53 protein-coding genes and 1 pseudogene (1 of these 54 cut by a window edge) are annotated in these 56,326 nt (G+C 67.8%); 29 read left to right on the plus strand and 25 right to left on the minus strand.

Translation table 11 applies throughout. The features are described from left to right. Positions 1-284 (plus strand): transposase (locus BMX16_RS07675; protein WP_342707815.1); only part of this gene is annotated, 284 nt, incomplete at its 5' end. An 850-nt stretch (positions 285-1,134) separates the two neighbouring features. Here BMX16_RS07675 and BMX16_RS07680 read toward each other — a convergent pair. Further along, the gene (locus tag BMX16_RS07680) at positions 1,135-3,420 is read right to left on the minus strand and encodes an adenosylcobalamin-dependent ribonucleoside-diphosphate reductase (protein WP_089901248.1); all 2,286 of its coding nucleotides are present in this window, start codon (positions 3,418-3,420) and stop codon (positions 1,135-1,137) included. Between the two features lie 147 nt (positions 3,421-3,567). Here BMX16_RS07680 and BMX16_RS07685 point away from each other — a divergent pair, with 147 nt between their 5' ends. From BMX16_RS07685 to BMX16_RS07700, 4 genes and pseudogenes are all read left to right on the plus strand, one after another. Beyond that, entirely contained in the window at positions 3,568-3,999 is a 432-nt protein-coding gene (locus tag BMX16_RS07685) for a DUF1489 family protein (RefSeq protein WP_089901655.1), read from the plus strand. A gap of 462 nt (positions 4,000-4,461) precedes the next feature. Further along, the gene (locus BMX16_RS07690) at positions 4,462-6,024 is read left to right on the plus strand and encodes an AMP-binding protein (protein ID WP_089901251.1); all 1,563 of its coding nucleotides are present in this window, start codon (positions 4,462-4,464) and stop codon (positions 6,022-6,024) included. Positions 6,025-6,189: 165 nt separating this feature from the next. Then, positions 6,190-6,576 carry a hypothetical protein gene (locus tag BMX16_RS07695; RefSeq protein WP_089901256.1) on the plus strand — a complete coding sequence of 129 codons (387 nt, stop codon included), beginning with the start codon at positions 6,190-6,192 and terminating at the stop codon, positions 6,574-6,576. 69 nt (positions 6,577-6,645) lie between these two features. Further along, positions 6,646-8,051: pseudogene (locus BMX16_RS07700) on the plus strand (PepSY-associated TM helix domain-containing protein). A 149-nt stretch (positions 8,052-8,200) separates the two neighbouring features. Here the strand turns inward: BMX16_RS07700 and BMX16_RS07705 are convergent. The 4 genes from BMX16_RS07705 to hisS all read right to left on the minus strand — a co-directional run bounded on the left by BMX16_RS07705 (position 8,201) and on the right by hisS (position 12,435). After that, positions 8,201-8,974 carry a glycoside hydrolase family 25 protein gene (locus BMX16_RS07705; RefSeq protein ID WP_089901258.1) on the minus strand — a complete coding sequence of 258 codons (774 nt, stop codon included), beginning with the start codon at positions 8,972-8,974 and terminating at the stop codon, positions 8,201-8,203. 76 nt (positions 8,975-9,050) lie between these two features. Beyond that, positions 9,051-9,740, minus strand: coding sequence for an ATP phosphoribosyltransferase (gene hisG, locus BMX16_RS07710; protein ID WP_089901261.1), 690 nt, complete (start codon positions 9,738-9,740; stop codon positions 9,051-9,053). After that, positions 9,740-10,828 carry an ATP phosphoribosyltransferase regulatory subunit gene (locus tag BMX16_RS07715; protein WP_089901264.1) on the minus strand — a complete coding sequence of 363 codons (1,089 nt, stop codon included), beginning with the start codon at positions 10,826-10,828 and terminating at the stop codon, positions 9,740-9,742. The genes hisG and BMX16_RS07715 overlap by 1 nt, the downstream gene beginning before the upstream one ends. After that, on the minus strand, positions 10,825-12,435 hold the full coding sequence (gene hisS / locus BMX16_RS07720; RefSeq protein WP_089901267.1) for a histidine--tRNA ligase: 1,611 nt from the start codon (positions 12,433-12,435) through the stop codon (positions 10,825-10,827). Before hisS ends, BMX16_RS07715 begins: the two co-directional genes overlap by 4 nt. A gap of 119 nt (positions 12,436-12,554) precedes the next feature. Between hisS and BMX16_RS07725 the strand changes: the two genes are divergently transcribed. Then, positions 12,555-12,758: a SlyX family protein gene (locus tag BMX16_RS07725; protein WP_089901271.1), complete on the plus strand. Its 204-nt coding sequence runs from the start codon at positions 12,555-12,557 to the stop codon at positions 12,756-12,758. A 105-nt stretch (positions 12,759-12,863) separates the two neighbouring features. On the opposite strand, the gene BMX16_RS07730 is transcribed toward BMX16_RS07725, so the two are convergent. Both BMX16_RS07730 and dnaE read right to left on the minus strand, forming a co-directional pair. Then, on the minus strand, positions 12,864-13,436 hold the full coding sequence (locus tag BMX16_RS07730) for a hypothetical protein (RefSeq protein ID WP_089901274.1): 573 nt from the start codon (positions 13,434-13,436) through the stop codon (positions 12,864-12,866). Positions 13,437-13,498: 62 nt separating this feature from the next. Then, positions 13,499-17,026 carry a DNA polymerase III subunit alpha gene (dnaE, locus tag BMX16_RS07735; protein ID WP_089901277.1) on the minus strand — a complete coding sequence of 1,176 codons (3,528 nt, stop codon included), beginning with the start codon at positions 17,024-17,026 and terminating at the stop codon, positions 13,499-13,501. A 101-nt stretch (positions 17,027-17,127) separates the two neighbouring features. Between dnaE and BMX16_RS07740 the strand changes: the two genes are divergently transcribed. From BMX16_RS07740 to BMX16_RS07780, 9 genes are all read left to right on the plus strand, one after another. Continuing rightward, the gene (locus tag BMX16_RS07740) at positions 17,128-17,466 is read left to right on the plus strand and encodes an ArsR/SmtB family transcription factor (protein ID WP_089901280.1); all 339 of its coding nucleotides are present in this window, start codon (positions 17,128-17,130) and stop codon (positions 17,464-17,466) included. Continuing rightward, positions 17,456-17,935 carry an SRPBCC domain-containing protein gene (locus tag BMX16_RS07745; protein WP_089901282.1) on the plus strand — a complete coding sequence of 160 codons (480 nt, stop codon included), beginning with the start codon at positions 17,456-17,458 and terminating at the stop codon, positions 17,933-17,935. The genes BMX16_RS07740 and BMX16_RS07745 overlap by 11 nt, the downstream gene beginning before the upstream one ends. Positions 17,936-18,165: 230 nt before the next feature. Further along, entirely contained in the window at positions 18,166-19,518 is a 1,353-nt protein-coding gene (locus tag BMX16_RS07750; protein ID WP_089901285.1) for a xanthine dehydrogenase small subunit, read from the plus strand. Then, entirely contained in the window at positions 19,515-22,016 is a 2,502-nt protein-coding gene (gene xdhB, locus BMX16_RS07755) for a xanthine dehydrogenase molybdopterin binding subunit (protein ID WP_089901289.1), read from the plus strand. The genes BMX16_RS07750 and xdhB overlap by 4 nt, the downstream gene beginning before the upstream one ends. Before the next feature lie 30 nt (positions 22,017-22,046). Beyond that, entirely contained in the window at positions 22,047-22,790 is a 744-nt protein-coding gene (xdhC, locus tag BMX16_RS07760) for a xanthine dehydrogenase accessory protein XdhC (RefSeq protein WP_089901292.1), read from the plus strand. After that, positions 22,783-24,306 carry an ABC transporter ATP-binding protein gene (locus tag BMX16_RS07765; protein WP_089901294.1) on the plus strand — a complete coding sequence of 508 codons (1,524 nt, stop codon included), beginning with the start codon at positions 22,783-22,785 and terminating at the stop codon, positions 24,304-24,306. The genes xdhC and BMX16_RS07765 overlap by 8 nt, the downstream gene beginning before the upstream one ends. A 108-nt stretch (positions 24,307-24,414) precedes the next feature. Continuing rightward, a complete protein-coding gene (locus BMX16_RS07770; protein ID WP_089901297.1) occupies positions 24,415-25,497 on the plus strand; it encodes an ABC transporter permease in 1,083 nt (360 codons plus the stop codon). Then, the gene (locus BMX16_RS07775) at positions 25,497-26,411 is read left to right on the plus strand and encodes an ABC transporter permease (RefSeq protein WP_089901299.1); all 915 of its coding nucleotides are present in this window, start codon (positions 25,497-25,499) and stop codon (positions 26,409-26,411) included. Before BMX16_RS07770 ends, BMX16_RS07775 begins: the two co-directional genes overlap by 1 nt. A 28-nt stretch (positions 26,412-26,439) precedes the next feature. Continuing rightward, positions 26,440-27,525: a BMP family ABC transporter substrate-binding protein gene (locus BMX16_RS07780; protein ID WP_089901304.1), complete on the plus strand. Its 1,086-nt coding sequence runs from the start codon at positions 26,440-26,442 to the stop codon at positions 27,523-27,525. A gap of 81 nt (positions 27,526-27,606) precedes the next feature. On the opposite strand, the gene BMX16_RS07785 is transcribed toward BMX16_RS07780, so the two are convergent. Beyond that, positions 27,607-27,918 carry a hypothetical protein gene (locus BMX16_RS07785; RefSeq protein WP_089901307.1) on the minus strand — a complete coding sequence of 104 codons (312 nt, stop codon included), beginning with the start codon at positions 27,916-27,918 and terminating at the stop codon, positions 27,607-27,609. 231 nt (positions 27,919-28,149) lie between these two features. Beyond that, the gene (locus BMX16_RS07790; protein WP_089901310.1) at positions 28,150-28,470 is read right to left on the minus strand and encodes a hypothetical protein; all 321 of its coding nucleotides are present in this window, start codon (positions 28,468-28,470) and stop codon (positions 28,150-28,152) included. A gap of 223 nt (positions 28,471-28,693) precedes the next feature. Between BMX16_RS07790 and BMX16_RS07795 the strand changes: the two genes are divergently transcribed. From BMX16_RS07795 to BMX16_RS17600, 5 genes are all read left to right on the plus strand, one after another. Further along, the gene (locus BMX16_RS07795) at positions 28,694-29,626 is read left to right on the plus strand and encodes an aldo/keto reductase (protein WP_089901312.1); all 933 of its coding nucleotides are present in this window, start codon (positions 28,694-28,696) and stop codon (positions 29,624-29,626) included. A gap of 205 nt (positions 29,627-29,831) precedes the next feature. Further along, positions 29,832-30,272: a hypothetical protein gene (locus BMX16_RS07800; RefSeq protein ID WP_143058004.1), complete on the plus strand. Its 441-nt coding sequence runs from the start codon at positions 29,832-29,834 to the stop codon at positions 30,270-30,272. A 170-nt stretch (positions 30,273-30,442) separates the two neighbouring features. Continuing rightward, a complete protein-coding gene (gene panC / locus BMX16_RS07805) occupies positions 30,443-31,285 on the plus strand; it encodes a pantoate--beta-alanine ligase (RefSeq protein ID WP_089901318.1) in 843 nt (280 codons plus the stop codon). Then, positions 31,282-32,094, plus strand: coding sequence for a 3-methyl-2-oxobutanoate hydroxymethyltransferase (panB, locus tag BMX16_RS07810; RefSeq protein ID WP_089901321.1), 813 nt, complete (start codon positions 31,282-31,284; stop codon positions 32,092-32,094). Before panC ends, panB begins: the two co-directional genes overlap by 4 nt. A 196-nt stretch (positions 32,095-32,290) precedes the next feature. Beyond that, positions 32,291-32,440 carry a hypothetical protein gene (locus BMX16_RS17600; RefSeq protein WP_177174606.1) on the plus strand — a complete coding sequence of 50 codons (150 nt, stop codon included), beginning with the start codon at positions 32,291-32,293 and terminating at the stop codon, positions 32,438-32,440. Between the two features lie 48 nt (positions 32,441-32,488). On the opposite strand, the gene BMX16_RS07815 is transcribed toward BMX16_RS17600, so the two are convergent. Together BMX16_RS07815 and BMX16_RS07820 are read right to left on the minus strand one after the other, a co-directional pair. Further along, positions 32,489-32,902 carry a hypothetical protein gene (locus BMX16_RS07815; RefSeq protein ID WP_089901324.1) on the minus strand — a complete coding sequence of 138 codons (414 nt, stop codon included), beginning with the start codon at positions 32,900-32,902 and terminating at the stop codon, positions 32,489-32,491. Between the two features lie 114 nt (positions 32,903-33,016). Beyond that, positions 33,017-34,003, minus strand: a complete 987-nt coding sequence (locus BMX16_RS07820) for a 2-hydroxyacid dehydrogenase (protein ID WP_089901327.1) — start codon at positions 34,001-34,003, stop codon at positions 33,017-33,019. A 108-nt stretch (positions 34,004-34,111) separates the two neighbouring features. On the opposite strand from BMX16_RS07820, the gene BMX16_RS07825 reads away from it, so the two are divergent. Then, positions 34,112-34,651, plus strand: coding sequence for an SH3 domain-containing protein (locus BMX16_RS07825; protein ID WP_245731415.1), 540 nt, complete (start codon positions 34,112-34,114; stop codon positions 34,649-34,651). A gap of 39 nt (positions 34,652-34,690) precedes the next feature. Next, positions 34,691-35,602, plus strand: coding sequence for a cation diffusion facilitator family transporter (locus BMX16_RS07830; protein WP_089901334.1), 912 nt, complete (start codon positions 34,691-34,693; stop codon positions 35,600-35,602). On the opposite strand, the gene BMX16_RS07835 is transcribed toward BMX16_RS07830, so the two are convergent. The 8 genes from BMX16_RS07835 to BMX16_RS07870 form a co-directional block, all read right to left on the minus strand. Further along, positions 35,603-37,633 carry a M3 family metallopeptidase gene (locus BMX16_RS07835; RefSeq protein ID WP_089901339.1) on the minus strand — a complete coding sequence of 677 codons (2,031 nt, stop codon included), beginning with the start codon at positions 37,631-37,633 and terminating at the stop codon, positions 35,603-35,605. A 97-nt stretch (positions 37,634-37,730) separates the two neighbouring features. Then, positions 37,731-38,501 carry an amino acid ABC transporter permease gene (locus BMX16_RS07840; RefSeq protein WP_089901658.1) on the minus strand — a complete coding sequence of 257 codons (771 nt, stop codon included), beginning with the start codon at positions 38,499-38,501 and terminating at the stop codon, positions 37,731-37,733. 39 nt (positions 38,502-38,540) lie between these two features. Next, positions 38,541-39,332, minus strand: a complete 792-nt coding sequence (locus BMX16_RS07845; RefSeq protein ID WP_089901343.1) for a transporter substrate-binding domain-containing protein — start codon at positions 39,330-39,332, stop codon at positions 38,541-38,543. Continuing rightward, entirely contained in the window at positions 39,329-40,426 is a 1,098-nt protein-coding gene (locus tag BMX16_RS07850) for a HesA/MoeB/ThiF family protein (RefSeq protein ID WP_089901347.1), read from the minus strand. Before BMX16_RS07850 ends, BMX16_RS07845 begins: the two co-directional genes overlap by 4 nt. Continuing rightward, positions 40,420-40,902 (minus strand): dUTP diphosphatase, encoded by a 483-nt coding sequence (dut, locus tag BMX16_RS07855; RefSeq protein ID WP_089901351.1) that lies wholly within the window; start codon positions 40,900-40,902, stop codon positions 40,420-40,422. Before dut ends, BMX16_RS07850 begins: the two co-directional genes overlap by 7 nt. Positions 40,903-40,937: 35 nt before the next feature. After that, positions 40,938-42,143 (minus strand): bifunctional phosphopantothenoylcysteine decarboxylase/phosphopantothenate--cysteine ligase CoaBC, encoded by a 1,206-nt coding sequence (gene coaBC / locus BMX16_RS07860; protein ID WP_089901354.1) that lies wholly within the window; start codon positions 42,141-42,143, stop codon positions 40,938-40,940. 64 nt (positions 42,144-42,207) lie between these two features. Beyond that, positions 42,208-42,978: a ChaN family lipoprotein gene (locus BMX16_RS07865; RefSeq protein ID WP_245731417.1), complete on the minus strand. Its 771-nt coding sequence runs from the start codon at positions 42,976-42,978 to the stop codon at positions 42,208-42,210. Next, positions 42,975-43,853 (minus strand): RNA polymerase factor sigma-32, encoded by an 879-nt coding sequence (locus BMX16_RS07870; protein ID WP_089901664.1) that lies wholly within the window; start codon positions 43,851-43,853, stop codon positions 42,975-42,977. The genes BMX16_RS07865 and BMX16_RS07870 overlap by 4 nt, the downstream gene beginning before the upstream one ends. Positions 43,854-44,215: 362 nt before the next feature. Between BMX16_RS07870 and BMX16_RS07875 the strand changes: the two genes are divergently transcribed. Together BMX16_RS07875 and BMX16_RS07880 are read left to right on the plus strand one after the other, a co-directional pair. Then, complete coding sequence (locus BMX16_RS07875; RefSeq protein ID WP_089901357.1) at positions 44,216-44,794, plus strand: histidine phosphatase family protein; 579 nt, start codon at positions 44,216-44,218, stop codon at positions 44,792-44,794. Between the two features lie 31 nt (positions 44,795-44,825). Further along, complete coding sequence (locus tag BMX16_RS07880) at positions 44,826-45,692, plus strand: glutathione S-transferase N-terminal domain-containing protein (RefSeq protein WP_089901359.1); 867 nt, start codon at positions 44,826-44,828, stop codon at positions 45,690-45,692. Positions 45,693-45,978: 286 nt separating this feature from the next. Here the strand turns inward: BMX16_RS07880 and BMX16_RS07885 are convergent, their stop codons facing one another. Together BMX16_RS07885 and trxB are read right to left on the minus strand one after the other, a co-directional pair. Further along, a complete protein-coding gene (locus BMX16_RS07885; protein ID WP_089901363.1) occupies positions 45,979-47,493 on the minus strand; it encodes a YifB family Mg chelatase-like AAA ATPase in 1,515 nt (504 codons plus the stop codon). Positions 47,494-47,670: 177 nt separating this feature from the next. Beyond that, entirely contained in the window at positions 47,671-48,675 is a 1,005-nt protein-coding gene (gene trxB / locus BMX16_RS07890; protein ID WP_089901366.1) for a thioredoxin-disulfide reductase, read from the minus strand. Positions 48,676-48,843: 168 nt separating this feature from the next. Here trxB and BMX16_RS07895 point away from each other — a divergent pair, with 168 nt between their 5' ends. The 3 genes from BMX16_RS07895 (at position 48,844) to BMX16_RS07905 (ending at position 51,049) form a co-directional block, all read left to right on the plus strand. Beyond that, positions 48,844-49,344 (plus strand): Lrp/AsnC family transcriptional regulator, encoded by a 501-nt coding sequence (locus BMX16_RS07895; protein WP_089901369.1) that lies wholly within the window; start codon positions 48,844-48,846, stop codon positions 49,342-49,344. Position 49,345: 1 nt separating this feature from the next. After that, positions 49,346-49,570, plus strand: a complete 225-nt coding sequence (locus tag BMX16_RS07900) for a DUF4287 domain-containing protein (protein WP_089901372.1) — start codon at positions 49,346-49,348, stop codon at positions 49,568-49,570. A 360-nt stretch (positions 49,571-49,930) separates the two neighbouring features. Then, positions 49,931-51,049: a carboxylate-amine ligase gene (locus BMX16_RS07905; RefSeq protein WP_089901666.1), complete on the plus strand. Its 1,119-nt coding sequence runs from the start codon at positions 49,931-49,933 to the stop codon at positions 51,047-51,049. A 6-nt stretch (positions 51,050-51,055) separates the two neighbouring features. Here BMX16_RS07905 and BMX16_RS07910 read toward each other — a convergent pair whose 3' ends face one another. From BMX16_RS07910 to lgt, 4 genes are all read right to left on the minus strand, one after another. Further along, complete coding sequence (locus BMX16_RS07910) at positions 51,056-51,244, minus strand: hypothetical protein (RefSeq protein ID WP_089901375.1); 189 nt, start codon at positions 51,242-51,244, stop codon at positions 51,056-51,058. 264 nt (positions 51,245-51,508) lie between these two features. Next, entirely contained in the window at positions 51,509-52,264 is a 756-nt protein-coding gene (gene pgeF / locus BMX16_RS07915) for a peptidoglycan editing factor PgeF (RefSeq protein WP_089901377.1), read from the minus strand. Continuing rightward, positions 52,261-53,316, minus strand: coding sequence for a class I SAM-dependent methyltransferase (locus tag BMX16_RS07920; protein ID WP_245731419.1), 1,056 nt, complete (start codon positions 53,314-53,316; stop codon positions 52,261-52,263). Before BMX16_RS07920 ends, pgeF begins: the two co-directional genes overlap by 4 nt. Next, a complete protein-coding gene (gene lgt, locus BMX16_RS07925; RefSeq protein WP_089901380.1) occupies positions 53,313-54,194 on the minus strand; it encodes a prolipoprotein diacylglyceryl transferase in 882 nt (293 codons plus the stop codon). The genes BMX16_RS07920 and lgt overlap by 4 nt, the downstream gene beginning before the upstream one ends. A 118-nt stretch (positions 54,195-54,312) precedes the next feature. Between lgt and BMX16_RS07930 the strand changes: the two genes are divergently transcribed. Together BMX16_RS07930 and BMX16_RS07935 are read left to right on the plus strand one after the other, a co-directional pair. Continuing rightward, positions 54,313-54,558: an accessory factor UbiK family protein gene (locus BMX16_RS07930; protein ID WP_089901383.1), complete on the plus strand. Its 246-nt coding sequence runs from the start codon at positions 54,313-54,315 to the stop codon at positions 54,556-54,558. A 216-nt stretch (positions 54,559-54,774) separates the two neighbouring features. Beyond that, a protein-coding gene (locus BMX16_RS07935) for a bifunctional sulfate adenylyltransferase/adenylylsulfate kinase (RefSeq protein WP_089901386.1) crosses the window boundary here: on the plus strand, positions 54,775-56,326 show its 5' portion. Its footprint extends 152 nt past the window's final position; 1,552 of the gene's 1,704 nt are visible here — the first part of the coding sequence; the start codon lies at positions 54,775-54,777; the stop codon falls past the right edge of the window.

The raw sequence follows: 56,326 nt of genomic DNA on the forward strand, positions 1-56,326 counted from the left end.
CACCGCGCAAAAATGCCCAACCATGGGAACCAACCACCGCCGGTGCCATAGCCAGGAATGATGCGCTCCGCGCATCGAAGTGTCTGGGTCGGGCGCTCTGGCGGAACTGGAGCGGATACCACCGCCGGAGCCGCGTCGAGACAAAGATGCATTGTGTAAAGCTGCTGGGCCAGCGGCTGATGGCTCGGGACTTCGACCGCCAGGTCGCAGAGGTCCAGGTGCGCATCGCTATCCTGAATGGCTACACCGCCCTTGGCATCCCCGTCACAAAGGCAGTGGCATAAATCCGTCTGGGGTAAGGGGAAAACCGTCCGTCAGCTGATTTGCGCAACAGAGTCAGTTCTTACTTTCCATCTTTCGAGTCCTGTAATTCGCACTCCTACAATAGGAAGATCCACCATGATACCTGTTCACGCTTCCAGCCGCATTTGCGCCTGACCCCTCTTGGAACAGCGGGTGGCTGGCGCCCCCGACATGACCGGAGCCACCCATGTATCATCGACGCCCCTCGCGCCGACATCTGAAGATATCTCAGTCCTGCCTGCTTTGCCGGCGGGACCTGATGTGTCGACCTGTCCTCACCTGAAAGACGTTCACCTTCGGCCCCCCTGACCTTCTCTCGAGATCGGGAAGACCGCCATGTCCAACATCCGTCCCATCATTGACGGGGCTCTGCCTCGACCGAACCGGCGTGCCAAATTCGTCAAGCAGAAGAAGGCGACGGCGGCCTACATTGCGCACCCCATCCGTGCTGCAGACCAACTCGGCCTGACAATCTAAAGCGTGACAGTCGAAAGCGAAAAGGTGTGTCTGCAGCTGGCGTTTTCCAAAGCAAAATCCGCTGTCATAGGTTTGGCTTTGGACGCAGTGCGCCCGGGTATATGTTCGCTGCGACATCACATGGTCGACGGTGGCTGAGACATGACATGTTCGTTACTCATGCGGGTCGCCAGGCGGGGCGTCACGCTGGAAAGCGGGCGTGAGGTTCGTGGTCAGACACCGGTTTTGCTCAAAAAACGTGTCCATCCGCCCCTTTCGGGGCCGATGGACAAACTTTGGCTGCTTCAATGGACAAAAAGTAGGTCATAATGGACAAACTTTGGCGGTCGTTTCAACACTCGCCGACATCGCCCTTTACCCGCATTTGGAAAAGCCGCAGCTGCCGCAGGTCATGCAGCCTTCGACCATGCGCAGGTCGTAACTGCCGCAGGATCCGCAGGCCTTGCCGCGCGGCGCCGCCCCGAGGGACACGACGTCGGCCTGCGGATCGGACTTCAGCCCGGCCCCCTCGCCCGACAGGAACCCCGTCGCTACCATATGCTTCTCGATCACGCCGCCGATCGCGGCCAGGATCGAGGGGACGTACTTCCCCTGCACCCACGCGCCCCCGCGCGGATCGAACACCGCCTTCATCTCCTCCACCACGAAGGTCACGTCGCCGCCGCGCCGGAACACCGCCGAGATCATCCGCGTCAGGGCCACGGTCCAGGCGAAATGCTCCATGTTCTTGGAATTGATGAAGACCTCGAACGGCCGCCGGTGCCCGCCCACGACCAAATCGTTCACCGTGATGTAGATCGCATGTTCACTGTCGTGCCACTTCAGCTTGTAGGTCGCCCCTTCCAGCTCCGTCGGGCGGTCCAGCGGTTCGGTCATGTAGACGACCTCGGCCGTCTCGCCATCGGTGCGCACCTGAACGGGGGCGGCCTTTTCCTTCGGCTTGTCCTCTGACACGCTCAGCACCGATCCGGTCACCGCGTTGGGCCGATAGGTGGTGCAGCCCTTGCAGCCCTGATCCCAGGCGGCCATGTAGACCTCCTTGAAATCGTCGAAGCTGATGTCCTCCGGACAGTTGATCGTCTTCGAGATACTCGAATCCACCCACTTCTGCGCCGCCGCCTGCATGCGCACATGCTCCAGCGGGGCCAGCGTCTGGGCGTTCACGAAATAGTCCGGCAGGGGCGCGTCACCCTTCAGGTCGCGCCACATCTGCACCGCGTAATCCACGACCTCCTCCTCGGTCTTGGTCCCGTCCTTTTGCAGCACCTTGCGCGTATAGGCATAGGCGAACACCGGCTCGATCCCCGACGACACGTTGCCCGCGTAAAGGCTGATCGTCCCCGTCGGCGCGATCGAGGTCAGCAGCGCGTTCCGGATGCCGTGCGTGCGGATCGCATCGCGCACGTCTTCGTCCATCGTCTGCATCGTGCCGGACGCGAGGTAGGCGTCCGTGTCGAACAGCGGGAACGCGCCCTTCTCCTTGGCCAGATCGACGGATGCGAGGTAGGCCGCCCGCGCGATGGCCTTCATCCACGCTTCCGTCTGGGCCGCAGCCTCTTCCGACCCGTACCGCAAGCCGACCATCAGCAGCGCGTCGGCCAGACCGGTGACGCCCAGACCGATGCGGCGCTTGGCCTGCGCCTCGGCGCGCTGCGCGTCCAGCGGGAACTGGCTGGCATCCACCACATTGTCCATCATCCGCACCGCGGTCGCCACCAGCTCGGTCAGTGCTGTGGGGTCCAGCGCGGCGTCCGGCCCGAACGGGTCCGTGACCAGACGCGCCATGTTGATCGACCCCAGCAGGCAGGCGCCATAGGGCGGCAGGGGCTGCTCGCCGCAGGGGTTGGTGGCGGCGATCGTCTCGCAGTAGTTCAGGTTGTTGGCCGCATTGATCCGGTCGATGAAGATCACGCCGGGCTCCGCCACCTCATAGGTCGACTTCATGATCGCGTCCCACAGGTCGCGCGCCTTCAGCGTGCGATAGACGCGGCCCTTGAACACCAGATCCCAGTCGCCCCCGGCCTTCACGGCGGCCATGAACGGGTCCGTGATCAGCACGCTCATGTTGAACATGCGCAGGCGGGCGGCGTCGTGCTTGGCGGTGATGAAATCCTCAACGTCCGGGTGGTCGCAGCGCATGGTGGCCATCATCGCGCCCCGGCGCGATCCTGCGGACATGATCGTGCGGCACATGGCGTCCCACACATCCATGAACGACAGCGGGCCGCTGGCATCCGCCGCGACGCCGTGCACCACCGCGCCCTTGGGCCGGATCGTGCTGAAATCGTATCCGATCCCGCCGCCCTGCTGCATGGTCAGCGCCGCTTCCTTCAGCATGTCAAAGATGCCCGCCATGCTGTCCGGCACGGTGCCCATGACGAAGCAGTTGAACAGCGTCACGCTGCGCGCGGTCCCCGCCCCCGCCGTGATGCGGCCTGCGGGCAGAAAACGAAAATCCGACAGCGCCGCGGCGAACCGCGGCTCCCACGCGGCAGGGTCGGTCTCGACGACCGCAAGCGACTTGGCGATTCGCGCCCAGGTGTCCTGCACGGTCACATCGTGCGGCGTGCCGTCGGCCGCCTTGAAGCGGTATTTCATGTCCCAGATCTGCTCTGCAATGGGGGCGCTGAAAGGGGTCATGGCGGTGTCCTGAGGCTGGGAAGATGCACGTGGCAAAGAAGCCTTCACTATGCCGAAACCGTGCGCGGCGCAATCGTCCCGCAGCCTTCCCTTGCGACGGCAGGCGTGATAAACCGCCGCACATTCCACAACATCTGGACAGGTACCGTGGCGGATCACGTAAATCTGGTAAAACTTTCCGTCGGCACCGAGAGCATCGACGACATGCTGACATGGCAGCGCCACCGGTCGGCCCAGGTCAAGGACGGCCAGTATTACCACGTCACCCGCATGTGGCCCAAGCGCGAGGCAGAGCTTCTGGACGGCGGCAGCATCTACTGGGTCATCAAGGGCGTGATCCAGTGCCGCCAGCGCATCGTCGCCCTGCGCGAGATCATCGGCCAGGACGAGATACGCCGCTGCGGTCTGGTGCTCGCCCCAGAGGTGATCCGCACCGCCTCCACGCCCAAGAAGGCGTTTCAGGGCTGGCGCTACCTCACGCCCGCAGATGTGCCCCCGGACCTCGGCGCACGCCAGCAGACCGAAGACGCCCTGCCCCCCGAACTGCAAAAGGCGCTCGCCGCCATCGGCGTGCGCTGAGCCCCCTCCGCAAGCGCGCCCCACCACCACTTGCCATAGGCCCCCTGCCCGGCCCCGACCACGCTCATCCGCCGCACACGACCCCGCCGCACGGACCTGCGCACACCCGTTCACGCGCCACCCTGCCACCGCACACCAACCCGCCGCCACCGCGCATCCCATCCGGCGCGGCTTTGACAGAACCCCGCATCACGGCCACCGTGTGCGCAACGACCAACCGCTGCCCGCGATCCCTCCGTGCCGCGCCCCCATGCCCGCTACCGATGCCTCATCCTGCCCCAAATATGCCCCACCGGAGGATGGGCGCTCTCCCCGACCACTTGCACCCCTCGCCCCCTCCTCGCTTTTTCCCCAAATACTCCCCCCGGAGGGTCCGACGCCTCGCCAGGCCATGACCTTGCGTGATGCCCGGTGACAGCCCTGCCGCGACGTTGCACACTCCTCCGCAGGAGGAGCCTCAACATGACCATTTTCACCAGTCCATTCCCCGACATCGCCCAGCCCGACATCTCGATCACCGACCGTGTGTTTCAGGGCCTGCGCCCCCGCCCGGACGAGGTCGTGCTGACCGATGGCCCCACCGGGCGGACCCTGACGGCGGCGCAGTTCATGGATCAGGTGGAACGCCTCGCGGGTGGCCTGACCGCCCGTGGTCTGGGGGCCGGTCAGACCATCGCGCTGATGGGGCCCAACTGCCCCGAATACTGCGTCGTCTTCCATGCCGTGGCCTTTGCGGGCGGCACGATCACCACGATCAACCCGACCTACACGGCGGCCGAGGTGCGCCATCAGCTGCAGGACAGCCGGGCGACGTTCCTCGTCACCGTGCCCGCCTGCCTCGAGATTGCCTGCGACGGCATTACCGGCACCGATGTGACCGGCCTCGCGCTGATCGGCGCAGCAGATGGCGACACCCCCGACCTTGCGTCCCTCATGGGCGATCCGCTGACGCGGCAGGTGCCCGTCGATCTGGACGCCCACACGGTCGTGCTGCCCTACTCCTCCGGCACCACCGGCCTGCCCAAGGGCGTCATGCTGTCGCACCGCAACCTCGTGGTGAACGTCGATCAGATCATCACGGGTGCCGGTTTCGCGAAAGGAGAGGTCGCCGCCGCCTTCCTGCCGTTCTTCCACATCTACGGCATGACGGTGCTGATGAATGTCCACCTCGCCGGTGGCGGCGCACTGGTGACCATGCCCCGCTTCGACCTCGAGATGTTCCTGCGGATCAGTCAGGACCACCGGTCGGTGCGCATGTGGATCGTGCCGCCCGTGGCGCTGGCGCTGGCGAAACACCCGCTGGTGGACAATTTCGACCTGTCCGCGCTGCAACAGATCTTCTCGGGCGCAGCCCCCCTCGGGGCAGAGCTGTCGAACGCCGTGGGCCGCCGCCTGAACTGCGTGTCGCTGCAGGGCTACGGCATGACGGAACTGTCCCCAGTCAGCCATCTGTCACCCATCGACAACGCCAAGGCGGGCGCATCGGGCCTCGCCGCCCCCAACGTCCAGTGCCGCATCGTCGACATCGAAACCGGCACGGATCTGGGCGCGGGGGCCGAAGGCGAACTCTGGATCAAGGGGCCCAACGTGATGCAGGGCTACCTCAACAATTCCGCTGCGACGACAGCCACGATCGTGGACGGCGGCTGGCTGCGCACCGGCGACATCGCCCGCATCGACCCGGACGGCCAGATGCATATCGTCGACCGGCTGAAGGAGCTCATCAAATACAAGGGCTTCCAGGTCGCACCGGCAGAGCTGGAGGCGGCCCTGACCGCGATGGACGGCATCACCGACGCCGCCGTGATCGGCCTGCCGGACCCCGAGGCGGGCGAGTTGCCGATGGCCTTCGTGGTCCGCACCGCGGATGGGCCCGACGCCGACGCGATCAAGGCGCATCTGGCCACGACGCTGGCGCACTACAAGCAACTCCACCGGATCGAGGTCGTGGACACGATCCCCAAATCCGCCTCCGGCAAGATCCTGCGCCGCCTGCTGCGCGACCAGCTCAAGGCCGTACGCTAAGCGCAAGCCACCGGGCGAACGACCGCCGCGCACGGCGGTCGCTCGCCCGGTGGTCGCTGGTTTGCCACGACGCATCGCTGCCGGTTTGCAAAGATGCCACATTGGTCGACCGCCGCGACGCGGCACAGGCTTTGCGAGGTCGCAGACATGCGCTAACCGGGCCGCATGGCACGCGCCCCCGCCCTTCCACTGATCCGATTGGCCCTCGTGCTGGTGCTGACCTGCGCGATGGGCCTGTCGGGGCTGGCGCACCGCTTTTCCGCACCCACACCACAGGACCCATCCATCGCCGCCTTTCTGGCGGCGGGCGGCACATTGGCGGACCTGTGCGGCGTACCGTTGGATGCGGATCACCCGGCTGGCACCGGACGGGGCGGCTGCGATGTCTGCCGCCTCGTGGCCGGCATGGCCTTGCCAGTGCCGACACCCGCGGCCACGCGCCTGCCGACCCTGCCGCGCCGCGCGTGGCTGTCGCCCGATGACCGTGCAGCCCCCGGTACGGACCGCCCCAACCTGACCTGTGCGCCACGCGGCCCGCCGACCCTGATCTGATCCGACGCCACCTTTCCGATCAGATCACGGCCCCCGCATGACGGGCGTGCCGCAACACAGGTATCATCCATGGCATTCACCTCTCCCACTGGAGCGCCGCCGGTCGCGCGCGCCGCCGACGGGACCCAGACACTCTATCGCGCCGCATGGCGCTGGCATTTCTACGCAGGGCTCTACGTCATTCCGTTCCTCATCATGCTGGCCGTGACTGGCCTTCTCATGCTGTGGATCAGCGTGCTGGCGGGCCGCGACGGCGAGTGGATCGCCGTCACCCCCGCCGCCACCAGCCTGACGATCTCGGCACAGGCAGAGGCCGCCGTGGCCGCCGTGCCGGACGGCACCCTGATGCAGTACATCGCGCCGCGTGCCCCCGACCTTGCCGCGATCTTTCGCGTCGATGCGGGCGGTGCGGCGCAGATGGTCGCCGTCGATCCTTATACCGGCAGCGTGCTGGCGGTCATGGACCGTCAGGCGGGCTGGTATGATTTCGCCTCCGACATCCACGGCACGCTGCTGCTGGGCGTCACCGGCGACCGCATGATCGAGGTCGCAGCGTCCCTGACCATGGTCCTGCTGGCGACGGGACTTTACATGTGGTGGCCACGCGACGATCAGGGGCTGCGTGTCCTGATCCCGATCCTTGCCGCCCGCGGCCGGTCCCTGTGGAAATCGCTAATGCCACCATCGGCGCGTGGATCGCCGTCGTGCTGGTACTGTTCCTGCTGTCCGGCCTGTCGTGGGCTGGCATCTGGGGCGAGCGTCTGGTGCAGGCGTGGAACACCTTTCCGGCGGAAAAATGGGGCGCGCCGCTGTCCGACGTGACCCACGCCAGCCTGAATACCGGTGCCACCAAGGACGTGCCGTGGGTGCTGGAACAGACGCCGCTGCCCGCCTCCGGGTCCGACAGCGGGGCGACCGGCCTGCCCGCAGGCTTGCCTGTCACACTGGACACGGTCACGGCTTTCGCCACGCAGATCGGTTTCGACGCGCGCTACCAACTGAACCTGCCGCAGGACGAAACCGGCGTCTGGACCATCAGCCGCGATTCGATGAGCAATGACAGCGCCGATCCCACCAGCGACCGCACGGTGCACATCGACCGCTACACCGGCATCCTCGCCGACGTGCGGTTCGCCGACTATTCGGCGGGCGGCAAGGCGATGGCCGTGGGCATCGCCCTGCACGAAGGCGACATGGGCTGGTGGAACGTCGCGCTGAACACGCTGTTCTGCCTGTCGGTGATCTTCGTCAGCATGTCAGGTGCCGTGATGTGGTGGTTGCGCCGCCCGACCGCGACCCGCAGGCTGGCCGCCCCGCCGATGCCGCGCGATATGCCGCTGTGGCAGGGCGCCGTGGTCGTCGGCCTGTTCATCTCGCTGGCCTTTCCGCTGGCCGGCGTTACGCTGCTGGCGGTGCTGGCGGTTGACGTGCTGATCGTGCAGCGGGTGCCCGCGTTGCGCCGTCTGCTGTCCTGACGCACGCAGGGCTCCGCCCCACTCTCACGCCGGGCTACACCTGACCGTGTGGCCCGGTCCCTCGGAAAGATGCCGCCTCCACCCTTCTTCTGGTCGGAAATATCCCGGGGGTCGGGGGGCTGGCCCCCCGGACGTCCCCGGTGACCAACCTACCGGGTCCACTCCGCCCATTGCTGCGGCGTGCCGGCAAAGGCGTTCAGATCGACGGGCCGCGCGATGCCCGGCACGATCCCGGTGCCGGAATACTGCCAGAACGACCACCCCTCGCCCGGATAGCGCACGGACGGATGCGCCGCGACCGACCGCAGCCAGAACTGCGTGCGCGGCAACTGCCCCAGCGCGTTCTGGGCATAGAAATCCGGCGTCGTATAGACCAGCGGCCGCTTGCCATAGTGCCGCTCCACGATATCCAAGAAGGTCAGCATGTCGGCCCGCACCTGTGCGGCAGGCGGCCTGCGGGTGCAGGTCGGCGACAGATGGTTCCATTCCATGTCCAGCACCGGCGGCAGCGCCTGCGGATCGCGCGGCACGTTGCTGATGAACCAGGCCGCCTGATCCTGCGGCGTGCGGCAGAAGTAGTAGAAGTGATACGCCCCCTGCCGCACGCCCGCCGCCTTTGCCCCGTCGCGGTAGGTCCGATACATCGGATCGGCCAGATCGCCGCCCTCGGTCGCCTTGATGAAGGCGAAGGTCACGCCCGCCGCCCGCGCGGTGTTCCAGTCGATCGCGCCCTGATAGCGGGACACGTCGATCCCGTGGATCGCATAGGCCTGCGGCAGGGTGCCGATGTTGGGATGCGGGTCTGCATCGGCAAAGACCGGGAACGTGACGGGTGTCACGTCTCCGCTCACGATACGCGCCTCGCGCTGTCCGCAGGCCGTCAACAGGACCGCCATCATGGCGCCAAGCACGAAGGTACGCATCGGATCTCCTTGGAAATGCGGCGTCAGAGAGGCACGGTCGCGCGACCCGCGTCAACCGACACATCCGTGACCGGCGCTACAATCCCAGTTGACGTTCCAGCGCCTTCCAGATCTGCCGCTGTTCGCCCGTCCATTCGGCACGCGACGTGCGGAACAGCGTCGCCTGACTGGCGTGGATCAGACCGTCGCTCAGCACCTTCAGCCCGTTCGCCCGCAGGGTTTCCCCGGTCGAGGTGATGTCCGCGATGGCTTCCGCCGTCTCGTTCTTCACCGTGCCCTCGGTCGCCCCCTGACTGTCCACAAGCGCATAGTCCGCCACCCCCGCCTGCCGCAGAAAATCCCGCACCAGCCGGTGATATTTCGTGGCGATCCGCAGCCGGTGCCCGTGACGCGCGCGGAACGCCGCCGCCGCCGCGTCCAGATCGTCCAGCGTGTCCACATCGACCCAGGCCTGCGGCACGGCGATGATCAGGTCGGCACCGCCGAACCCCATCGGAGCCATTTCGCGCACCACGTTTTCCCAGTTCACCAGCTTTTCGCGCACCAGATCGGACCCGGTCACGCCCAGCTGGATGCGCCCCGCCGCCAGCTCGCGCGGGATCTCGCCGGCACTCAGCAGCACGAGTTCCACACCGTCGACGCCTTCGACCTCACCCGCGTACTCACGCTCGCTGCCCGACTTGCGTAGGGCGATGCCGCGACTGCCGAACCACTGGAACGTCTTGTCCATCAGCCGCCCCTTGGACGGCACACCTAGTTTCAGCATCAGACCGCCCCCCGCAGCGCCAGCACCAGATCGGGCCGGATCACGCCACCGACCGCGGGCACCGCCGCCCCGTCACCCAGCCGTGCGGTCAGCGCGTCATAGCGCCCGCCCGTCGCCACTGGCGGCATCAGTGGGTCGGCTGCGTAGAAGCCGAACACGAAGCCGTCGTAATACTCCAGCGTCGTGCGGCCATAGCTGCCCTCGAACTCCAGCGCGGACACGTCAACGCCCAGCGCATCCAGCGCATCCAGCCGCGCGCGCAGCCGCGTCACCGCAGGCCCGATGGCCGGCATGTCAACCGCGATGTCGCGCAACCGGCTCAGCACATGGTCGGACGTCTCGCGCAACCCCATCAGCGTATCGAGCAGCGCCAGCTCCTCGCGGCTGATCGGCGGCGTCGCCGCATCCGTGCGCAGCGTGGCGATGCGGGCCTCCACCTCTCGCCTGCTGCGCAGACCGATTTCGGGACCGGCGGCGGCAAAGGGATCGTCCGCCCCCAGCAGTGCGGCGCGGCTCGGCGGCACCGGGCTGCGCCCGCCGAACCGGTCCAGCAGCGTGCGGAACCGCCGGGGCCGCCAGATGTGCCGCGCCAGCGCGTCCTTGCGCGGCTGCGACGTACGCAGGCCCGCCACGGCGGCCATCAGGATGCCGATGTCGCCCGTCGCTGCCCGCAGCGGCAGATCGCCCAACCCATCGCGGATCGCGGCGAACACCTCCGCATCTGCCTTTGCCGGGTTGCTGCCGTCGAACACCTCGAACCCCACCTGCACGAATTCGTTGGCACGGCTGGGGTCCTGATCCTGCTTGCGGAACACCTTGCCCGCATAGGTATAGCGGGCGGGCAGCGCGTGGCTCGCCATGTGCATCTGCACCACGGGCACGGTGAAGTCGGGGCGCAGCACCATCTCGCCCTGAACCGGGTCGCTGGTCAGATAGGATCGGCCGCGAATGTCCTCGCCATACAGATCGAGCAGCGTTCCCGCCGGTTGCAGCACGTCGGTCTGCACCACCAGCGCGCCACGCGCGGCAAAGCCGTCCCGCAGGCGGTCCGCCTCGGCCAGCACGGCAATCAGCGTCTCGGGCGTCATCGCGCCTGATCCGCCAGCATCTGTTGCACCTCGGCCACCAGATCGGACAAGCCGATCTCGCGCTGCTGCGGACGGTCCTTCCATTCCTCTGCGGTGGCGCTCTGCGCGATCTGCGCCCCAAGGATCAGGTCTTTGATCTGCACCACGCCCCGGTCGAACTCGTCGCCCCCCGCGATGATCGCGATGGGACTGTTGCGCTTGTCCGCATACTTCAACTGGTTGCCGAAGTTCTTGGGATTGCCCAGATAGACCTCAGCCCGAATGCCCGCTTTGCGCAGGTCGGCCACCATCGCCTGATACTCCGCCATCCGCGCCCGGTCCATGACGGTCACGACGACCGGCCCCGCCTCGGTCGTATCGAGCCGCCCCGTCGCATGCAGCGCTGCCAGCAGCCGGTCCACCCCGATGGACACCCCCGTCGCCGGCACCGCCTGCCCGGTAAAGCGTTTGACCAGATCGTCGTACCGCCCACCCCCCGCAACCGAGCCGAAGTTACGCACGTTCCTCTTCTCGTCGGTCACGTCGAATGTCAGCTCCGCCTCATACACCGGCCCGGTGTAATAGCCGAGGCCACGCACCACGGAAGGGTCTATGACGATGCGGTCGGGGCCGTAGCCTTGGGCGGCGAGAAGGTCATAGATCAACGCGAGCTCATCTACGCCTTCCGTCCCAACAGGGGACGCCTCAACTAATTGACGAAGATAATTAACCATCATGCCGTTGGCTAAATCACCAACTGACTTTTCACGTTCGACTAGCTTGTTAGGATTTGAACGATAGGACATCTCACGACCGATCATTTCGATCACTGCGTCATCTTGAGCATCCATCGCATCACGAACATCAACTTCATTCATGCGCTTCTCGGCTTCGACAAACCCCATCACAACCTCGGCCTGAGCCTCACTCAGCCCCGCCCCCTTCGTGAAATCCCCGCTCTCGTCCTTCCGCCCTTCGCCCAGCAGCGCCCGCACGCCCTCCACGCCCAGCCGGTCCAGCTTGTCGATGGCGCGCAGCACGATACCGCGCTCGGCCTCTTTGTCGTCGCCCGACAGTCCCGCCACCTCCAGCACGCCGTTCAGCACCTTGCGGTTATTGACGCGGATCACGTACTGCCCGGCCAGCCCCACCGCCTCCAGCGTATCCGCCAGCATCGCGCAGATCTCGGCGTCGGCGGCAACCGACGCCGCCCCCACCGTATCCGCGTCGCACTGATAGAACTGCCGGAACCGCCCCGGACCCGGCTTCTCGTTGCGCCACACCGGCCCCATCGCATAGCGGCGATAGGGCGACGGCAGGTCGTTGCGGTACTGCGCCGCGACCCGCGCCAGCGGCGCCGTCAGGTCATAGCGCAGCGCCAGCCAGTCGCCGTCCTCTTCCCACGCAAAGACGCCCTCGTTCGGGCGGTCCACGTCGGGCAGGAACTTGCCCAGCGCCTCGACCGTCTCGACGCCGGAGGTCTCCAGAGGGTCGAAGCCGTAGCGGTGGTAGACTTCGGCGATCTGCGCCAGCATCCGGGTGCGCTGCGCCACCTCGGCGCCAAAGTAATCGCGGAACCCCTTGGGTGTCACAGCCTTGGGGCGGGGTGCGGGCTTGTCCTTGGCCATGGTCGTCCTCGGGCGCTGGTGTATCTGGCGTGGCACATACCCCGCACCCGGTCGCGGGGCAATGCCTGCGGGCCCCATCCCCGGTGGCGCCCCGCGCCGCAACGCGCTAGAGACGGCCCATGACCGATACCCTGCATCTGGAAGAACGCATCGCCCACCTGACCCGCGTGGTCGAGGATCTGTCCGACGTGATCGCGCGTCAGGACCGGATCATCGACAGCCATGCCCGCCTGTTGGACATGCTGATGGCCCGCGACGCCGCCCGCGACGCCGAGGCCGGTGGCAGCATCCCCCTGGGCGACCAGCGCCCGCCGCACTGGTAAATCCGCCGCCCACCGCCCTGGGTCCGCATTCTTCTGGTCAAAAATATCCCGGGGGAGTCCGCCCTGCGGACGGGGGCAGCGCCCCCGGCACCGTCCGCCACACGCTCACCGCTCTGTGCCGGACCCCGCGACGACACCCGCGTGCAGCAGGTATTCCACCCAGTTGTCGCTGCCGGAAAACGACGGATAGGCCGTCACGAACACCGTCCGCTCGCCCAGCGCATCGATCCGTGCGCCGCAGGGCGCGCCCGATGCGGCACCGCAAAACGCCGCCTTGATTTGCTCATAGGCCGTGTCGGTGGGCGAATAGGGCCGCGTGTTGTCCGTTTGATACCGCACCCCTTCGTGGGTCGTCACGTCGCCCATTAGAACGAGGGCCGCCGTGAACTGACGCAGACAGCCGTCGGTGAACCCGTCCACGTAATGCGCGCGCGGTGCGGTGCTGGTCGGGTCCGTGTCATAGACCGTATAACCAGATGCCGTGACGACGGGCCGCCCCAGACTGCTGGCCGCCACGTCGCAGGTCATCTCGATCTGACCGAACGGCAGGCCTGCGCCCGGTGCCGCCACGGCACTGTCGACGGTGCTGTTGATGACCGGCGTATCGACGCCCAGCCCCCCGGTTCCCGCACACCCGGCCAGAACGACGCACAATCCCGCAGAACCCGCAAACCGCATCGCAACGCCCCCCTTACCCACTTGGCCGCAACCTAGCACCGCTGTCGTCCCCGGCCAGCGCGTCAGGCATCCTCGACCTCGATCACGCCGCCCAGACTGCGCAGCGCCCCCCGGACCTGCGGATTCACAGGGAAATCCTGCCCCAGATCCAGTTCCACCTCGCCCGGCAGGGCGGGGTCCATCAGGCAGAAATAGACCGGCCCCCGCGCGCCCTTCACCTTGTCGCGCACGGCGGCGCTCAGCACGCTTTCGACCGAGGCGATGGCCTCGATCCGGTCGAGGAAGACGCGCAATCCGTTGCTGGTGGCATCCACCACCGCGGTGTCGATCGGTCCGATGGACCGCGCCAGCAGCTTCAGTTGATCACTCTCCATCGTCGCCTCGACCTGCAGGACGACCTGGCTGCCCGTCTCCAGATGGGCGCGCCCCGCCTCCAGCGTGTCCGAGAATATCGTGACTTCGTATTGCCCCGTGGGGTCCGACAGTTGCGCGAAGGCAAAGCGGTTGCCCCGCGCCGACTTGCGTTCCTGCCGCCCCGACACGGTGCCCGCCATCTTGACGATGCAGGCGCCGCGCTCGGCCCGCGCCGTCACCTCGTCCAGCGTCAGCACGCCCTTGCGCTTCAACGCACTCATGTAATCGTCCAGCGGATGCCCCGACAGGTAGAATCCGATGGCCTTGAACTCCTCGGCCAGCCGCTCCGCGGGCAGCCAGTCGTCGCCACCGGCCAGACGTGGCTCGGGCAGATCGTCGCCCGCATCGCCGAACAGGCTGACCTGATTACTGACCTTCTGCTCGTGGATCGCCGCCGAATAGCCGACCAGCGCATCCAGCGACGCCATCACCCGCCGCCGGTTGCCGTCCAGCACGTCGAACGCCCCCGCCCGCGCCAGCATCTCCAGTGGACGCTTGCCCACCCGCTTCAGATCGACCCGCCGCGCCAGATCGAACAGCGTGACGAAGGGCTTTTCGCGTCCCTGACCAGCAGGCCCTTCGGCCTGACGGCCCTCGACGATCAGCTTCATCGCCTCGACGCCCACGTTCTTCAGCGCGCCCAGCGCGTAGATCAGCTTGCCGTCTGCCACGCCGAACGTCGCACCGGAGCGGTTCACGCAGGGCGGCACATAGGCCAACCCCAGCCCTTTCTTCACTTCTTGGAAATACACCGCCAGCTTGTCGGTCAGGTGGATGTCGCAGTTCATCACGCCGGCCATGAACTCGACCGGGTGGTTCGCCTTCAGCCACGCGGTCTGATAGCTGACCACCGCATAGGCCGCCGCGTGGGACTTGTTGAAGCCATAGTTGGCGAACTTCTCCAACAGGTCGAAGACCTCGCTGGCCTTCTTCTTGTCGACGCCGTTGGCCATCGCGCCCTTCTCGAACTTCGGGCGTTCGCGTGCCATCTCCTCGGCGATCTTCTTGCCCATCGCGCGGCGCAGCAGGTCGGCACCGCCAAGGGAATACCCCGCCATGACCTGCGCGATCTCCATCACCTGTTCCTGATAGACGATGATGCCCTGCGTCTCGGCCAGCAGGTGGTCGATCGACGCGTGGACCGACTCGATTTCGCGCAGGCCGTTCTTCACCTCGCAATAGACCGGGATGTTCTCCATCGGGCCGGGACGGTAAAGCGCCACCAGCGCCACGATGTCCTCGATGCAGGTGGGCTTCATGCGCTTGAGCGCATCCATCATGCCGCTCGATTCCACCTGGAAAACCGCGACCGTCTTGGCACTGGCATAGAGCTTGTAGGACGCCGCGTCGTCCAGCGGGATCGCCCCGATGTCGTACTCGAACCCTGCCGGCGGCTCGTACAGGCGCGCCCCGTCGGCGGCCACGTTCAGCGTCCGGCCATTGGCGCGGATCAGCTCCACCGCGTTCTGGATCACCGTCAGCGTCTTGAGGCCGAGGAAGTCGAACTTCACCAGCCCCGCCTGTTCGACCCACTTCATGTTGAACTGGGTCGCAGGCATGTCGGACCGCGGGTCCTGATACAGCGGCACGAGCTCGTCCAATGGCCGGTCGCCGATCACGACGCCGGCGGCGTGGGTCGATGCGTTGCGCAGCAGCCCCTCGACCTGCTGGGCATAGGTCAGCAGGCGGTTCACCACCTCCTCCGCCTTCGCTTCCTCGCGCAGGCGCGGCTCGTCCGCCAGCGCCTTCTCGATGCTGACGGGCTTCACCCCCTCCACAGGGATCATCTTGGAAATACGGTCGACCTGGCCGTATGGCATCTGCAGCACCCGCCCCACGTCGCGCACGGCGGCCTTGGACAAGAGCGCACCAAAGGTGATGATCTGCCCCACCCGGTCGCGGCCATACTTGTCCTGCACATAGCGGATCACCTCCTCGCGGCGGTCCATGCAGAAGTCGATGTCGAAGTCGGGCATGCTGACTCGTTCCGGGTTCAGGAACCGCTCGAACAGCAGGGAATAGCGCAGCGGATCGAGGTCGGTGATCAGCAGCGCATAGGCGACCAGCGACCCGGCACCGGACCCACGGCCCGGCCCCACCGGGATGCCCTTGTCCTTGGCCCACTTGATGAAGTCCGCCACGATCAGGAAATAGCCGGGGAACCCCATCTTCTCGATGATCCCCAGCTCGAACGCCAGCCGCGCCTCATACTCCGCCACCGGGGCCGCATGCGGAATCACCGACAGGCGGAACGCCAGCCCCTCCTGCGCCTGACGGCGCAACTCGGCAACCTCGTCGTCGGCGAAACGCGGCAGGATCGGCGCGCGTTTGGCGACCTTGAACGCACAGCGCCGGGCGATCTCGACGGTGTTCTCCAGCGCCTCCGGCAGATCGGCGAACAGGGTCGCCATCTCGCGTTCGGACTTGAAGTAATGCTGCGGCGTCAGCCTGCGGCGCGGTTCAGATTGATCGACATAGGACCCTTCCGAGATGCACATTAGCGCGTCATGCGCCTCGAACAGCGCGCTTTTCGGGAAATACACGTCGTTCGTGGCGACCAGCGGCAGGCCCTTGGCATAGGCCATCTCGATCAGACCGCGCTCCGACTGCGCCTCCGCCTCCGGCAGGCCGTCGCCGTCCGGGTGGCGCTGCAACTCCACATAGAGCCTGTCGCCGAACAGCGCGTGCAGCGTGTCCAGCACCTCCTCGGCCCGCGCCCGCTGGCCCTGCCGCAACAACTGCCCGAGGGGGCCGTCAGGCCCGCCCGTCAGGCAGATCAGCCCCGCATTGTGATGCGCCAGATCGTCGAAGGCGATCTGCGGCGCCGCCCCGCCGTTGTCCAGATACGCGGCGGAGTTCAGCTTCATCAGATGCATGTAGCCCGCCTCGGACTGCGCCAGCAGCACGATGGGGGCCGGATCGACGGGCCGCTTGCCCGGTTCCGTCGCCACATAGGCCAACGCCATCTGACAGCCGACGATGGGCTGGATGCCCGCCTTGGCCGCCCCCTCGCTGAACTCCAACGCGGCGAACATGTTGTTCGTGTCGGTCACGGCGACGGCGGGCATGCCCGCGGCGGCGGCCAGTCCCGGCAGCTTCTTGACGGGCACGGCGCCTTCCAGCAACGAATATTCGGTGTGGACGCGCAGGTGGATGAATCGGGGGGATTGTGTCATCCCGCCATCCTAGGCCGCGCCCGCCCCGGCGAAAAGGCGAAACGCTTAGCCATACGGCTAAGCATCTTGACTCGCGCTACGCTGCGGCGCAGGATCGCACCATGACGCTGCACCTCAATCACTTTTTCTCCGCCCTCTCCGATCCGACCCGCCGCGCGGTGATCGAACGGCTGTCCTTCGGTCCCGCCTCGGTCAGCGACCTTGCGGCGCCGCATCCGATGGCCCTGCCCACCTTCATGAAACACCTCGCCGCACTGCAACGCGCCGGTCTGGTGCACACGGTCAAGAAAGGCCGCGTGCGGATGTGCCATCTGGACGCGACACCGCTGCTGGCGGCGCAGGGCTGGCTCGCGTGGCAGCGCCGGATCTGGGAAACCCGGTTGGATCAGATCGACCAGCTCGCCCTCGCCCTCGAACGGGAGACGCTCCATGACCAATGACACGACACTGACGTTCACCCGGACACTGGCCGCCTCGCCCGCCGCCGTCTGGCGCTGCTGGACGGAACCGGACCTGATCCGCCAATGGTTCGCCCCCCGCCCGGTCGTCACGACCGAGGTCGACATCGACCCCGTACCCGGCGGCACCTTCCGCACCGTGATGGAGGTGCCGGGTCACGGCACTGTGGCGGGCGACGCGGGCTGCATCCTTGTGGCGGACCCGGCCCGGCGTCTGGTCTGGACCAACGCGCTGGGGCCGCAGTTCCAGCCCAATCGGATGGGCGACGGCCCGATGGATTTCGTGTTTAGCGCCGAGATCCAGATTGCCCCCGCCCCCGGCGGCTGCACCTATACCGCCACAGTCCGTCACGCCACGCCGCAGGCCGCCGCCGCCCACTGCGACATGGGCTTCTTCGACGGCTGGGGCACCGCCACGGCCCAACTGGAGGAGGTCGCGACGGCACTCTGACGCGCCCTGACCCTCACAAGACGCCTCCGTCCCTCGCTGCCGGACCGGGCGCCTTGCCCTTCTTCTGGTCAAAAATATCCCGGGGGACGGCGCAGCCGGGGGGCTGGCCCCCTCCGCCCTTGCCAAACGCGCCGCAACCTTGTTGTCTGGACCGATACGGGGGCCGATCTCTACGCCGCATCGACGTCGCGCCACACCCGATCGACCTTGGTAACGCGGCAGGTTTTCACATGGACATCACGTTTCTTCTGAACGGAGAGACCGTCACCACGCAAACGTCCCCCACGGCGACGCTGCTCGACTGGCTGCGCGAGGGGCGCGGGCTGCGCGGCACGAAGGAAGGCTGCAACGAGGGCGACTGCGGCGCCTGCACGGTGATGGTCACCGACGACCACGGCCCCCGCGCCCTGAACGCCTGCATCCTGTTCATGGGGCAGCTGTCCGGCAAGGCCGTCCGCACGGTGGAAGGGATCGCCGCCCCCGACGGCACGCCGCATCCGGTGCAGACCGCGATGGTGGACCACCACGGCTCGCAATGCGGGTTCTGCACGCCGGGCTTCGTGGTCAGCATGGCCACGGCGCATCTGAACGGCCGCACCGACCACGACGACCAGCTGGCGGGCAACCTGTGCCGCTGCACCGGCTATGCCCCGATCGTCCGCGCCGCACAGGCGGTGGCCGCCACGCCGATCCCCGGCTGGATGCACGACACCGCGCCCGGCGGGGCTACGCCGCACGCGCCTACCAGTGCCGACGATCTGGCGGCATGGTATCTCGATCACCCGGACGGCACCCTGATCGCCGGGGCGACCGACGTGGGCCTGTGGGTGACTAAGCAGTTCCGCGATCTGGGCGACGTGGCCTTCCTGCACGCCTGCACCGACCTGCAGCAGATCGACGTGACTGAGGGCGCCATCCGGTTCGGTGCAGGCGTCACCATGACCCGCGTGCTCGATGCGGTGGCTGACGACTATCCGTCCTATGCGGACATGATCCGGCGCTACGGCTCAGTGCAGGTGCGCAACGCCGCGACCATCGGCGGCAACATCGCCAACGGCAGCCCCATCGGCGATAACCCGCCCGCGCTGATCGCGCTCGATGCCGTGCTGCACCTGCGGCGCGGCGACGTGGTCCGCGACGTGGCCTTGGCCGACTACTTTCTGTCCTACGGACGGCAGAGCCGCCAACCGGGCGAGTTCGTGATCGGCGTCACCATCCCGCGCGGGTGCCACGACCACCGGGTCTACAAGCTGTCCAAGCGGTTCGATCAGGACATCTCGGCGGTCTGCGGCGCGTTCGACGTGACCGTGACGGACGGCACCGTGACCCGCGCCCGCATCGCCTTCGGCGGCATGGCGGGGGTGCCGAAACGCGCCTCTGCGGTCGAATCCGCCCTCATCGGCCGACCCTGGACCGATGCGACCGTGTCCGCCGCCCTGCCCGCCTTCGCCGACGACTTCCAACCGCTCAGCGACATGCGCGCCAGCGCCGCCTACCGCCTGACGACGGCGCAGAACATGCTACGCCGCTATCACGCGGACCTGTCCGGCCAAACGGTCGATGTGCGAAAGGTGCGGGCATGACCACGCAGAAACCCGCCCCGCAAGCCGCGTCAGCCGCCCTGCCTCAGGCGGCAACGGCGTCGCTGCCGCACGCGCCCCTGACCCACGACAGCGCCCCGCTGCACGTGACCGGGGCCGCGCGCTACATCGACGACATTCCGGTGCCCGCAGGCACGCTGCATCTGGCGTTCGGCCTGTCCACCGTGGCACGCGGCGTGCTGACGGCCCTCGATCTGGATGCGGTCCGTGCCGCGCCCGGCGTCGTGGCCGTGCTGACCGCCGCCGACCTGCCCTTCGCCAACGACGTCTCGCCCAGCAACCATGACGAGCCGCTCTTGGCCACGGACCGGGTGCATTACGTGGGCCAGCCACTGTTCGCGGTGGTGGCCGACAGCCACCTTGCCGCGCGATACGCCGCCCGTCTGGGCAAGGCCGCGATCACGACCGAGGCACCGGTGCTGACGATTCAAGACGCCCTCGCCGCCAATGCGCGGTTCGAGGATGGCCCCCGGATCTGGACCAAGGGCTGCGTCGACACCGCCCTGTCCCGCGCGCCTCACCGGGTGCAGGGCCGCATCGACATGGGCGGGCAGGAGCATTTCTATCTCGAGGGGCAGGCCGCCCTCGCCCTGCCGCAGGACAACGGCGACATGGTCGTGCAGTCGAGCACCCAGCACCCGACCGAGATCCAGCACAAGGTGGCCGAGGCGCTGGGCCTGCCGATGCACGCCGTCCGCGTCGAGGTGCGCCGCATGGGCGGTGGCTTCGGCGGCAAGGAAAGCCAGGGCAACGCGCTGGCCGTCGCCTGCGCCGTCGCCGCCCGCCTGACGGGACGCGCCTGCAAGATGCGCTACGACCGCGACGACGACATGATCGTCACCGGCAAGCGGCACGATTTCCGCATCGACTACGACGCGGGCTTCGACGCGCAGGGGCGGCTGACGGGCGTCGATTTCACGCATCACACCCGCTGCGGCTGGGCGATGGACCTGTCCCTGCCCGTGGCCGACCGCGCCATGCTGCACGCCGACAACGCCTATCTGCTGGACGCCTGCCGCATAACGTCCCACCGGCTGAAGACCAACACGCAAAGCGCCACCGCCTTTCGCGGCTTCGGCGGCCCGCAGGGCGTGCTGGGGATCGAGCGTGTGATGGACCACGTGGCGCATGTGCTGGGGCTCGACCCGGTCGATGTGCGGCGGGCGAACTACTACGCGCCGATGGACACGGTGGCAGCGGCGCTGAAGGCAACCGGCGGAGGGGGGCTGTCTGCCCCCCGGCCTGCGGCCCCCCCCGAGAGTATTTCCGAAAAAGCGAGCGGGGTCGATCTGGCCGGTCGCGGCGCACAGGTCGAAGCCGACGACCGCGCCGCCGTGCAGCGTGATGCGGTGAATACCACGCCCTACGGGATGGCGGTCACGGATTTCATCCTCGACGATCTGACGGCGCGGCTGCTGGACAGCAGCGATTATGCGGCGCGGCGTGACCGGATCGCGGCGTGGAACGCAGGCAACCCGCTGCTGAAGCGGGGGATCGGGTTCAGCCCGGTGAAGTTCGGCATTTCGTTCACGCTGACGCACCTCAATCAGGCGGGCGCGCTGGTGCATGTGTATCAGGACGGGTCCGTGCATCTGAACCATGGCGGGACCGAGATGGGTCAGGGCATGTTCCAGAAGGTGGCGCAGGTCGCCGCCGCTCGGTTCGGCATCGACGCGGGTGCGGTGAAGATCACCGCGACGGATACCGGCAAGGTGCCCAACACCAGCGCCACCGCCGCCTCCTCTGGCGCGGATCTGAACGGGATGGCGGTGGCCGCCGCTTGCGACACGATCCGCGACCGGATCGCCGCCTGTCTGGCGGAGCTGCATCAGGTGGCCCCGGATCAGGTGCGCTTCAAGGATGGCCGCGTGCGGGTGGCACAGGACGAGATGAGCTTCGCGCAGGCCGCCGCTGTCGCCTACGTGAACCGCGTGAGCCTGAGCGCCACCGGCTTTTACCGCACGCCTGATCTGGCGTGGGACCGGGTGAAGGGTCAGGGCCGCCCGTTCCTTTACTTCGCGCAGGGCGCGGCGGTGACCGAGGTGGTGATCGACACCCTGACCGGCGAGAACCGCATCCTGCGCTGCGACATCCTGCACGATGCGGGGTCATCGCTGAACCCCGCCCTCGATCTGGGGCAGGTCGAGGGCGCTTACGTGCAGGGCGCGGGCTGGCTCACGACCGAGGAGCTGGTCTGGGACGACGCGGGCCGCCTGCGGACCCATGCGCCCAGCACCTACAAGATCCCCGCCTGCGGCGACCGGCCGGAGGTGTTCAACGTGGCCTTGTGGGATCAGCCCAATCCGGCGGAGACGATCTATCGGTCCAAGGCGGTGGGCGAGCCGCCCTTCATGCACGGCATCTCGGCATTCCTCGCACTTAGCCATGCGGTGCAGGCCTGCGGACCGCACTGGGCCGACCTGCAGGCCCCCGCCACGCCGGAGGCGGTGCTGTCCGCCATCGCGCGGGCGCGTGGATAAGGGTGAGGCCGTGACGCCCATGGCCCGCACATGACCGGCATCCGCGTCAGCGTGACCCGCACGGCGGGGTCGGTTCCGCGCGAGGCGGGGACGCAGATGATGGTCTGGGCCGACCGCACCAGCGGCACCATCGGCGGCGGCGCGCTGGAGTGGGAGGCGATGACCCGCGCCCGCGCCATGCTGGCGGAGGATGTGACCGAGGCGACGCTGACCTTACCGCTTGGCCCCGCGCTGGGGCAGTGCTGCGGCGGCAGCGTGACGCTGCGGCTGGAACGGGCGGACCGGCTCGACGACGCGCCCGGTGCGCCCCTGTGGATCTGGGGTGCGGGGCACGTGGGCCGCGCGCTGGTCGGGGTGATGGCCCCGCTGCCCGCGTATGACGTGATGTGGATCGACACCCACGCCGACCGCTTTCCCGATGATCCCGGCGTGCCGGTGCTGGCGGCGGAAGACCCGCTGCGCGCGGTGGCACTGGCCGCGCCGGATGCCCATCATCTGATCGTGACCTACAGCCACACGCTGGATCTGGACCTGTGTCACGCCCTGCTGTCGCGCGATTTCGCCAGCGTCGGGTTGATCGGATCGGCCACGAAATGGGCGCGGTTCCGCACGCGGCTGGGTCATCTGGGCCACAGCCCCGCCCAGATCGCGCGCATCCGCTGTCCGATCGGCGATCCGACCCTTGGAAAGCATCCGCAGGCCATTGCCATCGGCGTCGCCATGGGGATGCTGCGGGGCGGGATGGCTGATACGGGCGAGGATGCGGATGACTGAAACCCTGTTGGCGCTGGACGGCCTGACCAAGGCCTATCCGGGTGTGATCGCCAACCGCGACGTGTCGTTTTCCATCCGCCGGGGCGGCATCCATGCGCTGCTGGGGGAAAACGGCGCCGGCAAATCCACGCTGGTCAAGACGATCTATGGCCTGGTGCGGCCCGATGCAGGAACCATGACGCTGAACGGCGCGCCCTATATGCCAGCCGATCCGGGGGCTGCGCGACGGGCCGGTGTCGCGATGGTGTTCCAGCACTTCTCGCTCTTCGATGCGATGACCGTGGCGGAAAACATCGTGCTGGGCATGGACCAGCCACCCAGCCCCCGTGCGATTTCGGCAGAGGTCCGCCGCGTCTCGCAGCTTTACGGCTTGCCGCTGGACCCCGCGCGCATCGTGGGCGACCTGTCGGCGGGCGAGAGGCAGCGCGTCGAGATCATCCGCTGCCTGCTGCAGGACCCCAAGCTGCTGATCATGGACGAACCCACCAGCGTGCTGACCCCGCAGGAGGTGGACATCCTGTTCCAGACCCTGCGCAAGCTGGCTGCCGAAGGCACGGCGATCCTCTATATCAGCCACAAGCTGGGCGAAATCGCGGCCCTGTGCGACGAGGCAACGGTGCTGCGGCAGGGACAGGTCGTGGCCACCTGCGATCCGCGCACCACCGCGCCCCGCGCGATGGCGGAACTGATGGTTGGCAGCGTGCTGCAGGCCCCTGTGCGCGTCGCCCGGCCCGAAGGCGCCATCGCGCTGACCTTGCGGGGCCTGACGGCCCCGGCGCCGCACCGGTTCGGCACCGCGCTGAAGGGGATCGACCTGAGCCTGCGCGCGGGCGAGGTCGTGGGCATCGGCGGCGTCGCCGGCAACGGGCAGGACGAGCTGGTCGCCGCCCTGTCGGGCGAGATGGCCGTGGCGGCGGACATGGTCCGGCTCGGCGACACGGCGATCGGCGACGCGGGGGTGAACGCCCGGCGCGCGGCAGGGCTTCTGTGCGGACCGGAGGAACGGCTGGGCCATGCAGCCGCCCCCGACATGTCGCTGACAGAAAATGCGCTGCTGACGGGCGCGCGGCGCAAAGATCTGGCGCGGCGCGGGTTCGTGCGCTGGCCTGCGGCGAAAGCCTTTGCGCAAGAGATCATCGCGGCCTTCGACGTGCGCACGCCGGGACCGGAGGCCGCAGCCCGGTCGCTGTCGGGGGGTAACCTGCAGAAATTCGTGATCGGGCGGGAAATCCTGCAAAACCCCCGCGTGCTGGTGGTGAACCAGCCCACGTGGGGCGTCGATGCAGCGGCAGCGGCGGCGATCCGTCAGGCGCTGCTGACCCTTGCGGATGGGGGGGTGGCGGTCATCGTGATCTCTCAGGATCTGGACGAGCTGATGGAAGTGTCGGACCGCTTCTGCGCGCTGACCGACGGGCGTCTGTCGCCCTCGCGCCCTGCGCGCGGACTGACGGTCGATCAGATCGGCCTGATGCTGGGCGGCGCCCACGATCTGGAGGTCGCGCATGTCGGTGCGTGAGGGACGCCTGCCGCGGGCGAGTATTTGGACAAAAGCGAGGACGGGGGCGGCGCAGGACACAGCCACCGGCGGGCGCTTGTCCGGCCAGATGACACAGGAGGGCGGCGCATGATCCGGCTGGAGAAGCGACCGCAGCCGAGCCGCGGCTGGAGCTATGCCGCGCCGGTCTTGGCGGTGCTGCTGACGATGCTGCTGGGGGGCGCGCTGTTCGCGGCGCTGGGGCAGAATCCGGTCGTGGTGATCCGCACGATCTTCCTCGATCCGCTGTTTTCCGAGTTCGCGTGGTTCTACCGCCCGCAACTGCTGATCAAGGGCGCGCCGCTGGTCCTGATCGCGGTGGGGCTGAGTTTCGGGTTCCGGGCCGGCATCTGGAACATCGGGGCCGAGGGGCAATACATCATCGGCGCGCTGGTCGGTGCGGCGGTGGGCCTCGCGCTCTATCCGCTGGAGAGCCGCTGGGTGTTCGTCGCGATGGTCGTGGCGGGGGCGTTCGGCGGCTGGGCCTGGGCGATGATCCCCGGCCTGCTGCGGGTGAAGTTCGGCACCAACGAGATCCTCGTGTCCCTGATGCTGGTCTACGTGGCCGAAAGCCTGCTGGCCGCCATGGCGCTGGGACCGCTGAAGAACCCCGAGGGCATGGGGTTCCCCGGCAGCCGCAACCTGTCGCAGTATCCCGGGGCGGCGAACCTCGACCTGATCGCGGGCACCGGGCTGCACTGGGGCGTCGTCGCGGCGCTGATCGCGGTGATCTGCGCCTATGTGGCGCTGGCCCGGCACATCTTCGGATTTCAGGTGCGGCTGGCGGGACAGGCGCCGCGCGCCGCGCGCTTTGCCGGTGTGCGTCCGGCGCGGCTGGTGCTGGTCTGCATGGGCCTGTCCGGCGCGCTGGCGGGGCTTGCCGGCCTGTTCGAGGTGGCGGGCCCAGCGGGGCAGGTCACCATCGACTTCAACGTGGGCTACGGGTTCACCGCGATCATCGTGGCGTTCCTCGGACGGTTGCATCCCATAGGCATCCTCGCCGCAGGCGGGCTGATGGCGCTGACCTATATCGGCGGCGGCATCGCGCAGAGCAATCTGGGCCTGCCCGCCGCCGCCATCAGCCTGCTGCAGGGCATGCTGCTGTTCTGTCTGCTGGCGGTGGACATGCTGACCCACTACCGCGTCCGGCTGACCATGCGAAAGGTTGCGTGATGGATCTGAGTGCGATCAACCCAATCCTGCTGCTGGCGTCCCTGATGGTGGCCGCCACGCCGATCCTGCTCGCTGCCATCGGAGAGCTGGTGGTCGAGCGCGCGGGCGTCCTGAACCTCGGCGTCGAAGGGATGATGATCACGGGCGCCGTATCGGGGTTCATCGTCGCCGTGGCCACCGGCAATCCGTGGATCGGGTTTCTGGGGGCTGCGGCGGGCGGGGCCGCGCTGTCGCTGGTCTTCGGTGTGCTGACGCAATACCTGCTGTCCAATCAGGTCGCCACCGGTCTGGCGCTGACGTTGTTCGGACTGGGACTGTCGGCGCTGATGGGGCAAGGCTATCTGGGCATCCGGGCGCCAGCCTTTCCGGATGTGCACGTGCCGCTGCTGGCCGACATCCCGGTGATCGGTCCCATCGTGTTCCAGCACGATCCGATGGTCTATGGCGGGCTGCTGATCGTCGCTGGCGTGTACGGGTTCCTGCACCACAGCCGCGCGGGCCTGATCCTGCGCGCGGTCGGAGAGAATCACGACGCCGCCCATGCGCTGGGCTATCACGTGCGCCGCACGCGGATGCTGGCGATCGCCTTCGGCGGGGCCTGCGCGGGGCTGGGCGGGGCGTATCTCAGCCTCGTGAGGGTGCCACAATGGACCGAAGGCATGACCGCCGGGGCAGGCTGGATCGCGCTGGCCATCGTGGTCTTCGCGGGCTGGAAACCGTGGCGTCTGGTACTGGGTGCCTATCTTTTCGGCGGTGTCACCGTGCTGCAGCTTAACCTGCAGGCGGCGGGGGCTGCCGTGCCCGTCGAATACCTTTCGATGTCGCCCTATCTTGCCACGATCCTCGTTCTGGTGATCATGGCGAGCGGACGCAGCCCGGGGTCACTGGGCCGGACATTTCATGCCGCACGCTGATGCGGGAACAACCGGGGACACCACCACAATGATACGCAGAACACTCCTTGCATCCGGCGTCGCCGCCGCTGCCCTGATGGCCGCGGGCCTGCCCGCTCTGGCGCAGGACGAACCCACCAAGGTCGGCTTCGTCTATGTCGGCCCGGTCGGCGACGGCGGCTGGACGTTCGAGCACAACCAGGCCCGTCTGGCGGTCGAAGAAGAGTTCGGCGACGCGGTCGAGACGGTGTTCGTCGAATCGGTTCCCGAAGGCCCGGACGCCGTGCGCGTGCTGACCGACATGGCGCTGCAGGGCGCGGACCTGATCTTCACCACGTCCTTCGGCTACATGGATCAGACGATCGAGGTCGCGTCCAAGTTCCCTGACGTGAAATTCGAGCATGCGACCGGCTTCAAGACCGCCCCGAACGTGGCCGCCTACAACGCCCGCTTCTATGAAGGCCGTGCCGTGCAGGGCCACATCGCGGGCCACGTGACGGAATCGAACATCATCGGCTACATCGGATCCTTTCCGATCCCCGAAGTGATCCAGGGCATCAACAGCGCCTATCTGGCCGCCAAGGCGGTGAACCCGGACGTGGAGTTCAAGATCGTCTGGGCCTACACGTGGTTCGATCCGGCGAAAGAGGCCGAATCCGCCAACGTGCTGATCGAACAGGGCGCCGACGTGATCCTGCAGCACACCGACTCCACCGCACCGCAGGCCGCGGCGCAGGCCGCGGGCAACGTCTATACCTTCGGTCAGGCGTCCGACATGGCGGAATACGCGCCGATGCCGCGCGTGTCGTCGATCATCGACAACTGGGCCCCCTACTATATCGAGCGGACGCGCGCCGTGATCGACGGCACGTGGGAAACCCAGTCGGTCTGGCAGGGCATCGCCGACGGAATGGTCGGCATCGGTGAGATCACCGATGCGGTCCCGGCCGAGGTCAAGGTCACTGCCGAGGCGATCCGCGACGGGATCGTGGCCGGCACGATGCACCCCTTCACCGGGCCGATCAACAAGCAGGACGGGTCCGTCTGGCTGGCCGAAGGCGAGACCGCCGACGATGAGACGCTGCTGGGCATGAACTTCTACGTCGAAGGCATCGAAGGCGACATTCCGCAGTAAGCGATGGTCTGACAAAATGGAAAAGGCCCGCCTGTTGGCGGGCCTTTTTCGTCAGACGCAAGGAGTCCGGCGAATGCCGGATCAGTCGCCCATCGACATGAACGTGCCGTCGCCGTTCACGATGTTTTCGATCCGGCTGGCTTTCAAAGATGCGCTCGACTGGTCGTTCATGACCCGCTTGGCGTCCTCGATCTCGGACGCCGTGAACTGCTCGCCCGCATCGACGCGCACGCCCAGCGCCGACAGATTGGCATCGAAGTCTGCGCGGGACGCGGCGGAGGTGTCGGCGACGTCCATGGGAATCAGGGTGTTGGTCTGTGCCGTGACGGGACCTGCGGCAAGTGCCGCGATCGTCAGGGCGGCTGCGGTGAAAGCGGTGAGCGGGCGGAACATGATGGTCTCCCAATGATGATTTACATCGACCGAACATTCCGCGCCCGTCGCCGGGTCCCGGGCCGCACGCAGTCGTGAGCGCGCGTGTCCCCGCGCCGCGCGGGTGCGTCCCGCCCGCATGCAAAAGGCCCGCACGGGGGTGCGGGCCTGATGGGGTCTGGACCGGGGCCGTGCCCCGATCGTGCCTGACAGCTATCAAAAGCCGGGCAGCTCTCAGAAGCCGGGCAGCTATCAGAAGCTGTAGCCGGCGCCGCGGTCGTTGGACTCGCCGTTCACGATCAGATCCACGCGACGGGCCTTGGAGCTGAAGTTGCCCTGGTCCAGCACGACGCGCTGGATGGCGGTCAGTTCGTCGTCGGTCAGAACGTCGCCCTTGCGCGTCGTGACGCCCAGCGTGTCGAGGTTCTGCAGCGTGGCTTCGAGGCCCGTTTTCGAACGGTCGTTGGTGCCGTTGGTGGCGACCAGATCGCTGACGCTGGCAGCAGAGGCGGCCGTGATGCCGAGGCCGGCGATCAGGGCGGTCGCGACGATGGAAGATTTCAGGAAGGTCATGGGAGGTCTCTTTCGTTGATCGTATCTGCGAGGGGTCATTCCCTCTTGCCACAGCGATATAGGTGACGATTTTACGAATGTGCACACCAAATCCGTTACTTTAATGTGATTGTTCATCTTCGCACATAAACTGGATCAAACTTGCAGGCTGCACGGGGCTTGCGGCCGTCGCAGGGCCGGTGGCGGCGTTGCAGGTCGTGCCACGCCATGCGAGGCTGTGCCGATGACACACCTGACCTGCCGCGATGGCACCACCCTATCCCGCCTGACCTTCGGCACCATGCAGTTCGGGGGCCGCGCCGATGCGCAGGCCAGCCGGGTGATGTTCGACACGGCCCGCGCCGCCGGCATCAATCATTTCGACACCGCCGTGGGCTATGCCGACGGGCGGTCCGAGGCGCTGTTGGGTCCGATGATCGCGCCGGATCGTGACCGCCTGTATCTTGCCACCAAGGTGGCGTTTCACGGCGGCGCGGGGGACGCAAACATCCGCGCACAATTCGACATCAGCCGCAGGCAGTCGGGACTGGACACGGTGGACCTGCTGTATCTGCATCGCTGGGACGCAGAGACGCCGCTGGAGAAAACGTTCGAGACGCTGGCCCGCCTGCAGGACGCTGGGCTGATCCGGCACATCGGCGTGTCGAACTATGCCGCGTGGCAGGTGATGAAGGCGCAGGCGGTCTGTGCCGCCCTCGGCACCCGCATCGACGTGATGCAGCCCATGTACAACCTCGTCAAACGGCAGGCCGAGGTCGAGATCCTGCCGATGGCCGCCGATCAAGGCATCCTCGTCTGCCCCTATTCGCCACTGGGCGGTGGCCTTCTGACCGGCAAATACGCACGTGGCGATGCCGGTCGGTTGACCGACGACGCGATGTATGCAGCCCGGTACGGGCAGGACTGGATGCACCTCGCGGCAGCCCGGCTGGCCGATCTGGCGGCAGAGGTCGGCGTGGACCCGGCGACGCTTGCGGTGGCATGGGTTGCGGCACATCGCACCGCCCCCTCGCCCATCGTGTCCGCCCGGTCGGCGGAACAGCTGGCCCCCTCGCTGGCCGCACAGGATCTGGTGTTGTCGCCGGCGCTGCGGGACCGCATGACGGCCCTGTCGCCGACACCGCCCCCGGCGACCGACCGGCTGGAAGAGGTCTGACGCCTTGCAGTGCCGCGTCGCATCGCAGGTGGCCCACGCATGGCAAGGATGGTGGAACGTGGCGTGCCGCTACGCTATGGGTGAAGCGGCACATCACTATGCCCGAATCCCGCCCCACCCGCGTTGCCGCGACTGACGCAAAAAGCGAAGCGACCCTTGATGACCCGAGTTCGCCCCCCATGTCAGGATCATGGATGACACGCCCGTGACCCGACCCGACCATGCACGATTGCCTGCAGACCATCTGCCGGGTGCGTCTCCCGCAGTGCCTGCGGCGACGGGCCGTGCCGCCGCGACCCGCGAAAAGCTGCGCCTGAGCCGCGAAAAACTGCGTGCGCACCGCGAGAACATGCGCCTGAAGCGCCAGTTCGAGCGTCTGCACCGTGACTTTCCCCGCCTTGGTGGGCCGCTGCACCGGTTGAGCAAGCCGGGCTGGGCCATGGTCCGCATCCCCGTCGGCATCATGTTCGTGGTCGGTGGTCTGCTGTCCATCCTGCCGGTGTTCGGTCTGTGGATGCTGCCCGTGGGCCTCTTGCTGCTGGCCGTGGACGTTCCCTCTATGCGGCGGCCCGTCTCGGCCGCGATGATCCGGCTGCGGCGTCGGGCCGATGTGTATCGGCAGCGTCGCAAGTCGAAGCGAAAGTAGGCCCCGCGCGGATCGGATGCCGCAGGGGGCGCTGTCCCCGATGCTGCCCCCCCCGGGATCTGTCGGACGCGAAGAAGCCGCGGACGCGGCGGCGCATCGGACGCCTGCCGCGTGACATCGCGGGCCGGGCCACCTAAAAGCGGGGGGGGCAAGCCGAGGGGGACACCGACATGCAGGTCTGCAGGACCGTGGACGAGATCCGCAGCGCGGTTGCGACCTTGCGTGCGAACGGCAGCGTCGGCCTCGTCACCACGATGGGCGCGCTGCATGCGGGGCATATGGCGCTGGTCGCGGCAGCGCAAGCGGATCATGCCGCGGTCGTCGTGACGATCTTCGTCAATCCGACGCAGTTCGGCGATCCCGCCGACCTCGCCGCCTATCCGCGCCGCGACGATGCCGATCTGGCGCTGCTGGCGGCGGCGGGCGTCGATGCGGTGTTCCTGCCAGATGCCGCCGCGATCTACCCGCCCGGCGACCAGACCATCGTGGACGCGGTCACGCTCGCGCAGGCCTATCACGGGGCCGTCCGGCCGGGGCATTTCCGCGGCGTGGCGACGGTGGTGACGAAGCTCTTCAACATCGCGGGCGCCGATGCCGCCTATTTCGGCGAAAAGGACTACCAGCAACTCGCCGTCATCAGGCAGTTGGTGCGCGATCTGTTCGTGCCCATCTCGATCCACGGCGTGCCCACGGTCCGCGATGGGGACGGGCTCGCCCTGTCGTCGCGCAACCTGCGGTTGACGCCCGGCGACCGGGCCGCCGCCCCGATCCTGCACCGCGCCCTGCGCGCCGCCGCCGACACCGTCCGCCACGGCGGCACGGTCGAGGATGCGGCACAGACCATCGCCGAGATCGTGGCGACCGAACCCCGCGCCACTCTGCGCGGCATCGACATCGTGAACGCCGCCGACTTTTCGCCCGCCACAGGCGCCCCCACCGCCCCCATCGGCATCATGCTGTCCGCCCAGTTCGGCGACGTGCTGCTGATCGACCAGAAGGAGATCCTGCCATGAGCAGCCAGACCCAACCTATCCGCCGCACCACCGTCCCCCAGATCCGCGCCCGCAAGGGCGGCGATCCCATCGTGTCGCTGACCTCGTATCACGCACATACGGCGGCCATCGTGGACCGCTACGCGGACTTCATCCTCGTGGGCGACAGCCTCGGCATGGTGATGCACGGCATGGACAGCACCATCGGCGTGCCGCTCGACCTGATGATCATGCACGGTCGTGCGGTCGTGCGTGGCACCAAGAAGGCGCTGGTCGTCGTCGACATGCCCTTTGGCACCTACGAGGAAAGCCCCAACGTCGCCTTCCGCAACGCCGCCACCATCATGAAGGAGACGGGCTGCGGCGCGGTGAAGCTGGAGGGCGGCGCGCGCATGGCCGAGACGATCCACTTCCTCGTCGAACGCGGCATTCCCGTCATGGCCCACACCGGCCTGACACCGCAGTCGTCCCACGTCATGGGCGGGTTCAAGACGCAAGGCCGCGACGACAGCACATGGGACGCGCACAGCGCCGACGCCCGCGCGGTGGCCGATGCGGGCGCCTTCGCCGTGGTGCTGGAAGGGATGGTCGAACCGCTCGCCGCGCGCATCACGCAAGAGGTGGCGATCCCCACCATTGGCATCGGCGCCTCCGTGCACTGCGACGGCCAGATCCTCGTGCTGGAGGATATGCTGGGCCTGAACCCGTGGACGCCCAAATTCGTCAAGGTCTACGGACAGCTCGGCCCGATGATCGAGGATGCGGTCAGCCGGTATGCGGCGGACGTGAAATCCCGTGCCTTCCCGACCGAGGACGAGGTCTACCGCTGAAGACGTTATCGGCAGGAAGCGACCACGCCATGGTCGTCTTTCTGCCCCGATCGGCGCCACGCCTGAAACTGCATTTGTATTATTGACACGGCCCAGACGGATTGCGGCAATTTTCAGCCGCAGGGGGGATCCCAAAAGCCCGCAGTGTGTTATTACCAAGATCACCGCACGTCAGATGCGGATTCGAGGAGTGAGCATGATGACACGCACAACGCTACTGGCGACGGCTGCCCTGTTTTTTCTGGGAGGCTGCATGGCGGCCGAACCCGTGACCGGTCGGGCGGACAACGACATGCTGCGGTTTTCCGCCATGAGCTATACCGGCGCCACCGAACGCACGAACTGATCCGCACGACGGGCAACGGCCGGTTCGGCCATTGCCCGGTCAGTGCCCTCAGGCGTCTTCGTCCATCACCAGCGGCGGCAGATTGCCTTCGGACGTGGGCAGTGTCGCGGCGGGTGTGGTGCCTGTCGCAGGGCCTGTCGTCATGCCCGTCGGGCGTACCGCTGCGTCGGGAATCGTCGGTGTGGGTGCTGGCGCTGCCCCAAGGACACCGATTTCGACCGGCGGCGGCTGCATCCCGTTCGTCGAGGGGCGCGGGATCGGCGAGGATGCGGGACCATCGAGCGACGTCGTGCGCACCGGTGCGGGTTGGGGTACGGCCACGGGTTGTGGCGCAGGCGGAATGATCAGCACTTGCGTGCTGGTCCCGTCACCGGCGGTGTTGCCGTCGAATCCGACCGGCACAGGGGTTGCACATGCGGCAAGTGCCGCAAGGCCCGCCACGCTCATCAGAATCTTCATCATCGCTGTCGCTCCTTCGTCCCAGTCAGAAGTGGGTCACATCGGGCCCACGTCAAATACGCGCATTCCCCAGACGCCTTAGCACCGCAGAGGCGTCATGGCGATGTCTGTCGCGCATTACAACTGTCCCGGCACCACCAGATCGGGCGGCCGGTGCCCATCGGCGAACGTCTTGATGTTGATCAGGACCTTCTCGCCCATCTCCAGACGCCCCTCGACGGTGGCGGACCCCATGTGCGGCAACAGGATCACGTTGGACAACGCCTTGAGCCGCGGATTGATCTCGTGCCCCCGCTCGAACACGTCGAGGCCGGCCCCCGCGATCTCTCCGCTGCGCAGCATTCGCGTCAGGGCATTCTCGTCGATCACCTCGCCGCGGCTGGTGTTCACGATCACGGCGTCGGGCTTCATCAGCTTCAGCCGCCGGGCGTTCATCAGATGGAACGTGGAGGGCGTATGCGGGCAGTTGACCGAGATCACGTCCATCCGCGCGACCATCTGGTCGAGGCTGTCCCAATAGGTGGCACCCAGCGGCTCCTCGATCTCCGCCCGCAGCCGCTTGCGGTTGTGGTAGTGGATCTGCATGCCGAAGGCGCGGGCGCGCCGCGCGACGGCCTGACCGATGCGGCCCATGCCGAGGATGCCGAGGCGGCGCCCGGCGATCCGCCCGCCCAGCATCGCGGTCGGCGCCCAACCGGTCCAGTCGTCGGATTGGGCGATGCGCATCCCCTCGGGGATGCGGCGCAGCACCGACAGCATCAGGGCCATGGTCATGTCGGCGGTATCGTCGGTCAGCACGCCGGGCGTATTCGACACCAGGATGCCGCGCTGCCGTGCGGTACCCGTGTCGATGTGATCGACACCCGCGCCGTAGTTGGCGATCAGTTTCAACCGCGGGCCCGCCTGCGCCAGCAGCGCCGCGTCGATCGCGTCCGTGATCGTCGGCACCAGCACATCGGCCCCCTGCATGGCGGCGGCCAATGCATCGCGGGACATCGGCGTGTCGGTGTCGCGCAGGGTCACGTCGAACAACTCGGCCATCCGCGACTGCACGGCATCGGGCAACCGTCGCGTGACGACAACACTCAGCTTCTTGGTTGGCATTCCATCCCCCGCGCCACTGTTCAACGCCCCCGCGTGATGGCAGGTTGACAGCGAGGAACGCGGGGCACAAGAACCAACGCGCCCGCGTCAGGCAGATCGAGGCAGAGAATGACCACGACCCATTCCTTCAGGCGCTGCATGGCGGCGCTGCTGGCAGCGACACTGGCCGCACCGCTGGCAGCACAGGATGCGGCCGTCACGGCCACCACGGCCAGTTTCGCGGCGCCCGTCATGGGCCCGGAAACGAACCTTCCCCTGCCGCGCTACGTCAGCCTCAAGGCGAAGGAGGCGAACGTCCGTCGCGGCCCCTCCCTGACGCACCGCATCGATTGGGTGTTCCAGCGCCGCGACATGCCACTGCAGGTCGTAGCCGAATATGGCCTGTGGCGGCGTGTGATCGACCGCGAGGGTCAGGGCGGCTGGGTGCACTACACCATGCTGTCGGGGTCGCGCACCGTGATCGTCGATCAGGACCGCTTGCCCCTACGCACGCAGCCGTCCGACACGGCGGCGGAACGGGCAGAGCTGGAACTCAACGTGATCGCCCGCCTGGGTGACTGCGATGGCGACTGGTGCGAGTTGACCGCCGGCGGCTATTCGGGCTGGGCGCAACGCCACGTGCTCTGGGGCGTGGATCCCGCCGACTGAGGCTTTCGGCGGCAGCACGCCTGCGCTAGGGGTGGCAGCATGAGCGATACCGAAAACCACAACCGCCTGAACCTGTCCGCCGGGCTCCTGTCCTGTGCGGTGGCTCTCGCTTTGGTGGTGGCCAAGCTCTGGGCCTATGCGCAGACCGGATCGCTGGCCATCGCCGCGACCCTTGCCGATTCCGCGATGGACCTGATGATGTCGCTTGGCGCGCTCGCCGCCATCGCCTATGCGGCCAAGCCTGCGGACGACGACCACAACTTCGGCCACACCTCGGCCGAGGATCTGGCCGCGCTGGCGCAGTCGGTCATCATCCTCGCCTCGTCCGGCGTGATCGCCACGGCGGCGATCTGGCGGCTGGTGCGGGGCGATGCGGCGCTGCCCGAAAACGAAGGCGCCGGTATCGCGATCATCGCCTTCTCCATCGTCCTGACGCTGGGTCTGGTGATCTGGCAGCGCCGCGTCGCCGCCCGCACCGACAACCCGGTGGTCAAGGCCGACAGCCTGCACTACCTCGGCGACCTGATCCCGAACGTGGGCGCCATCCTCGCCCTCTGGGCCTCAGCCTCGCTGGGACTGGCGCAGGTGGACAGCGTGGTCGCATTGGGGGCCGCACTGATCCTGGCCTTCGGTGCTGTCCGCATCGGAAAGGGTGCCTTCGACGCCCTGATGGACCGTCAGGCGCCGGCCGAGGTCATCGCGGGCATCGACGCCATCGTGCGCGCCCACGACGGCGTGCGCGGGTTCCACGACCTCAAGACCCGGCGGTCCGGCAGCCGCACGTTCATCAACCTGCACGTCGAACTCGACGGCGATCAGACGCTGGATCAGGCCCATGCCATCGGCGCCAGCCTGCGCCGCGCCATCCTGCGGACCTATCCACGCACCGACGTGATGATCCACAAGGACCCGGTCGGGGTGCAGAAACACCCCGACGATCCCAGCCTCTGATCAGGCGGCCTTGTCGGAGAGCCCGCGCCCGCGCAACAGCGCATCCACCCCCGGCATCCGCCCCCGGAACTGGGTGTAAAGCGTCGCCGCATCCACCGATCCGCCCTGCGACAGCACCGTCGCCTCCAGCCGCTGCGCCAGCACCGGGTCGAACGGATCGCCCGCCGCCGTGAACGCATCGAAGGCGTCTGCGTCCATCACCTCGGACCACATGTAGCTGTAATAGCCGCTGGAATACCCGTCGCCCGCGAACACATGGGCGAAATGCGGCGTCGCGTGCCGCATCCCGATCGCATGCGGCATGTCGAGCGACGCCAGGACCTCGGCCTCTTTCTGCATCGGGTCCGACGGGGCGGGGCCTGCGTGGAACTCCAGATCGACCATCGCGCTGGCGATGTATTCGACCGTCTGGAACCCCATGTCATAGGTCGCGGCGGCCAGCATCCGGTCCAGCATGTCCTGCGGCATCGCCTCCCCCGTGGTGGCGTGGGTGGCAAAGGTCTGCAGCACCTCCGGCACCTCCAGCCAATGCTCGAACAGCTGGCTCGGCAATTCGACGAAATCGCGTGCGACGGACGTGCCGCTGACGCTTTCATAGGTCACGTCCGACAGCATCTGGTGCAGGGCATGGCCGAATTCGTGGAACAGCGTCCGCGCATCGTCATAGGACAGCAACGCAGGCTTGCCTGCCCCCGGCTTGGCGAAGTTGCACACGTTCAGCACGATGGGCCGCACGTCGCCCGACAGCCGCTGCTGGCTGCGCATCGCCATGCACCACGCGCCCGACCGCTTCGACGCGCGGGCAAAGTAGTCGCCCATGAACACCGCCACGTGCTGCCCGTCGCGCGTCACCTCCCACAGGCGCACGTCCGGGTGATAGACGGGGCCGTCCAGCGGCGCGAACTCCAGCCCGAACAGGCGGTGCGCACAGTCGAACGCCGCCGCGATCATCCGGTCGAGCTGCAGAAACGGCTTCAGCGCCGCCTCGTCCAGATCATGCTCCGCCTGACGCCGCTTCTCGGAATAGTACCGCCAGTCCCACGGCTCCAACGGTCCCGCGATCCCGTCGGCATGCAGCAGCGCCGTCAGCTTGTCCGCATCCGCAAGGGCCGCGGCCCGCGCGGGCGTCCAGACCTGCATCAGCAGGTCGCGCACCGCGTCGGGCGTGCCCGCCATCTCGGTCTCCAGCTTGTAGGTGGCGAAACTGGCGTATCCCAGCAGCTCCGCCCGTTCCGCCCGCAAGGCCAGCGTTTCCGCTGCAAGCGCGCGGTTGTCGGTGGCCCCACCGTTCATGCCCCGCGCGGTCCACGCCGCATAGGCCCGCTGCCGCAGGTCGCGGCGCGGGCTGAACTGCAGGAACGGCACGATCAGCGACCGCGACAGGGTGACGACAGGGCCGGGATGCCCGCACGCCTCGCCCGCCGCCCGGGCGGCATCCACGACGAACTCCGGCAACCCTCCCATATCGGCCTCGGTCAGCGACATCGACCAGTCGCGCTCGTCCGCCAGCAGGTTCTGCGTGAACTGCGTCCCCAGCACTGCCAGACGCGATTTCACCGCCCGCAGCCGCTCCGCCTGGGCGCCCTGTAACTGCGCGCCCTGCCGTACGAAACTGCGCTGCGTCAGCATCAGGACGCGCGCCTGCTCTTCGCTCAGCCCCAGCGTATCCGCCCGCGCCCACAGGTCCGCGATCCGCGCGAACAGCTGCGCATTGCCCGTCACCTCAGACCCGAAGGCGCTCAGCAACGGCGCGAAATCGCGCTGCAACGCCTCGCGTGCGGGCGTGCTGTCAGCCCCCGCGATGCCGTAGAAGACGCCCAGCACACGACCCAGCACGGCCTGCGCGCCCTCCAGTGCGGCGACGGTGTTGTCGAATGTCGGCGCCTCGGGGTTCTCCGCGATGGCTGCGATATTGACCCGCGCCTCGGTCAGCGCGGCCTCCACGGCAGGCGCGAAATCAGTGTCCGCGATTGCGGTGAACGGCGGCAGAGCGTGCGGGGTGTCCCAGTCGGACAGCAGCGGATTGGTCATGGCGGGTCTCCTTTACCCACACCCTAGGACCATGCCCGGCAAAGTGCCACCGCCCCCCTGCCCTCGCTTTTTAGGAAATACTCACCTTCACGGCGCGTCAGCGCCGCCCCCGTTCGAACCGGCGCAATACCAGCGACAGAGTGATGGTCATCGACAGATAGACCAGCGCCACCACGTTATACGTCTCGAAATAGCGGAAATTGCCAGCCGCCAGGACCTTGCCCAATTGCGTGATGTCGGCGACACCCAGCACGCTGACCAGCGACGAATCCTTCAGCATCGCCACGAAATCGTTGCCCAAGGGCGGCAACATGACGCGCAGCGCCTGCGGCCACACGATGAACCGGAACCGGTGCCACCGCCCCAGCCCCAGCGCACGCCCCGCCTCGATCTGCCCCACGTCGACCGATTGCAGACCGGCGCGGAACACCTCGGCCAGGAACGCGGCATAGGCCAGCACCAGTGCGATGATCGCCCGCCACAGCAGCGGAAAATCCCGCGTCCGCGCCTCCGGTAGGCCCAGCGCGTTCCACAGCGCCACCAGCGCCGGGGCCAGCACGAAGGCCACATACAGCAGCAGCACGATGATGGGGATGCCGCGCATCACCTCGACGTAGAACCGCGAGATCTGCCGCAACACGATCGACCCCGACCCCGCCATCAGCGCCAGCATCAGCCCCAGCACGCAGGCGGACGCATAGGCAATCAGCGTGACCAGAACCGTGGTCCACACCCCTTGTCCCAGCGTCATCAGCACGTCGCGCGACACCGGATCGCGCAGCACGGCCGCGAAGAGCACCACCCCGATCACGACGACCGCCACCAGCCACCATGGAAAATCGCGGTCCCCCGCGGGACCGCGCCGCATCTCAGGCATCAGGCCGCAGTCCGCCCGTCGATCTGGCCGTCATTCGCCCATCTTGAAGTCGAGGAACCACGTCGTGTTCAGCGCATCCAGCGTGCCATCCGCCCGCATCGCGGCAATGGCCGCGTTCACGGGCGCCACAAGGTCCGAACCCTTGGGAAAGATGAACCCGAAATCCTCGGTCCCCAGCTTCTCGCCCACGATCTTCAGCGCGCCCTCGCTCGCGGCGACATAGCCTTCGCCGGCGGTGCCGTCGGTCAGCACCAGATCGACGTCACCCGCGCGCAGCGCCTGCACCGTGGCACCGAACGTCTCCATCGTCTGGATGCGCGGGTTCGCCTCGTCGCCGTCAAGCACGTCATAGACCGCCACATAGAACGGCGTCGTGCCCGGCTGTGCCGCGATCATCAGGTCCGGATCGGCGGCAAAGCTCGCCGCATCCGTGAACCGCGCCTCGTCGCCGCGCACCAGCATCACCATCTCGGACGTCATGTAGGAGTCCGAGAAATCGACGACCTCGGCCCGGTCCTCGCGGATCGTGATGCCCGTCATGCCGATGTCGTATTGTCCTTCCGACACGGCGGGGATCATCGCGTCCCAGCTCGTGTTCTCATAGGTCACGACCATGTTCAGGCGTTCCGCGATCTCGGCCATCGCGTCGTATTCCCAGCCGACGGCGGCACCGTCCTGCACGAACTGCAGCGGGGGATAGGCGTTCTCGGTCACGACCGTCACGGCGCGCCCGTCCAGATCGGGCAGCGCATCCTGTGCGATCGCCGTGGTGGCCAGCAGGGTGGTCAGCAGGCCTGCGGCCAGTCGTGTTGTCAGTGTCATGTCGGTTCCCCCGGATCGGTTGTCGCGCCGACCTTGGCGCGGGTCGCATCGGCCTGCAAGCCCCGTCCAGCACAGACCCGGCACGTGGCATCGACAGGCACCGCCACGATCCGCGTCTGCGCGTAAAGCGCATCATAGATCAACAGCCGCCCACCCAACGACGTCCCCGCATCCGTCAGGACCTTCACCGCCTCGACTGCCATCATCGACCCTACGACGCCGGGCAGCGGCCCCAGCACGCCCGCCTCGGCACAGCTCGGCACCAGCCCCGGCGCGGGGCGGTTGGGAAAGACGCAAGTGTAGCACGGCGTGCCATGCGCCGGGTGATAGAGGCTGATCTGCCCTTCCCACTGGGTCAGCGCGCCCGCGATCAGCGGCACCCCCGCCGCCACGCATGCGGCATTCACCACGTCGCGCGTCTCGAAACTGTCGCAGCCATCCAGAACAAGGTCATAGTCCGCCACCAGCTCTGCCGCGATGTCCGCCGTCAGACGCCGGTTGTAGGGACGCACCGCCACGCGCGGATTGATCGCGGCAATGGCCTGCGCCGCCGCCTGCACCTTGGGCAGGCCGCGGTCGCCGTCGCGGAACAGCACCTGCCGCTGCAGATTGCTCGCCTCGACCACGTCGTCGTCGATCACCCCCAGCGTGCCGACCCCCGCCGCCGCCAGATACAGCAGCACGGGCGACCCGAGGCCCCCCGCCCCCACCACCAGCACGCGCGCCTGCGACAGCGCGACCTGCCCGGTGCCACCGATCTCGCGCAGCATGATGTGACGGGCATAGCGGTCCAGATCGTCGTTCTGCAGGCCCTTCGCCTGCACGTCAGCCACTGGCACCGCCTTACGCGCCTTTACCGCCCGGAACAGCCGGGTATAGCCCCAGACCACGACGCCCAGACCGATCACCAGCCCCCACAGCCGCGGATCGCCGCCCGTCGCCTCGCGCCACGGATGCCCGTCGGGCAGCGCCAGATGCGACGCGATGATGACCGCCAGCAGCACGCCGACCATGATCCGCCGCGCCCGCTTTGGCGCGCCCATCGCCACGCCGGTGCCCCAGATCACCGCCGCAAGGAAACCGACCATCAGCATGGGCCACCTCCGGTCGAACCGAACCCACCGGCCCCGCGCACGGTGGCATTCAGATCGCCCGCCACGAACGCCGCCTGCACCACAGGCGCCACCACAAGCTGCGCGATCCGCATGCCGTGCGTGACGGTAAAGTCCGCATCACCGAGGTTGACCACCAGCACACCCACCTCGCCGCGATAGTCGCTGTCGATCGTCCCCGGCGCATTGACCAGCGCGATGCCGTGCCGCAGGGCCAGCCCGGACCGCGCCCTGACCTGCACCTCGCACCCCACCGGGATCGCCAGCCGCAGCCCCGTCGGCACCAGTGCCCGCGCCATGGGTCGCAGCACGATCCCCGCCGCCCGGTCGTCAGGCCCGAGGTTTGCGCACACATCCGCCCCCGCCGCCCCTGCCGTCTGATAGGCCGGCAGCGGCACCGCCTCATCCGCGCCCGCGACACGGGCCACCGTCACCACGGGCACCCCTAGAACCGACATCTTGCCCGAGTTACTCCCGCCGGAGGCATCCACGCTCACGGCGTCACCGCCGTCAGCACATCCACCATCCGTGCCACCAGCCGCTCCGCCACAGCGTCCTTGCCCATGCGTGGCCAATCCTCCGCGCCCGCGTCGGTCACCAGCGTCACCGCATTCTCGGTTCCGCCCATGATGCAGGTGCCCGCAGACACGTCGTTGGCGACGATCCAGTCGCAGCCCTTGCGCGCCCGCTTCTGCGTGGCCAGCCGCGTCACGTCCTGCGTCTCTGCGGCAAAGCCCACGACGAGCGCGGGCCGCCCATCGCCCAGCCGGGACACGGCAGCCAGAATGTCCGGGTTTTCGGCAAAGGTCAGGACCGGCAAACCGTCCACCGACTTCTTCATCTTCTGCGCGCCCGCGTTGGCGACGCGCCAGTCGGCCACCGCCGCCGCACACACGACCGCATCTGCGGGCAGCGCCGCCATCACCGCGTCGTGCATCGCCTGCGCCGTCTCGACCCGGACCAAGGTCGTATCAGCGGGCGGCGGCACCACAGCGGGCCCTGTCACGAACGTGACCGTGGCCCCCGCCGCGACCAGCGCCCGCCCAATGGCCGTGCCCTGCGCGCCGGACGACCGGTTGGCGATATAGCGCACCGGGTCGATGGGCTCGTGCGTGGGGCCGGAGGTGACGATCACATGCCGTCCCCGCAACGGACCCGGCGACAGCCGCTGCACGATCGCGGCCAGAATCGCCGCAGGCTCCGCCAGCCGCCCCGGCCCGTGTTCACCGCAGGCCATGTCGCCCACGTCAGGTCCGACGAAGGCCACACCGTCCGCCATCAGCACCGCCAGATTGCGCTGCGTCGCGGGATGGTCCCACATCCGCACGTTCATCGCGGGCGCAATCAGCACCGGCGTATCGGTCGCCAGCAGCAGCGTCGTCGCCAGATCGTCGGACAGCCCCGCCGCCGCGCGCGCCATCAGATGCGCCGTCGCCGGGGCGACAACGATCAGGTCGGCGACCCGGCTCAACTGGATGTGGCCCATCTCGGCCTCTGCGGTCAGGTCAAACAACGCGCCGTGCACCGTCTCACCCGCCAGCGCCGCCACGCTCAGCGGCGTGACGAACTCGCCCGCCGCCCGCGTCATGACCGGCGTCACAACGGCCCCGGCCCCGCGCAGCAGCCGGATCAGCTCCAGCGCCTTGTAGGCCGCGATGCCGCCACCGATGATCAGCAGGATACGCTTGTCGTGCAGCATGGCGGACCGCCCCCTTGGTTGCGCCCAGATGTAGGCGCAGGTCCGCCCGATGACAACGCGGCAGCTAGTCGGCAAAGACCGCGCAGGGATCGGCGCGGTCCGGGGCCGGTGCGGTGACCACCCGGTCGAACGGTGCATCCGCTGGCACGTCGCCCTCGACCTGCCCCAGCGACCAGACCGTCAGGTCGGGCCGCATCGCCCGGATCGTCGCGGGCGCGCCCACATCGGTGCGCGCATGGCCCGTGCCGGTGATCAGCACCACCGGACCGCCGTGTGCCTCGAATGCCGCCACTGCCGCCGCGCCGAAGGCCGCATCGCGCAGTCTCTGCGCCTCGACCATGCCGGGCAGCATCTCCTCTGGCAGGGCACCGCAATGGGCATCCGCCTGTTCCTGCGCCAAGGTATCGCGCTGCGCTTGCGTCAGATCCGGCACGATGGCGTCGGTCTGGCCTGCAGCCCCGTCGGTCATCGCCGCCAGCAGCGCGTCGCGCCCGACCGCGGCGCCGACGATCTGCGCATCCGGTGCTGCCGCGAAAATCGGCGCATAAAGGTCGAAGTCCGGCCAACCGCTCTTCGCCCAATCGAACGCCGCCGCCAGCGCATCCACGTCGGTGCGGTCCACGGCCATGGCCGCTGCCGCCTGCGCGGCGTCCAGCATCTCAAAGATCAGCGCCGTCGGTGTCACCTCGGCCACGATGGCTGCCTGCGTCGCGTGATGGGCAGGGTTGTCATGCACCTCGCCCAACACGAAGATGTCGGCGCGTGGCGTTGGGCCGACATCCTGCGCCGATACCATGATCGGCCAGATCGCCAGCAGGGCCGCCCACCGCATCATGCGAAGAACGACAGCACTTCCCGGCTTTGGTTCTCGAGGTTCTTGCGCATCTTGCCGAAGGCCGCCGCTTCCAGCTGACGCACGCGCTCCTTGCTCAGACCCAACTCGACACCAAGGCTTTCCAGCGTGCGGGGGTCATCGCGCAGTTTGCGTTCCCGCACGATGAACCGCTCGCGGTCGTTCAGATCACGCAGCGCGGTCAGCAGCCATTGCCGCAGGCGGGCATTATCATGGGACAATTGCACGTTCTCTGCGGCTTGCGTGGTGTCGTCCTCCAACGCATCGATCCACTCCCGGCCTTCGTCCTCCGAAGACTGCGTCGCGTTCAAACTAAAGTCGGATCCCGACAAACGGCCTTCCATCATCTCCACGTCGTGCAGCGGGACGCCCACTTCCGTAGCAATCATCCGGCGCATTACGTGGCCTTCAAGCTTGATGCCTTCCGCCGCCGCCTCACGCTCCAGCCGCGCCTGAACCCGGCGCATGTTGAAGAACAGCGACTTTTGCGATGACGTGGACCCGGTGCGCACCATCGACCAGTTGCGCATCACGTAATCCTGAATGCTCGCCTTGATCCACCAGACTGCATAGGTCGAAAAGCGGACACCGCGGTCGGGGTCGAACTTTTCGGCGGCCTTCATGAGACCGACGGAGGCTTCCTGGATCAGGTCGTTCATCGGGGCGCCGTAACGCTTGAATTTCGCGGCCATCGAGATGGCGAGGCGCATGTAGGCGGTGATCAGACGGTGCAGGCTTTCCTCGCACCGCTCGTCGCGCCAGGCATAGGCCAGACGCAATTCCGTCTCGGCATCGAGCAGTTCCGCTTTCATCGCGGTGCGCGACAACGTCTGGTCCGAAAATCCGTCGAATGCCATGATGATCACCCCCTGGTGTTGCGCGAACTGCTTGAGTCTGTGACCGTGGCAGTCTCTATGTGCGATCAACACGAATGATGCGCGAAAGTTCCATGACCAAGTTGCCGCACCTCCTGTTCATGCTATGGGCCTGTCTGCCCGTCGGATGGCTGCGGCACCGCTGCGACCATCGCAGCCATGTACGGTGAAAAAGCCATGATCTGCAGCGACATGCACCTGAATAAGGCGCGTCTTCACACCATGCGCCGTCGTCATCACGGGCTGCGAAGAGGCACGCAACGCCTGCATCCGGCTTTCCTGCACAACACCTGTGCGGCGATGCGGCGGATCTTGCGGCGAAGCCAGCGGGCAAGGGGGGCGTCATGACGCGTCTCTGGCTGATCCGTCATGGACCGACGCACCAGACGGCGATGACCGGCTGGCGCGACGTGCCCGCCGATCTGAGCGATTCTGCGGCACTCGCCCGGCTGTCGGCCTATGTACCGGCGCCGGCCCTCGTCGTATCGTCAGACCTGATCCGCGCCGTGACGACCGCCGACGCGATCGCGCAGGACCGACAGCGCCTGCCCCACGATCCCGATCTGCGAGAGATCGATTTTGGCGCGTGGGATGGCCTGCACTACACGCAGGTCGCCGCCCGGGACCCCGTGCTGTCGCGGGCCTTCTGGGACACGCCCGGCGACCTCGCGGCGCCCGAAGGGGAAAGCTGGAACGTCATGACCGCGCGCGTGACGGCGGCCATCGACCGTGTGATCGCAGCGCATCGCCCCGCCGATCTGGTCGTGGTGGCGCATATGGGCGCGATCATGTCGCAGATCCCCCGCGCCACGGGCGGCACCGCCGTGCAGGCGATGGGCCACCATATCGACGCCCTCGGCGTCACCGACATGACACTGACGCCGCAGGGCTGGCGCATCGGCACCATCAACCATCGCCCCTGACCCCTGAACCCCTGACCACGAAAGGCACCGCATGACCTACGATCTGACCATCGGCGACCGCACCTTCTCCAGCTGGTCCCTGCGCGGCTGGCTGATGCTGGTCTGCTTCGGCCTGCCGCACCGCACGCGGATGGCCGGGCTCTACTCCGGCACCCTCGCTGCCGATCTGGCGGACCTCGCCCCGGCGCGCACGGTGCCCGTGCTGCGCACGCCCGACGGCGCGGTGCTGACCGACACAATCGCCATGGCCGAAACGCTGGCCGAGCGTCACCCGGACGCGGGTCTCTGGCCGCGGGACCCCCACGCCCGCGCCCTCGCCCGCAGCATGGTGGCCGAGATGCACGCAGGCTTCGGCGCCCTGCGCAGCGCCTGCCCGATGATGCTGGCCCACGCCTGGGACGGCTTCGTGGCACCCGACGCGGTGCAGGCGGACCTTTCGCGGCTCACCGCCCTCTGGGCCCTCGCGCGTGCACGCCACGGTGCGGACGGCCCGTGGCTCTTCGGCACCTACAGCCTCGCGGATGTATTCTACGCCCCGGTCGCGGCCCGCATCGCGACCTACGGTCTGCCCGTGGATGCCGCGGCGCAGGACTACGTCGCACACACGCTGGCCGAGACATCCTTCCGCCAATGGCGCGCCCTCGGCCTGACGCGCCACTACGACCCCATGCCCTACGCGGTGCCGTTGCCGCAGCGCCCGTGGCCCGGCCCCGCCCCGCTCACCGCCACGCCCGTCGACCACGGCACCCCCGAAAACGCCACCTGCCCCTATTCCGGCCTGCCCGGCACGCATCTGCTGCAGCTCGACGGCCGCACCTTCGGCTTCTGCAACGCCACCTGCCGGGACAAGACCGTGGCCGACCCCGCCGCATGGCCCGCATTCATGGCCCTGCTCTGACGCAGCCCCGCCCCGGCCTCATCTGACCCGTAAACTCCCCCGCGGGAGGGTCCGATGCCGCCGCTCGGCCCCGACCCGCACCGCCGGGCACGACGACCGGACCCACACCCGCCACGCCGCCACGCCTCGCTTTTTGCAAAATACTCCCCCCGGAGGGTCCGGCGCAGCCGGATCGCACACCCCCCCTCACACCGCCCCCACGCAACCGACCTGCCCCCGCTCGCCCTTGAGCCTAGCGCATCATCTTGCCGCAAATACGCCCCGCCGAGGGTCTGGCACCGCCGGATCAGACCTCCTTCGTCAGGGTCAGGCGGAAACTGACCGCCTCAGCCACGTGTTGGCGCTGCACCGGGTCCGATCCATCCAGATCGGCGATGGTGCGCGCCACCCGCAGCACCCGGTGATACCCCCGCGCAGACAAACCGAACCGGTCGGCGACCCGCAGCAGCAGCGCCCGCCCCTCCGCATCCGGTGTCGCCACCGCATCCAGCACCGCACCCTGCGCGTCCGCATTGGCCCACATCCCCGCCTGCCCGGCATAGCGGGCCACCTGCACCGCGCGGGCGACGGCCACCCGCGCCGCGATCCGGGCCGAGGTATCCTCGCCCACCGGAAGGTCGAGGTCGGTGAACGCCACCGGCGGCACCTCCACACGCAGGTCGAAACGGTCCATCAGCGGCCCGCTGATCCGTCCCATGTAATCGTCACCGCAGGCCGGTGCGCGCCCGCAGGCCCGCGCCGGTTCGGCCAGATACCCGCAGCGGCAGGGGTTCGCTGCCGCCACCAGCATGAACCGGCAGGGATAACGCACATGCGCGTTGGCGCGCGCCACCACGACCTCGCCGGTCTCGATGGGCTGGCGCAGGGTTTCCAGCACGGCGCGGGGAAACTCGGGAAACTCGTCCATGAACAGCACGCCATTGTGTGCCAGACTGATCTCTCCCGGCTTGGCCCCGCGCCCACCGCCGACGATGGCGGCCATCGACGCGGTGTGGTGCGGCTCCCGGAACGGACGCTGGCGCGAGATGCCGCCCGCGTCCAGCAGCCCCGCGAGCGAATGGATCATCGAGGTCTCAAGCGCCTCCACAGGCGTCAGCGGCGGCAGGATGCCGGGAATCCGCGCCGCCAGCATCGACTTGCCTGACCCCGGCGAGCCCACCAGCATCAGGTGGTGCCGCCCCGCCGCCGCGATCTCCAGCGCGCGCTTGGCCCGCTCCTGCCCCTTCACCTCGGACAGGCAGCGCGCGCCGGACCCCTGCGTCACCTCGCCCGCCACGGCGGGGTCCAGCACGCCGCGTCCGTTCAGATGCGCGATCGCCTGCGCCAATGACGCGGGCGCGATGACCCGCACCGCATCGACCCACGCCGCTTCCGCCCCGCAGGCGGCGGGGCACATCAGCGCCCGGTCGCAGTCGACCGCCGCCACCGCCGCAGGCAGCGCCCCCACGACGGGCACCAGCGTACCGTCCAGCGACAGCTCGCCCAGCGCCACGATGTCCGACACCTCCTCATGCGGAACGACGTCGAGGGCGGCGAGGACGGCCAGTGCGATGGGCAGGTCGAAATGCGAGCCTTCCTTGGGCAGGTCGGCGGGGGACAGGTTGATGCTGATGCGCTGGGATGGGAGCGCGATGGCCATCGACGACAGCGCCGCGCGCACCCGCTCGCGCGCTTCCGACACCGCCTTGTCCGGCAGGCCGACGATGGTGAAGCCCGGCATGCCGGGGCTGATCGCGCATTGCACCTGCACCAGCCGCGCATCGATCCCGTCGAAGGCGACCGTATAGGCCATTGCGACCATGATGATGCCCCCGCGTCAGACTGGTTAACAGCGTGACCGTCAGAGGTTGCGAAGTGGTTAACATGTGCCGGCCTCCTAAAGATAAGACCGGCAACGCGCCGCGCGGGTGTATATCAGGCAGGATGATACGACGAGCGGCACCGCAGACCCGCTGCGGCGCCGAAATCGAAATTGACGCTATTCGGCGGCGGGCGCCTCGGCGCCGTAGCCCATCGGCAGCAAGACCGTTTCACGCTCGGCCTGACCGTGCTCGGCAAGGAACCGTTCCGCATCCAGCGCCGCCATGCAACCCATCGCGGCGCTGGTGATCGCCTGACGATAGACGTGGTCGGTCAGATCGCCCGCGGCAAAGACGCCGGGAATGCTGGTGCGGGTGCTGCCCTGCTCGACCTTCACGTAGCCGCCGTGGTGCAGTTCCAGCTGGTCCTTGACCAGTTCCGACGCGGGCGCATGACCGATGGCGATGAACAACCCCTTGGCCGAAATCTCGGTCACCGCACCGGTGTCCACATGGCGCACGCGGACCGCCTCGACGCCCAACGGTGCCGTGCTGCCCACGACCTCGTCCACCGCATGGTGCCACAACGTCTCGATCTTGGGGTTCTTCATCAGGCGGTCCTGCAGGATCTTCTCGGCCCGCAGCTCGTCCCGGCGGTGCACCAGCGTCACCTTGCTGGCGAAGTTGGTCAGGAACAGCGCCTCTTCCACGGCGGTGTTGCCACCGCCGACCACCACGATCTCCTGCCCGCGATAGAAGAACCCGTCGCAGGTGGCACAGGCGCTGACGCCGAAGCCCTTGAACTTGTCCTCCGACGGCAGGCCCAGCCACTTCGCGCGCGCCCCCGTCGCGAGGATCACCGCATCCGCCGTCACCACCGCACCGCTGTCGCAGGTCGCGGTGAAGGGACGCTGCGACAGGTCGAGCGATGTGACGATGTCATGCACGATGGTCGTGCCCATCGTGCGGGCATGGCTTTCCATCCGCACCATCAGGTCGGGGCCCTGCACCTCTGTGTCGCCGGGCCAGTTCTCCACCTCGGTCGTGGTGGTCAGCTGGCCGCCCGGCTCGATCCCCTGGATGAGCATGGGTTCCAGCATGGCCCGAGAGGCATAGACCCCCGCCGTGTAACCTGCGGGGCCGGACCCGATGATGAGGACCTTGGTATGGGTGGGCGCGGACATGGAAGCCTCCTGATGGCGTTGCTCCGCATATAGGTCGGCTGCGGCGTCGTGAAAAGTCATCGGATGTCCCGGGCGCGTGTTTCGGTTAGTTGCGCGAAATTGATACATTGTTGCGCCCCGCGTCAGAGTTGCGTAGGATTTGCAAAACCCCTGAGTAGGAACGCCCTGATGCCCGGTGCCAAGCTGGACGAGATCGACCGGATGATTCTGGCGCAACTGCAGGCCGATGGCCGCATGACCAACGTGGAACTGGCCAAGCGCGTGGGCATCAGCGCCCCCCCTTGCCTGCGCCGCGTCCGCACGCTCGAGGAACAGGGCTACATCCGCGGCTATCACGCCGACATCGACCCGCGCGAACTGGGGTTCGAAGTGCAGGTCTTCGCCATGGTCGGCCTCGTCAGTCAGGCGGAGGCCGACCTGAGCGCCTTCGAGGCGCGCTGCAAGGGCTGGTCACTGGTCCGCGAGTGCCACATGCTGAACGGCGAGGTGGACTTCATCCTCAAATGCGTGGCCCCCGACCTGCGGTCGTTCCAGCGCTTCCTGACCGAGGAGCTGACAAGCGCCCCCAACGTGGCCTCGGTCAAGACCTCGCTCGTGATCCGCGGCGCCAAGGACGAACCCGGCGTCCCCTTCGACGTGCTGGAGGCCCGTCTGGCGCAAGAGGCGTAACGTGACGGGCGACAAGACAGCGCCCATCAGTGGCCCAGCCAGCTACTTTCCGGCGATTGAGGCGCGCTATGGCCGCCCCATCGTCGACTGGCTGGCGCTGGTGCAGGACCGGGCCGACCTGCCGCACATGCAGGTCGTCGCATGGCTCAAGACCGATCACGGCATGGGCCACGGCCACGCCAACGCCATCGTGGCGCATGTACGCGCGGCGCGCACCGCGGATTGACCTGATCGGGAATGTGTGGCGGGGGGCAGTCCCGGTTTCCCGCATGAGAGGCATCATGCGCCGGGACTGCCCGCCCTCACGAGCGATCCGGTCTGAGGACACCGGATTCCTTTGGTCGGTGCGCCGGGGTGGTGGCGCTGCGCGGCTGATGTGCCGCGCCCGACAACATCCGAAGATGTCTGGGCTTGATTGAAATATGGCAAAATTCGGACGCACCTGTCAAAGGATTGCGACCATCATGCAAAGCGCGCGTCCAATCGCACCCTGCCCCGCGCGATTGTCCATGGACACGCACCCGATGCGCCACAATTCAGACCCGACGCCACACGGATGCCCCGCGAATCGCGGGCGGAGGTTGCCATGACCCCCGACGACACGCCCGCCTTCACCATCGGCATCGAGGAGGAATACCTCCTCGTCGATCCCGCCACCGGTGCCCTGCGCGATGCGACCGACGCCCTGCTGGCCGATCTGCACGACGCCTTGGGCGATCAGGTCAGCACCGAATTCCTCGGCTGCCAAATCGAGGTCGGCACAGGCGTCTGCGACACCGTGGCCAATGCACAGGCGGACCTGACCCTGTTGCGCCGTGGCGTGGCACGGGTCGTAGGGCGGCATGGCCTTGCGCCCGTCGCCGCATCCTGCCACCCGTGGGGCGACTGGACGGCGCAGGCGCGGACCGAGAATCCTCGCTACGACCAGCTCGACACCGATCTGGGTGCCGTGGCGCGACGCATGCTGATCGGGGGGATGCATGTGCATGTGGGCATCGCGGACCCCGACACCCGCATCGCGGTGATGAACAGGATGGCGCCGTGGCTGCCCGTCTTGCTGGCGCTGTCCACCTCCAGCCCGTTCTGGCAGGGCCGCGACACCGGCTTGGCCTCGTGGCGGGTCAGCGTGTTCGACGGGATGCCGCGCACCGGCCTGCCGCCCGCCTATGCCGGTTGGGACGCCTATGCGGAAGCGGTGGCCGCCCTCGTGCAGGTCGGTGTGATCGAGGATGCGTCCAAGCTCTGGTGGGACATGCGACCGTCCCACAATTTTCCGACGCTCGAGGTGCGGATCTGCGACGTGCAGCCCCGGCTGGCCGACACGCTGATGCTGGCGGCCCTCGTGCAGGGGCTGGCGCGGCACATCTGGCGCAGGCTGGATGCGCCTGCTGACCCGGTGCCGCCGCTGATCCTGTCGGAAAACCGCTGGCGGGCGCAACGCTATGGCGTGACCGAAGGGCCGATCAGGGACGGGTCCATCGTGCCGATGGGCCGCGTGGTGGGGGATCTGCTGGACCGGATCGCACCGGACCTTGCCGCCCTGCAGGGCATTGGTCATGCCGGGCATACCCGCGATGTCGCGGCCCATGGCACCAGTGCCTGTCGGCAAAGGGCGGTGCGTCATGTGGCGCTGGACGATGGCGCGGACGAGGCGCGAGCCCTGCGGGCCGTCGTCACCGCGTTGATTGCCGACTTCGCGCCCTGACGCGGATCAGCGCCCGAGGCTGACGTTCAGCGCGGCGGGCATCGGCGGCAGCGTGACGACGACGCGGCGGCCTTCGTCGTCCAGACGGCGGGCGATCATGTCCATCCGGCGCAACCCGCGTTCCCACGGCATCGGCGTGGTCATGTTGGCGGCTTCGGCGATCGTGTTCTTCATCCAGCGTTTCTGCGGCGTCATCGCGTGTTTCCCTTGCATCCTGTGCGGTGGCCGCTTGGTGCGGCTGACAGGGTGACTTTCACGGCCTGACCGGGCCGAATTACGTCGCAAAGCGCACGATTTTGCACTCAAACGCAGGCAGGCGGCATGACCGGACAGCGCCCGCACCCGCCTCATCCATTTCAATGAAACAAGGGGGTCGCCGCATCAATCACCCCATCCGCCACTGGATTGTTTAGCGCCGCGGGACAGGCCGCGCCACCGGGTCGCCACAATCAGGCCACCCTACAGGGTGATCGCCGCGATCAGGCGGCCATAATCCGGGTCCTGTTCGTGGACCGACCGGCGATAGGAATAGAATCGCGTCGGATCGCTGTACGTGCAGTGCCGCGTCCACGCCGCCTGCCCCACCCCCGCCCGCTTCAGGCGGTGCAGGCCGTAGGCCGGCAGATCAAACTGCAGCCGGTCACCTTTGCCGGCGACAAAGAACCGCGCCGCACCCGCGTCCTGCGCAAGGAAGCGGTCCTTCAGCTCTGGTCCGACCTCGTAGGCGCGCTGGCTGATCGTAGGGCCGATCACGGCAGCGATGCGTGCGGGCTCTGCCCCCAGCGCGGCCATCGCGTCCACCGTCGCCTCGATCACGCCGGACAGCGCCCCCTGCCAGCCCGCATGGCAGGCCCCGATCACCCGTGCCTCGTGGTCGGCGAAGAGGATCGGCTGGCAGTCGGCTGTCAGCACCGACAGGGCGACGCCGGGGGCCGCCGTCACCAGCCCGTCGGCGGCGGGCCGGTCGATCACGGGGCCGTCGACGGCCACGACGGTGGCGGAATGGACCTGATGGACGCCCACCAGATGACCGGGGGCCACCTGCATCGCGGCGCCGACGCGGGCGCGGTTGATCGCCACCACGTCGGACTGGTCGCTGCTGCCCATGCCGCAGTTCAGCCCCGCGAACACACCCGACGATGCGCCGCCCGCGCGGGTAAAGAACCCGTGCCGCAGCGGGTCCAGGGTCGGTGCAGTGATGATGTCCAGCGTCATGCGGTCAGTCCCGGTGGTGGGGGCGCGCCGTCGGGATAGACCCCGATCACCTTGAAGTGGTCGCCCATCTGGGTGGGGTGGGTCAAGCGCCGATGTGCGGCGACATGCGCCGCCAGCGCATCCCCGGTCAACCCTGCGGCCAGCGCCTGCGCCCGCGCCGTGATCCCCAACCGTTCGAGGAACACGCCCTGCGGCACCAGCCGCGTGTGCCGCGCCGGGGCGATGGCTGCGGCAAGGGTCGCGAAATCGACATGCGCGGTCAGGTCCGCAGCACCGGGGTCTGCCAGTGGATCGACCACCCCGTGCCCCCGCACCGCCTGAAACGTATCGCCGAGCGACGTCCAGTCGCCATAGTCGATGACCAGCGCCGCGCCCCCATGCGCCGCGATGCGCGCCCCGATGGTACCGGCGATGGCGGGCAGCGCCGGGCACACCTCCACGATGTCGCCCTCCGCCGTGTCGGCCAGTCGGTGCGTCAGCATCGCATGGGGGGCCGCGTCGGTCAGGCCCAGCGTCAGGGCATCACCCTTCAACCCCACGACCCGCTCGCGCCAACCATCACCCGACCGCTGGAACGCCCGGATCGGCAGCGCGTCGAAGAACTCGTTGGCTATCAGCAGCAGCGGCATCTGCGGCAACTGCACCACTTCGTCCAGCCAGACCGCCTGCGGCACGCGTGTCGCCTGCACGCCGCGCAGGACGGGCGACGCCTCGACCAGATGCACGCGGATCGCAGCATGAAAGCCCGGCACACCCCGCGTCGCGCGCAGGATATCGGCCATCAGCGTGCCGCGCCCCGGCCCGACCTCGGCCAGCACGACGGGATCGGGTGCGCCCTGATACAGCCAGACCTGCGCCAGACACAGGCCGATCACCTCGCCGAACATCTGGCTGATCTCTGGTGCCGTAATGAAATCGCCCGCCGCCCCGAACGGATCGCGCGTGGCGTAATAGCCGTGCACCGGGTCCAGCAGGCAAGCGGCCATGTAGTCGGCGAGCGTCAGCGGCCCGTCCGCCACGATGCGCGCGGCCAGTTGGTCGCGCAGGCTCACCGGCGCCGGGACCACACGACCAGACCCACGCCCACCAGCGCCATTGGCAGCGAAAGACACTGCCCCATGGTCAGGCCCCACGTGTCAAAATCCAGCGCCCAGCCCAATGGATTGTCTTTGTTCTGAAACTGCGCGTCGGGCTGACGCACGAATTCCACCATGAACCGCGCCATGGCATAGCCCGCACAGAACACGCCCGTCAGCAGCCACGGCGACTTCAGCGCACCGCGCCGATACGCCAGCCACAGCAGGACGGCCCCCAACACCAAACCCTCCAGCAGCGCCTCGTAAAGCTGGCTGGGGTGGCGGGCGCACAGGCCCACGACATTGATGCAGTCCTGCGCCGCCTCGCCCGGGAACACGACGCCCCACGGCAGATCCGTGGGGCGGCCCCACAACTCTCCGTTCACGAAGTTGGCGATTCGCACCAGCAGGATGGCTGGCGTCGCGGCCAGTGCGGTCACGTCGGCCAGCGACCCCAGCGGCACCGCATTGCGCCGCGCGAACAGATAGACCGCCAGCACGACCCCGATGAAGCCGCCGTGGAACGACATGCCGCCCGTCCAGATCGCCGGGATCTCCAGCGGATTGGCAATGTAATAGGCCGGCTGATAGAACAGGCAGTATCCCAGCCGCCCACCCACGATCACGCCGATCACGATATAGGTAAGATAATCCTCCAGCCGCGCGGGGGCCAGCGGGGCCACGTCGCCGCGCCACAGGGTCGGCCGACGCAACGCACCAGCGATCATGCGATAGCCGATGGCGATGCCCACGATATAGGACAGCGCATACCAGCGCAGGGCGAACGTCGCGCCGAACAGCGTGACCGAGAAGATCTCGGGAGAGATGTCGGGGAATGTGATGGCAGCCAGCATGGCGCCCTTCCTGTGGCGCAGGTGCGGGCTTGTCAACCGGGCCGCTTGCATGGTGCGCGGCGGTCCCCATATGACAGGGGCAACGGGGCAGACCCCCGCAACCGGATGGAGTGACCCGATGCAACCCAAGGGCAAGATTTTCGACGACCTCAGCAACCTGATGACCAACGCCATGGGCGTGGCTCAGGGTGCCCGCGACGAGGCGAACAACGCGATGAAATCCATGCTGGACCGCTGGCTGGCCGACCGCGACTTCGTCACCCGCGAGGAATTCGACGCCGTCCGCACGATGGCCCAGAAAGCCCGCGAAGAGAACGCCACCCTGCAGGCCCGCATCGCCGCGCTGGAAGCCAAGCAGGGCTGACCCCAACGCAACTGCGCGATCCCGACAGGCCCCGCGCCACAGGTGCGGGGCCTTTGCATGTCCGCACCGCTTCGCCACGCCCGGCGCCCCCGCAACAATCCCCCATCCAGTTGCCGGATTGGTCACAGATTGCCCGTCGCAGGGGCAAAACCCTTGCCAAAGCGGCGAATCCGTATATCGCACGCCGCATCTTGCCGCCGTCATCATAGGTCTTCCATGCCGCAAAACCTTTCGCCGATCCCCGAACTCTATGTCTCCGCCGACAGCGCCCAGCGCCTGAAGGTCGAGGCGGGCGAACTGGTCAGCCACGATCTGACGTCGCGCCAGCTCTGCGATCTGGAACTGCTGATGAACGGCGGCTTCTACCCGCTCAAGGGGTTCCTGCCGCAGGCGGATTACGATTCGGTCGTGTCGGACATGCGTCTGGCCGACGGCAAGCTGTGGCCGATGCCGATCACGCTCGACGTGTCAGAGGCATTCGCGGACAAGGTCGCCCTCGGTGACGACATCGCCCTGCGCGATCAGGAGGGCGTGATCCTCGCCACCATGACCGTCACCGACAAGTGGGAGCCCAACAAGGCGCTGGAGGCGGAGAAGGTCTTCGGTGCCGACGATTCCGCGCATCCTGCGGTGAACTATCTGCACAATACCGCCGGTGCCGTGTATCTGGGCGGCCCGATCACGGGCATCCAGCAGCCCGTGCACTACGATTTCCGCTCGCGCCGCGACACGCCGAACGAATTGCGCGCCCGCTTCCGCAAGCTCGGCTGGCGCAAGGTCGTGGCGTTCCAGACCCGCAACCCGCTGCACCGCGCGCATCAGGAACTGACCTTCCGCGCCGCGCGTGAAGCACAGGCCAACCTGCTGATCCACCCCGTCGTCGGCATGACCAAGCCCGGCGACGTGGACCACTTCACCCGTGTGCGGTGTTACGAGGCGGTGCTGGACCAGTATCCCGCATCCACGACCACCATGTCGCTGCTGAACCTTGCCATGCGCATGGCCGGCCCGCGCGAAGCCGTTTGGCACGGCCTGATCCGCGCGAACCACGGCTGCACCCACTTCATCGTCGGCCGCGACCATGCGGGCCCCGGCAAGAACAGCGCAGGCCGCGATTTCTACGGCCCCTACGACGCACAGGACCTGTTCAAGCAGTACCAGGACGAGATCGGCGTCGAGATGGTCGATTTCAAGCACATGGTCTATGTGCAGGAAAAGGCGCAGTATTTCCCCGCCGATGAAGTCCCGCAGGGCGATACCGTGCTGGACATCTCCGGCACCGAACTGCGCCGCCGTCTGGCTGAAGGGCTGGAGATCCCCGAGTGGTTCTCCTTCCCGCAGGTCGTGGCCGAACTGCGCCGCACCCGGCCCGCGCGCAACAAGCAGGGTTTCACCGTGTTCTTCACGGGCTTCTCGGGTTCCGGCAAATCGACCATCGCCAATGCGGTGATGGTCAAGCTGATGGAAATGGGCGGTCGCCCGGTCACCCTGCTCGACGGTGACATCGTGCGCAAGAACCTCAGCTCCGAGCTGGGCTTCAGCAAGGAACACCGCGATCTGAACATCCGCCGCATCGGCTATGTCGCGTCCGAGATCACCAAGAACGGCGGCATCGCGATCTGTGCGCCGATCGCCCCCTATGCCACGACGCGCCGCGCCGTGCGCGAGGATATCGAGGCCTTCGGTGCGTTCATCGAGGTGCACGTCGCCACCTCGATCGAGGAGTGCGAGCGGCGTGACCGCAAGGGCCTCTACAAGCTCGCGCGCG

The organism is Loktanella fryxellensis (assembly GCF_900110065.1).
GTDB lineage: Bacteria > Pseudomonadota > Alphaproteobacteria > Rhodobacterales > Rhodobacteraceae > Loktanella > Loktanella fryxellensis.

Excerpts from the sequence above, each read along its gene's own strand:
- pgeF (WP_089901377.1), bottom strand. The coding sequence starts at position 52,264 with ATGACGCTGGACATCATCACTGCACCGACCCTGGACCCGCTGCGGCAC.
- BMX16_RS07825 (WP_245731415.1), top strand. The coding sequence starts at position 34,112 with ATGACCACGACCCATTCCTTCAGGCGCTGCATGGCGGCGCTGCTGGCA.
- hisS (WP_089901267.1), bottom strand. The coding sequence starts at position 12,435 with ATGGCCAAGGACAAGCCCGCACCCCGCCCCAAGGCTGTGACACCCAAG.
- BMX16_RS07790 (WP_089901310.1), bottom strand. The coding sequence starts at position 28,470 with ATGACCTTCCTGAAATCTTCCATCGTCGCGACCGCCCTGATCGCCGGC.
- BMX16_RS07845 (WP_089901343.1), bottom strand. The coding sequence starts at position 39,332 with ATGACACTGACAACACGACTGGCCGCAGGCCTGCTGACCACCCTGCTG.
- BMX16_RS07870 (WP_089901664.1), bottom strand. The coding sequence starts at position 43,853 with ATGGCATTCGACGGATTTTCGGACCAGACGTTGTCGCGCACCGCGATG.
- BMX16_RS07830 (WP_089901334.1), top strand. The coding sequence starts at position 34,691 with ATGAGCGATACCGAAAACCACAACCGCCTGAACCTGTCCGCCGGGCTC.
- BMX16_RS07745 (WP_089901282.1), top strand. The coding sequence starts at position 17,456 with ATGACCAATGACACGACACTGACGTTCACCCGGACACTGGCCGCCTCG.
- BMX16_RS07750 (WP_089901285.1), top strand. The coding sequence starts at position 18,166 with ATGGACATCACGTTTCTTCTGAACGGAGAGACCGTCACCACGCAAACG.
- BMX16_RS07740 (WP_089901280.1), top strand. The coding sequence starts at position 17,128 with ATGACGCTGCACCTCAATCACTTTTTCTCCGCCCTCTCCGATCCGACC.
- BMX16_RS07775 (WP_089901299.1), top strand. The coding sequence starts at position 25,497 with ATGGATCTGAGTGCGATCAACCCAATCCTGCTGCTGGCGTCCCTGATG.
- BMX16_RS07930 (WP_089901383.1), top strand. The coding sequence starts at position 54,313 with ATGCAACCCAAGGGCAAGATTTTCGACGACCTCAGCAACCTGATGACC.
- BMX16_RS07815 (WP_089901324.1), bottom strand. The coding sequence starts at position 32,902 with ATGATGAAGATTCTGATGAGCGTGGCGGGCCTTGCGGCACTTGCCGCA.
- BMX16_RS07880 (WP_089901359.1), top strand. The coding sequence starts at position 44,826 with ATGACCTACGATCTGACCATCGGCGACCGCACCTTCTCCAGCTGGTCC.
- BMX16_RS07875 (WP_089901357.1), top strand. The coding sequence starts at position 44,216 with ATGACGCGTCTCTGGCTGATCCGTCATGGACCGACGCACCAGACGGCG.
- trxB (WP_089901366.1), bottom strand. The coding sequence starts at position 48,675 with ATGTCCGCGCCCACCCATACCAAGGTCCTCATCATCGGGTCCGGCCCC.
- BMX16_RS07770 (WP_089901297.1), top strand. The coding sequence starts at position 24,415 with ATGATCCGGCTGGAGAAGCGACCGCAGCCGAGCCGCGGCTGGAGCTAT.
- BMX16_RS07780 (WP_089901304.1), top strand. The coding sequence starts at position 26,440 with ATGATACGCAGAACACTCCTTGCATCCGGCGTCGCCGCCGCTGCCCTG.
- BMX16_RS07765 (WP_089901294.1), top strand. The coding sequence starts at position 22,783 with ATGACTGAAACCCTGTTGGCGCTGGACGGCCTGACCAAGGCCTATCCG.
- coaBC (WP_089901354.1), bottom strand. The coding sequence starts at position 42,143 with ATGCTGCACGACAAGCGTATCCTGCTGATCATCGGTGGCGGCATCGCG.
- BMX16_RS07715 (WP_089901264.1), bottom strand. The coding sequence starts at position 10,828 with ATGACGCCCGAGACGCTGATTGCCGTGCTGGCCGAGGCGGACCGCCTG.
- BMX16_RS07905 (WP_089901666.1), top strand. The coding sequence starts at position 49,931 with ATGACCCCCGACGACACGCCCGCCTTCACCATCGGCATCGAGGAGGAA.
- BMX16_RS07850 (WP_089901347.1), bottom strand. The coding sequence starts at position 40,426 with ATGCTGATGGTCGGTTTCCTTGCGGCGGTGATCTGGGGCACCGGCGTG.
- BMX16_RS07725 (WP_089901271.1), top strand. The coding sequence starts at position 12,555 with ATGACCGATACCCTGCATCTGGAAGAACGCATCGCCCACCTGACCCGC.
- BMX16_RS07730 (WP_089901274.1), bottom strand. The coding sequence starts at position 13,436 with ATGCGGTTTGCGGGTTCTGCGGGATTGTGCGTCGTTCTGGCCGGGTGT.
- BMX16_RS07785 (WP_089901307.1), bottom strand. The coding sequence starts at position 27,918 with ATGTTCCGCCCGCTCACCGCTTTCACCGCAGCCGCCCTGACGATCGCG.
- BMX16_RS07695 (WP_089901256.1), top strand. The coding sequence starts at position 6,190 with ATGGCACGCGCCCCCGCCCTTCCACTGATCCGATTGGCCCTCGTGCTG.
- BMX16_RS07795 (WP_089901312.1), top strand. The coding sequence starts at position 28,694 with ATGACACACCTGACCTGCCGCGATGGCACCACCCTATCCCGCCTGACC.
- BMX16_RS07895 (WP_089901369.1), top strand. The coding sequence starts at position 48,844 with ATGCCCGGTGCCAAGCTGGACGAGATCGACCGGATGATTCTGGCGCAA.
- BMX16_RS07820 (WP_089901327.1), bottom strand. The coding sequence starts at position 34,003 with ATGCCAACCAAGAAGCTGAGTGTTGTCGTCACGCGACGGTTGCCCGAT.
- BMX16_RS07690 (WP_089901251.1), top strand. The coding sequence starts at position 4,462 with ATGACCATTTTCACCAGTCCATTCCCCGACATCGCCCAGCCCGACATC.
- dut (WP_089901351.1), bottom strand. The coding sequence starts at position 40,902 with ATGTCGGTTCTAGGGGTGCCCGTGGTGACGGTGGCCCGTGTCGCGGGC.
- BMX16_RS17600 (WP_177174606.1), top strand. The coding sequence starts at position 32,291 with ATGATGACACGCACAACGCTACTGGCGACGGCTGCCCTGTTTTTTCTG.
- BMX16_RS07680 (WP_089901248.1), bottom strand. The coding sequence starts at position 3,420 with ATGACCCCTTTCAGCGCCCCCATTGCAGAGCAGATCTGGGACATGAAA.
- hisG (WP_089901261.1), bottom strand. The coding sequence starts at position 9,740 with ATGCTGAAACTAGGTGTGCCGTCCAAGGGGCGGCTGATGGACAAGACG.
- BMX16_RS07885 (WP_089901363.1), bottom strand. The coding sequence starts at position 47,493 with ATGGTCGCAATGGCCTATACGGTCGCCTTCGACGGGATCGATGCGCGG.
- panB (WP_089901321.1), top strand. The coding sequence starts at position 31,282 with ATGAGCAGCCAGACCCAACCTATCCGCCGCACCACCGTCCCCCAGATC.
- dnaE (WP_089901277.1), bottom strand. The coding sequence starts at position 17,026 with ATGACACAATCCCCCCGATTCATCCACCTGCGCGTCCACACCGAATAT.
- xdhC (WP_089901292.1), top strand. The coding sequence starts at position 22,047 with ATGACCGGCATCCGCGTCAGCGTGACCCGCACGGCGGGGTCGGTTCCG.
- xdhB (WP_089901289.1), top strand. The coding sequence starts at position 19,515 with ATGACCACGCAGAAACCCGCCCCGCAAGCCGCGTCAGCCGCCCTGCCT.
- BMX16_RS07835 (WP_089901339.1), bottom strand. The coding sequence starts at position 37,633 with ATGACCAATCCGCTGCTGTCCGACTGGGACACCCCGCACGCTCTGCCG.
- panC (WP_089901318.1), top strand. The coding sequence starts at position 30,443 with ATGCAGGTCTGCAGGACCGTGGACGAGATCCGCAGCGCGGTTGCGACC.
- BMX16_RS07910 (WP_089901375.1), bottom strand. The coding sequence starts at position 51,244 with ATGACGCCGCAGAAACGCTGGATGAAGAACACGATCGCCGAAGCCGCC.
- BMX16_RS07705 (WP_089901258.1), bottom strand. The coding sequence starts at position 8,974 with ATGCGTACCTTCGTGCTTGGCGCCATGATGGCGGTCCTGTTGACGGCC.
- lgt (WP_089901380.1), bottom strand. The coding sequence starts at position 54,194 with ATGCTGGCTGCCATCACATTCCCCGACATCTCTCCCGAGATCTTCTCG.
- BMX16_RS07840 (WP_089901658.1), bottom strand. The coding sequence starts at position 38,501 with ATGCGGCGCGGTCCCGCGGGGGACCGCGATTTTCCATGGTGGCTGGTG.
- BMX16_RS07865 (WP_245731417.1), bottom strand. The coding sequence starts at position 42,978 with ATGATGCGGTGGGCGGCCCTGCTGGCGATCTGGCCGATCATGGTATCG.